The sequence below is a fragment of the Pseudotabrizicola sp. genome, from assembly GCF_030684215.1.
Lineage (GTDB): Bacteria > Pseudomonadota > Alphaproteobacteria > Rhodobacterales > Rhodobacteraceae > Pseudotabrizicola.
The window spans coordinates 1-57216 of sequence record NZ_JAUXOV010000072.1 but is presented as its reverse complement, the minus strand read 5'-3'; the positions used below and the strand labels follow the sequence as shown (position 1 = coordinate 57216).

Here is a 57216-nt window from a genome sequence, read left to right as displayed (position 1 = left end):
AGCGACCCGGTAGAGATTTGCGAAAATCCGGGGGTGTCGTTGAAGTAAATCGGCTTGGTGCCGGAAATGACCAATGACAGGCCCTTTAGAATCAGCATCATGCCAAGGGTAGCAATAAACGGCGGGATCTTCATCTTGGCGACCAGCGTGCCGGAAATCGTGCCGCATATCGCCCCAGCAGCAATGGCGCCGACCACACCCAGCGGCAGCGGCATTCCGGCATTCGTCAGGATTACCCCGGCCATGACGGCGCAAAACGTCATCAGCGTGCCAACCGACAGATCAATGCCACCAGTAATGATCACCAGCGTGGCTGCAATTGCCAGCACCCCGTTGACCGAGGTGGCCTGCAAAATAGCCAGGATATTCGACGTTTGCAAAAAGTTCGGCGACGCAACCGAGAAGAACATCAACAGCGCGATCAGGCTGGCAAAGGCCAGCAGTTTTTGCTGTGCGCCGGACGCAGGTTTGCGGGCCGGGGTGGCGACGGGTAGGGTGGTCATGCAGTGGCCTCCTCGACCGCGCTTTGCCGAACTGTGGCAAGGCGCATGATTTCTTCCTGACTGGTGGCCGGACCGCCGGGCAGTATGCCCGTCAGACGGCCTTCGCACATCACGGCGATGCGGTGCGACAAGCGCAGCACCTCTGGCAGTTCAGAACTGATAACGATGATGGCTTTGCCATCAGCGGCAAGCGCCTGCATCAGGCGGTAGATTTCCGCCTTTGCGCCAACGTCGATGCCGCGTGTGGGTTCGTCGAAAATCAGGATATCGCAATTGCGCAGCAGCCATTTGGCGATGACGATTTTCTGCTGATTGCCGCCAGACAGCAGCCGCACTTCCTGACGGTCTGATGGGGTGCGGATCGCCAGCTTCGCGATGTAATCCTTGGCGGTTTTCTCTAACCCAGCCTCATTCAGCATGCCAACGGCATTGGAAAAGCGCGCAAGGCTTGTCATGCCGATATTGGCCCGAACATCGAGCCCAAGCGCGAGGCCGAAATGCTTGCGGTCTTCGGACAGGTATCCGATGCCGGCATCAACCGCGTCTTTCGGGCTGCGGATCATGGCAGACTTGCCATGCACGATGATTTCACCCGAGTCGCGCGGGTCAGCGCCAAAGATTGCGCGGGCAACTTCGGTACGTCCAGCCCCCATCAACCCGGCAAAGCCAAGGATCTCGCCCTGTTTCAAATTGAACGACACATCCCTGATCGCCCTGCCCCGGCCAAGGCCACGCACCTCTAGCGCCACAGGGGCGGAGGTCAGGTCGGGAATATCGACATGCACGCTTTGCAGATCACGCCCGACCATCATGCTGATGATGGTCTCTATCGGGGTATCGGCGGCATGGACAGTCCCCACATAGGCACCATCACGCATGATGGTCACGCGGTCGGAAATGCGGCGGATTTCGTCCATCTTGTGGCTGATGTAGACCACGCCGACGCCTTCGGATTTCAGCCGCCGGATGATCGCAAAAAGCTCATTCGTTTCGGCTTCGTTCAGCGCAGCAGTGGGTTCATCCATGATCAGAATGCGTGACCGGAACGACAGGGCCTTGGCGATTTCAACCATTTGCTGACGCGCAACCGACAGGCTGCGTACCTCGGCCCGTGGGTCGATCTGCACTTTCATCTGGGCGAAGATTGCGTCGGCGTCTGTGTTCAGTCTGTGTTCATCCAAACGGCCAAAGCTGCGGCGCGGCTCGCGGCCGATAAAGATGTTTTGCGCGACAGTAAGGTCATTCATCAGGGCAAGTTCCTGATGAATGATCCCAATTCCCAAAGCCTGTGCTGCGCGCGGGCCGTTGATGGTGGCCGATTCACCCGACACCTCGACCGTGCCGCCGTCGGGTTGGTAGATGCCGGACAGCACCTTCATCAGCGTGGACTTGCCCGCACCGTTTTCGCCCATGAGCGCGTGAACCTCGCCCGGCACCAGATCAAACTGTGCAGACTTCAGCGCATGAACACCGGGGAAATGCTTGTCGATGCCAGACATGCGAACAAGCTGGGTCATGCCTGCCCCCCGATCTGAACCACGACCTTTATCAGCGCCTCCCGATTGGCAACCAAGGCCGGAAATCGCGTGGGCAAATCCTGCAAGGGCAGTGTTTCCGAAATGATCCGTGCCGCGTCGATACTGTCATCAGTCAGTGCTTGCATCACGGTGGCAAAATCTATCGCGGTGGCGTTGCGGCTGCCCATCAGGGTCATTTCGCGCTTGTGAAACTCGGGGTCGGAAAAGGTGATGTCATCTTTGACAACCGACACCAGAACGTACGTTCCGCCATGCGCCACATGGGCAAATCCGGCCTGAATGGCACGCGCATTTCCGGTGGCATCGAACACCACGTCAAAGCCGCCCTCCGGCAATGCGTCGTCAACACCATGCAGATCGGCAAAGCCAAACCCCGCAGCAGCAGCCAAACGGGCCGGGCTGGCATCGCGCAGGTGAACGATTGCGCCGCGCAGCCGTGCAAACAGCGCCACACCAAGGCCGATGGGGCCCGCGCCGGTCACAAGCACGGTATCTCCCGGCTGAGGCGCTGCACGGCGCACGGCATGGGCACCGATCGCCAAAAACTCGGTCAGAACCGCCGCCCCTTTGGGCAGGGCCGAGGCATCATATAGGTTGCCCGATGGCACTGCGATCCGGGCGCACATGCCACCGTCACGATGCACGCCCATCACGGCAATCCCCGTGCAGCAATTCGGCTTGCCTTTGCGACAGGCAGTGCAGGTTCCGCAAGAAACATAGGGGTTGATGACAACCGGCTGACCCTTGGCCCAGCCCTTTGCGGCCAAGGCGACGTGCCCCGATAGTTCGTGGCCAATCACACGGGGGTAGTCCAGAAACGGGTGCTTACCTTCAAAAATGTGGAAATCGGTGCCACACAAGCCAACGGCGTCAATATCGACCAGAACCCAGCCGTCGGGGGCGTTCTGTGGCAACGGGCTTTCGGTCAGCGCAAACTGTCCGGGTGCCACGCAAGTGCCACAAAGCATGGTCTGGGCGACCGAGCCATCCATTTTCCGAACCCCTCCCAAGGTAGCCACTTTGACCACCGACTCAGCCAGTGGTTTTTATCATTAAAGACACAATGGCGTGACGATTTCGACTTGCCAACTGTTTTTAATTTTTTAATTCATAGAAACAGGGACCGATGGGGGAACGACCCGATGGCACGCACCGACACCCGATTTCGACAATCGCATAATGCGATGCTGGATATGCTTTCAACTTTGCCCTTGGGCGCTGGTTTACCCTCAGAGGTGCAGCTGGCCGCACAGTTGGGGGTTTCGCGCACGGTGATCCGGGCTGTCGTGCAAAAGCTGGGCGCAGATGGGATTTTGCAGGGATCAGGGCGCGAAAAGCGTCTGACGCGGCTGCCAAAGCCAAAAGACCGGCTTTCCCTGCGCGAAGACTACATCGGGCGCGATGAGCTGGAGGCGCGGTTTCTGGATTGGGTTTTGCGCTTTGACGTGCCTGCCGGAACGGCGCTGAACATCACGCAACTGGCGCGTCAGTTCACCGTGCCGCCCCATGCACTGCAAGAATTTCTGGCCAGCCTTGGGCAATCAGGCCTGATCGAGAGGCGGGCGCGCGGCGGGTGGCGGTTGCTGGGGTTCACTGCCGACTATGCGGTGGAACTGTCCGAATTCCGGCAGGTGCTGGAACTGAACGCCATTCGCGCCTTCACCGCCCTGCCGAAGGAGCATGCAGCCTGGACCGCACTGAGCAAAATCCGCGCAGAGCATCTGGAACTACTGGACCGGATAGACCGGGATTTTCACGACTTTTCGCGACTGGACGGGCGGTTTCACTCATTGATCAACTCGGTGGTCAGCAACCGATTTGTGGCTGAGTTTCAAAAGGTGATTTCATTGATTTTTCACTATCATTATCAGTGGGATAAGACGATGGAGCGCTATCGAAACGAGGCAGCGATCCGCGAACATCTGACCATCATTGCCGCGCTGCAAGACCGCGATACACTATCCGCCGAGGCAAGGGCGCGCGGCCATCTGGCCACGTCGAAAGAAACGCTGCTGTCATCGATGCGGGGGCATCATCTGGCATAGGCGCACCACAACCGCTACACATATGCAAACACCCGGAGGATTATGGCCCGCCGCCCCACCATACATGACGTCGCGCGTGAGGCAGGTTTATCCCCGGCGACGGTGGACCGCGTACTGAATGCCCGCGAAAAGGTGCGCGAAGACACCGCAAACCGAGTTTATGATGCCGCCCGCCGGATCGGCTATCACGCCGCCCCACTGATCGGGCAGCGGGTGCAGGACGCGCGGCCAAGGCTGCGTCTGGGCGTGGTGCTGCACAAAGAGCGGCAAGCGTTCTATCAGCAGTTCCGGTCCGAGATCGAAAGGGCCGTCACAGCGGCGGTTGGCGTGCGGGCAACGGTGCAGATTGCCTTTTCCACATCGCAGACCCCGGCAGATTTCGTGGACCTGATGGAGAAAATGGTAGGCAAGGTCGATGCGATCGCAGCAACGGCGGTCGCGCATCCCGAAGTGACCGAAGCGGTGCGCCGGATCAACGCAGCGGGAGTGCCATGTTTTGCGCTGCTCAATGATTTCGCCCAAGGGGTGCGGCAGCAGTATATCGGCATGAACAACATGAAGGTCGGGCGGATCGCGGCCCAAATGATCAGCCTTGCCACGCATCAGCCGGGCAAAATCGCAGTGTTTATCGGTGGGACCCGCTGGCACGGGCACGAATTGCGCGAGACCGGCTTCCGCAGCTATTTCCGCGAACACGCGCCCGATTTCATTGTGCTGGATACGTTGGTCAATCTTGAAACCCGGCAACTGACGTATGAGGCGACACTCGATTTGCTGCGCCGCCATTCAGATCTGCGCGGCATCTATTGCGCAGGTGGCGGCATGGAGGGCGCGATTGCCGCCCTGCGTGAGACACGGGCCGCCGGAGAGGTCGCGCTGATTGTCAACGAGCTGACCCCGGAAAGCCGGGCCGCACTGATCTCGCGCTATGCAACGATGGTAATTTCAACGCCCTTGTCGCGGCTTTGCACCGATCTGGTGGCGATTGCATCGGATACGGTGCAAAGTGGGCTGTCAGCGGTGGGAGGCCAACATTTTCTGACGCCGGACCTGTATCTGCCAGAATCGGTTTGAACAACGCTATCGGTCTGAATGGCGCTAGGGATACCCACGCGCGGTTCCACCATTTTCGGAAACCCAATCGGCAGCCCCTTTGGTCACCGCAGCAAGCACAGCCCGGCCAATCGCCTCGCCCAATGCCGTATGCAGGCCCGCAAAGGCAACCGTGCCAGGATCGGCCGCGATGGCGATGCAATCGGTGCCGGTGCCAGTCGCCCGCCGGCCATCTGGCAGTGCCAGACCGCAGGCCAGTACCGCCGCCGTGCGGGCTTGCGTGGCGATGGTCAGCGCCTCGATCTGCGCGGCTTCGGACAGGCCAGCATCAATCTGCACCAGAATGTTGATGGTGCCATATTGCGTTGACCAGCCGACACCATTGACCGCGCGCCGTGATCCGACAGCCTCGGCATTGCCAAGCCCGACCGTTGCAAGACAGGCAACGTGCGCACCCTCAACCTCGGCATCAGTGCGGACAAAGCGGCTAACATCGCGTGATGTAAGCAGACCAACAGCCCCGGGGTGGCCGTGCGCGGCAAGGTCGCGGGCGAACCAGTCTTCGACGTTAAGATCAGGGGTCAGATCAGCATCGCGCACCTCGCGCCAGACAACATGCTGGGCGGTCGCAAAGCCGGAACGGTAAGGCGCGAATGACAAGACCCGGCGCGGGGCACCAAGATCGGCCACAAGCCATGACGGGCGCAAGTCAACTTCGATCATGGGCCGACGGTATCCATAGGCTGAAACACAGGGCCCGCAGCCGTTTCGGCGCGATAGGATGTCACCCCGAAAACCTTTGCCATCAGGGTGTCGGTCAGAACCGCCTCAGCAGGGCCATCTGCGGCGATGGCACCGGCATGCACCACAATGATGCGCGTGCAATGGCGGGCGGCAAGGCCAAGATCGTGCAACGACACGATAACCGACCGCCCTTCTCGCGCCAGATCGCGGAACACGCGCATCGTGCGGATCTGCTGCGCAGGGTCCAGCCCGGCGATGGGTTCATCGGCCAGCAGCAAGGGCGTATCCTGCGCAAGAGCGCGCGCGATCAGAACGCGGGCCTGTTCGCCGCCCGACAACCCATTTGCCGCGCGATTGCGAAACGCCGCCAACCCCATGCGATCCAGCGCATGATCCACGGTCGGGTGATCCAGGGAGCGACCACGCGCCATCGCACCCAAGGCAACCAGATGGCTTACCGTCACCGGCCACGCAATTTCGGGCGATTGCGGCAACCACGCGGCGGTTGCAGCGCGGGCGATCGGAGAAAGACTGGCCAGTGACGATGTGCCTTCAATCGGCATCAGACCAAGCGCTGCCCGCATCAGTGTGGTTTTGCCTGCGCCGTTTGGCCCGATCAGGCCCACACATTCGCCCGCGCCAACCGATAGCGAGATGTGTTCCAACACCTCGCAAGGCCCGCGTCGCGCAGTCAGACGGTCCAGCATCAACACCGTCATGGCTGCCCCCGCATCCGCCAGATCAGGTGCAAAAACACCGGCGCACCGACCAAGGCCATCAACACACCCAGCTTCAGATCACGCCCCGGCAGAACCATCCGCACTGCAACATCGGCGGCCAGCACCAGTGCCGCGCCGCCAAGTGCCGAGGCCAGCAGCAAGCGTGACGGCCGACCCCCGACCAATGGGCGCAGCAGATGCGGCACCACCAGCCCGACAAAGCCGATGGCTCCCGCCACCGCCGTTGCCGCCCCGACCGACGCCGCAACCCCGCCCAGCAGGATCAGGCGCAGACGGGCCAGATCAACCCCCATCGATGCCGCTGCATCCTCGCCCAGCGTCAACGCCTCCAGCCCGCGCCCGGTTCGGGCCAGCGCCAGCCAGCCCAAGGCCATGATTGGAAGGGCCATCCAGACATGGTCAAACGACCGGTCCGACAGTGACCCCATCATCCAGAACACGATCTCATTCGCCGCAAAAGGGTTGGGCGACAGGTTCAGCACCAGCGAGGTCAGCGCCCCGGTCAGAGCCGACAGCGCAATCCCGGCAAGGATCAGCGTAAACGCTCCGCCTCCCGGCCCGGCCAGAAACAGGATCACCCCCACGCCGACCACGGCCCCGACCAGCGCCGCAACCGGCAAAGCCAGCGTAAAGGCCGCAGCAAACCCGGTTTGCAACGCCAGAACCGCCCCCAAAGCTGCCGAAGATGACACCCCGATCAACCCCGGCTCTGCCAGCGGATTGCGCAAAAATCCCTGCATTGCGGCCCCTGACAGGCCAAGGCTGACACCAACCATCACCGCCAGAATGGCGCGTGGCAGACGGATTTCACGCATCACCATCGTCAGCGGCCCAGCGTCATCGTGCACAAGCGCGGCAAGGCTTTCGCCCGGACCCACCGGGGCCACGCCCGTCACCAAGGACAGCGCGAACAGCACAGCCACAAGGGCGGACAGGCTGGCAATCAGCACGCGGAAACTCATGGCGCGGCACCGAGTGCCTCACGGGCAGCCCGCATCCGAGTCACGGCATCCACCACACCGGGCAGACCGCAGACCCAGTCGCGGTCTTCCAGCGTTTCCCGGCCACCGCGCAGTTGAGTCAGTGCGGGGTGCGACAGGATTTCCTCGGCACGGGAATTGCCGGGATAAGTTTCCCCCACCACGACCAGATCAGGCGCAGACAAGATCAGCGCCTCCAGTGGTAGAAATCCGCCATGGCTCAAGCCAAGTTCGGTGGCCAGATGGCGAAAGCCAGCGGCCTTTATGATGTCACCAGACAGAGAGTTTGCACCGGGTGTGTAGCCATTGGCGGCATAGGTCGCAGCGGTCGGGCCAGCGCCACCCGGCAGGCCAACCTGCGCCAGACCCGCATCAAACCGGGCAACCATCGCGGCGGCTTGGTCCTCACGTCCAAGCGCCCGGCCCATATCAACCATGCCCTGCCGCACATCTGCCAGCGACGAAGCGGGCGGAAAGGTAGCCACTGGTATCCCCAGCCGTTCCAGCATCGAAACCGTCGCACGCGCGGTAAAGGTGCCTGCCAGAACCAGATCGGGTTTCAGCAGATACACTTCTTCGGCAAGGGCACGATTGGCCGGATAGGCCATCGCCGCATCCACCATCACCGACGACCGCGGATCCCGGGCAAGGTGCGACACAGACACAAGCTGACCGGGTGCCGCCAGCAACATCGCCAACTGATCGGTACAAAGGTTTATCGACACGACTCGTTGGGGGGCTGCACCCTGCGCCCAAGCGTTTGCCAGACTACTTGCGGCAAGCACGGCAAAAACACACAGGGCGCGGGAAATCACCACTTTGTCGAAAAACCAACATACGCGGTTCGACCCTGACCGTAATACCCCCATGTTTCGGAGTAGTCCTGATCAAAAATATTCGTAACGCGAGAGGTTACTTGCACATTGTCGGTAAGGTCATACCGAGCACTGACATTGACTACCGTGAAATCTTTGAGCTTCAGCGTGGGAAAACTGCCCCAGAACTGCGTATCATAGGAACCAGCAACATGTCGCAGTTCAGCTGTCACGGCGCCACGTCCGTCGTTAAATTCGGCGGTGGCACGCAATCCCAACTCATGCATCGGACGACGTACAAGACGCGCACCTGCAGCAGAACGGGCGTCGGTATAGGTGTAATCTGCGGCCACACTTAGCCAGTCGGTTGCCTGCATTGAGTAGCCAAGTTCAACACCACGGCGCTTGCTTTTGCCTTCAAGGTTGACGGAGGTGTTTCCAAACCCGGTGATCAGGCTTTTGACGCCGTTGTTGAACAGGGTAACGCTCATACTGCCGCGACCGTTTGCCAATTCGATGTCTGCGCCAATATCGTAGCCCAGACTTTCTTCTGGCTTCAGGTCTGGATTGCCGACGTAAGACCCGGCAAAAAAACCGAACTGTTCAAACATGGTCGGGTTTACAATAGCTTTACCCACTGAACCCCGCAGCCTGATGTCTTGGCCCGGGATTTGCCATGCTGCGGCGATGTTCCATGAGGTCGCATCTCGGAAAACTTGGTTGAAATCGTGGCGAACACCTGCCTGAAGATCGATGCCAGAGTCAAACCGACCCTGATATTCCAAAGCTATGGACTGGCTCTTACGCTTAAAGGCATCTCCACCTGTGAATGACGCGGCGTAGGTTTCACTCTCCTGTTCCAACGCAAAATTCAGTTTTTGGGCAGTTTCGTCCACGGACAGATCACCCAGAGCGAAGCTGCCACTATATTTTACCGCGCTTTGCGTTGCTGAATTGTCGCCGTTTGGGGCGCCCGAATTGAAATAATCCGATCCCTCGTTCATTCCGGACAGCGCAATACGATGCCGCAGGCGTCCATCAATACTCTCGGCCTCCAGCCAGACTGAACCAGCGATTTGATTGCGCCGCGCCGTGAAAGGCGCGTCGATGACATAGTCAGCCGGATCAGCAATCATCGTGCCGAAGGGGATTGTGTCGTCGTAACCGTAGTCCTGCCATGTCCGTCGCAAGGTAAAGCCCGCGTTTACCGTATCACTGAGCCGGTAATCGCCGTTCAAACCAAGCGTCTCCTGATCATTGTATTCGGTGTCACCGCCACTGCGAGATCCATCCTCACCATCCTTGTGACGCGCTGCAAAGGTCAGCGAAATCCCACCTCTTTCATTACGATTGCGAATGAAATAGCTGGCTGCCCGTGTTCCTTGACCACCAAGTTCAAGGCTACCACCATACTCCGTGCCGATTTTCGAGCCCTTTTTGGTGATGATCGATACCACCCCGGCCATTGCGTTCGAACCGTAGATCGTTGATTGTGGCCCACGCAGAATTTCGATCCGATCCACATCTTCTAGCGACAGACCGGTGAGAGTGTAGTCACCGTTGCCGGACTCGTTTAGTTCGACTCCGTCAATCAGGATCAGAGTGTGGTTAGACTCGCCGCCACGGAGCCGAACCTTTGTCTGAGTATCACCAGATGAAACAACCGAAACACCCGGTGCTGCCCGCAGGACCTCTTGCAACGAGGTCACCCCTCGGCGTGCAATTTCTTCGGCCGTTATGACAGTGTAGGCTCGGCCATAGGCCTTCGCCTCAACCGGGAAAATACCACCCGAAATGATGATCTCGTCAAGCACGATATCCTGAGCAACAGCCGGAACGGCGAGGGATGCCACAAGGGCAAGAATGGAAACATGAAGCCTTTTCACGGCATTTGTCCTTTCCGATGGCAAGGCCAGTGGCCTTGCGCGCAACGATTTAGCGTTCGGAAGAGACCCTTCCGCCCGACGATAAGTCGTCACCGCTGCGGAAAAACCGCCTCCGTGGCGCGCCCCGCGCCCGGAAAGGGTGAACATCCAAGCAGGTCTCCTGGCTCACGGGTCTTTGCTCGGTCGACCTTCCCGGCTTGCGCCAGTGGTATATTCGACGTCGCTAACCGCTCACAGTTGCGGGGGCAGCCACGGCCTGAGGTTGCCCCCTTCCGTGTTCCCTTTTCATCCGGCTTGCGACCGGAACTTGAATTGCCGCATTTATTGAACTGCCGATGCCGGAGTCAAGTCTGCACCGCACAATTGCCTCTGCTTTGGCCACTTCGCTCAGGCAACGTGCGTTTACACCCGTGCGTTGCAAGCTGAAGCCAATGAAATGCCGATATAATCGTTTCAGGAAGCTTTCTTGTGAAAAAATTGTCACAAGACGACGATAGATGACTTGTCTGACTCGCTCGCAGGCCTTTAACCTCCACCTATAAACCGCGAATCCGTTCCGGTTGCTCGAGCAGGGGGAACGGCATGGCAAGCGGGAGAGATATGATCAACCGGGAGAGACTCAGATGATGACAAAGAAACTGCTTGGGCTGACGACAAGCCTTGCCCTTGTGCTGACCGCACCGCTGGCTTCGGCGCAGTCAATGGCCGAACTGGAAGCTGCCGCGAAGGCCGAAGGCATGCTGTCCACCATCGCGCTGCCGCATGACTGGTGCGGCTATGGCGGGGTGATCGCCGGGTTCAAGGCGAAGTATCCAGAAATCAAGGTCAACGAGCTGAACCCAGATGCGGGTTCGGCGGATGAGATCGAGGCGATCAAAGCCAACAAAGACAACAAAGGCCCTCAAGCACCAGACGTGATCGACGTTGGTCTGGCCTTTGGCCCGCAGGCCAAATCCGAAGGCCTGACGCAGGCATACAAGGTCGCCACCTGGGACGAAATACCGGATGCGATCAAGGATGCTGATGGCCATTGGTACGGTGATTACTATGGTGTGATGTCGTTCCTTGTGAACACCGACATCGTTGAAAACGTGCCACAGGACTGGGCTGATCTGCTCAAGCCGGAATATGCGGGCATGGTGGCACTGGCAGGCGATCCGCGCGCGTCGAATCAGGCCATTCTGGGTGTGCTGGCCGCTGGCCTGTCCACGGGTGCGGCTGCAGGCGAAGAAGCTGGCAAAGCCGGGCTTGAGTTCTTCAAGGCGCTGAACGACGCGGGCAACTTTGTTCCTGTCATTGGCAAGACCGGCACGCTGGCACAAGGCACCACGCCGATTGTCATCATGTGGGACTACAACGCACTTTCCGCGCGCGACACGCTGGCCGGCAACCCGCCGGTCGAAGTGGTTGTGCCAGCATCGGGCGTTCTGGCCGGGGTTTATGTGCAGGCGATCAGCGCCTATGCACCGCAGCCCAATGCTGCCAAGCTGTGGATGGAATACCTGTATTCGGACGAAGGTCAGCTGGGCTGGCTGAAAGGCTACTGCCACCCCGCGCGCTTTAACGCGATGGCTGCTGCCGACAAGCTGCCGGCTGATCTGATGGAAGCTCTGCCACCGGCAGAATCATATGAGGCCGCCTACTTCCCGACACTGGAAGAAGTTGACGCAAACAAGGCCGCCGTTGTCGGTGGCTGGGATGCGACCGTCGGCGCAAACGTCCAGTAAGATATGAAAGCCGCCTGCCCGGTTTCATGCCGGGCAGGCGGCACTCTTTGATAAGGGGCCGCAAAGCGCCCCACGCAACAGGGGACCGTGATGCCAAAGCAACCGGGGGGCCAGCGCCTTCGCCTGCCGCTTGAGTGGCTGGGCATTCTACCCTTCCTGATTTTCGCCATGCTGTTTCTGATCATGCCCACGATGAAAATCGTGATCGGGGCGTTTCAAACAGCCGACGGCAGTTTCACCCTGCAAAACCTGATCGACCTGAACACCGACTCGATTCGCTCTGCCTATTGGACATCGCTCAAACTGTCGTTTGTAACGGCGCTTTTAGGGTGCGCGATCGGCTTTGCAATGGCGGCAGCCGTGGTTTTTGGCGGCATACCAAAGGGCGTGCGCAATCCGCTGGTGACATTTTCAGGCGTTGCGTCGAACTTTGCCGGGGTGCCGCTGGCCTTTGCCTTTATCGCCACGCTTGGCCCGGTGGGTCTGGTGACAGTCTGGCTGCGCACCGAATTTGGCATCAACCTGCGGGCGATGGGGTTCAACCTGTTGTCGTTCTGGGGTCTGGTGATCACCTATCTGTTCTTTCAGATCCCACTAATGATCCTGATCATCATTCCTGCGCTGGACGGGCTGAAGCGCGAATGGCGCGAGGCGGCGGCAGTTCTGGGCGCCACGGGTGCGCAATACTGGCGCATGGTGGCATTACCGATCCTGTTCCCGTCACTGCTGGGCACATTTGCGCTGCTGTTTGCCAATGCCTTTGGCGCGGTGGCTACGGCCTTTGCCCTGACCGGACCGCAGCTGAACATTGTCCCGATCAAGCTGTTTGCGCAGATCCGCGGTGATGTGCTGGGCAACCCAAACCTTGGCTACGCGCTGGCATTCGGGATGATCGTCATTACGGCCTTGGCGAATTTCCTTTATATCTGGCTGCGCGTGCGGTCTGAAAGGTGGCTGAAATGACCCGCTTTTTCGCTTGGGGCACGTTTCTGCTGGGCTGTGTGTTCTTTGCGCTGCCCCTGATCGGGATGACCGAGTTCAGCCTGAAGATGCGGCGCGGCGAGTATTCGTTCGACGCCTATCGCCGCGTGTTCGAAGATCAGCGGTTCTGGGATACGTTCAGCTATTCTCTGATTCTTGCTGCTGCAACAATTGTCGTGGGCGTGCTGCTGGTGGTGCCCACGGCCTATTGGGTGCGGCTGAAACTGCCGCAGGCCCGCCCGGTGATCGAGTTCATCACTTTGCTGCCGTTGGTTATCCCGGCCATTGTGATCGTGTTCGGCTATATCCGGCTTTACAACACCTCCAGCTTTCTACCGCTGACCGGCTCTGCGCTTGGCACCGATATTCTGCTGACCATGGGCTATACCACTCTGGCCCTCCCCTACATGTATCGATCCGTCGATACTGGATTGCGCACAATTGATGTCGCCACCCTGACCGAGGCCGCACAAAGCCTTGGTGCCGGATGGGTCACAATTTTGGCGCGGATCATCCTGCCCAATGTGATGGTAGCGGTGTTGTCGGGCGCGTTCCTGACACTTGCAATCGTGCTGGGCGAATTCACCATGGCGGCGCTTCTCAACCGCCCGGCCTTTGGCCCGTTCATGCAGCTTTTGGGCGCCAACCGCGCCTATGAGCCGCCCGCGCTGGCGGTGATCGCCTTTGCCATTACCTGGGGCTGTATGGGGTTGATGCAGCTTGTCACCCGGTTCTCAAAACACGAAAGAGCGAAAGCCTGATGTCCTTCCTGACCATGACCAATCTTGAAAAGCTTTTTGGCCAGAACCGCGTGGTCAAGGATTTCAGCCTGTCGGTTGAAAAGGGCGAATTCATCTCGCTGTTGGGGCCGTCGGGCTGTGGCAAGACCACAGTGCTGCGGATGGTGGCGGGCTTTGAATCCCCCACCGCTGGAGGGATCACGATTGACGGCAAGGATGTGACCGGGCTTAAGGCCAACTCGCGCAATATCGGGATGATGTTTCAGGCTTATGCGCTGTTTCCCAACATGACCGTGGCCGACAACGTGGCCTTTGGGCTAAAGGTCAAGGGCGCGCCACGGGCCGAACGCGATGCCCGTGTGGCCGAAATGCTGGCGCTGATCGGGCTTGAAGATCTGGGCGCGCGCTTTCCGTTTCAGCTGTCTGGCGGGCAGCAGCAGCGTGTGGCTTTGGCGCGGGCGCTTGCCCCGCGGCCTTCGGTGCTGTTGCTCGATGAGCCCTTGTCAGCACTAGACGCCAAGGTGCGGGTGTCCTTGCGCAACCAGATCCGGCAAATTCAGCAGGATCTGGGGATCACCACCATCTTCGTGACCCATGATCAGGAAGAAGCCATGAGCATTTCTGACCGGATCGTGGTGATGAATGGCGGTGTGGCCGATCAGGTCGGCGCTCCATTTGAAATCTATAACCGCCCGCGCACAAAGTTTGTGGCGAATTTTGTCGGCACGCTGAACACCTTTGAGGTGGAGGTGACTGATCCGACCACAGGCCGGGTGACGCTTGCGGGTCAGGGGTTGAGCCTGCCCAATGCACCGCTTGCAGCGCATGTGGGTGAGAAATTGTCAGTCGCGCTGCGCCCCGAGGCGTTGCGTCTGGGCCGCCTGCCCGACGCCGAGGCGCTGTTGACGGCAAAGGTGACGGATGTGAACTTCATGGGGTCGGTGATCCGGCTCAAGGCCGATCTCGCCGGGGCCGCCGTGTCGCTCGACACCTTCAACCGCCCCGACACTCCGCCTCCCGTGGTGGGCAGCGAGGTGGAGGTCAGCCTGTCTGGCCGTGATTTCATCCTCTTGCAGGCGTAGGGCGGGGTTCACCCCGCCACCCTACCCCCAATTCACATACAGGCGTCGAACAGCGCTCGGGTGTTCTGCTTCGTCATTTCAATCGGGTTGCCGCCGCAAGACGGGTCTTCCAGCGCCATATCGGTCAACATGTCCAGATCTTCGGGTTTGACGCCCATCGCGGTCAGGTTGGCCGGAATGGACAGCTCGGCGCGCAGGGCCATGATGGCCGCGCGGAACCCGTCAAAGCCGCCTTTGATGCCAAGATAGGCAGCGGCCGCATTGATCCGGTCTTCAATCGCAGCACGGTTGTAGTCCAGCACCATCGGCATCACCACCGCATTGGTGGTACCGTGGTGGGTGCCGTATACCGCGCCGACAGGGTGCGACAGGCTGTGGATCGCGCCCAGACCTTTCTGGAACGCAACCGCGCCCATGGCCGCCGCACTCATCATATGGCCACGCGCCATCAGGTTGGTCGGGTCTTTGTAAACGAGGGCCAGGTTTTCAAACACCAGCCGCATCCCTTCCAGTGCTATGCCTTGGCTCATCGGGTGGTAGAACGGGCTGCAATAGGCTTCAAGACAATGGGCAAGCGCGTCCATTCCGGTGCCTGCGGTGATGAACTTTGGCATCCCCACGGTGAGGGCCGGGTCGCAGAGCGTGATCGCAGGCATCAGTTTTGGGTGGAAAATGATCTTTTTCTTGTGGGTTTCCGAATTGGTCAACACGCCCGCACGCCCAACCTCAGACCCGGTGCCTGCGGTGGTTGGCACGGCCAGAATGGGTGCGATCTTGTCACCATCGGCACGGGTAAACCAATCGTCGACATCTTCCAGATCCCACACGCTCAGGTCTTTGCGCTGATGCGCCATCAGGGCGATCATTTTGCCCAGATCCAGCGCCGACCCACCACCAAAGCAGATCACGCCATCATGGCCGCCCGCGAGAAAGGCGGCGATGCCGTCGATCATGTTGCGCTCGTTCGGGTTCGGGTCCACTTCGGAAAACACCGCGCGGCCCAGACCTGCGGCGTCCAGCACCGACAGCGCCTCTGCCGTGATCGGCAGGCTGGCAAGCGCCTTGTCTGTCACCAGCAGTGGCTTTGTCAGGCCGATGCTTTTGGCATGATCGGCCAGTTCGGAAATCCGGCCCACGCCGAATTTGATGGCGGTCGGGTAAGACCAGTTGCGGTTTGGCACGCCGTGCGACATGAGGTCAGACTTTCTTGAGGTGATAGGATTTCGGGCGGGTCACCGAATGGAAACCCAGATAAGACAACGAATTACCGCGACCGGTGTTCTTGCATCCGGTCCAGCACAGCGCCGGGTCAAGGTAATCGGCGCGGTTCATGAAGATGGTGCCGGTCTCGATCTGTGCGCCGATTGCGGCGGCGGTATCGTAATCCTGCGTCCAGATACTTGCGGTCAGACCATATTGACTGTCATTCATCAGCGCGATGGCTTCGGCGTCGTCTTTTACCTTCATGATGCCGACGACGGGGCCAAAGGATTCCTCTGTCATCACCCGCATGGTGTGATCGACATTCACCAGAACCTGCGGCGCAAGGTATGCGCCGCCATCATCGGCGGGGAAGTTCGCGGGGTCGATCAGCGGCTTGGCACCGGCGGCGACAGCTTCGGCCACCTGATCACGCACGACTTTTGCAAAGCGCGCATGGGCCATAGGGCCCATCGTGCTGCCCGCGTCAAACGGGTTGCCGAGTTTTAGCGCATTGGTCCACGCCACCGCCTTTTCGACAAATGCATCATATAGGGACTCGTGCACATAAATCCGCTCGATTCCGCAGCAGCATTGGCCCGCGTTGAACAACGCGCCATCCATCAGCGTATCGACAGCCGCATCAAGATTGGCATCCGCCCGCACATAGCCGGGGTCTTTGCCCCCCAGCTCTAACCCCAAGGGCGTGAATGTGCCCGCCGCCGCACGCTCCATCGCCTGCCCGCCCGCAACGGATCCGGTGAAGTTGATGAAATCAAACGACCGCGCCTTTATCAGGGTCTCTGTCGTGGCATGGTCCAGCACGATGTTCTGGAACACATCGTCAGGCACACCCGCCGCATGAAACGCCTCGGCTAGCCGTTCACCCACCAGCATGGTCTGGCTGGCATGTTTGAGCACAACCGTATTGCCCGCGATCAGCGCAGGCACCAGCGTGTTGATTGTGGTGAGGTATGGGTAGTTCCACGGGGCCACGATGAACACCACGCCCAGTGCCTCGCGCGCGAGGTAGCGGCGGAAAGTGTCGCTGTCTTCGACGACCTTCGGGGCCAAAACCTCGGCAGCGATCTCTGACATGTATTCGGTGCGAGCATTCACGCCGCCGAACTCACCGCCAAAACGGGTCGGGCGGCCCATTTGCCAGGCGAGTTCTTCGACGATCACGTCCTGCATCTGGTTCAGCCGGGCGACGCCTGCCTTTACCAAAGCGATGCGGTCTTCCAGCGACCGGGCCGCCCAGGCCTTTTGCGTGGCCCGGGCGCGGGCAACCGCGGCTTGCGCGGCGTCCAGCGTAAGCGGTGTGCGCTCGGCATATACCCGGCCGTCGACCGGAGAGATCAGTTGAATGGGCTTCATGTTCCGTCCTCGTAGAGCGGGATTCACCCCGCCATTCCCTTGCATCAGCGGCGGGGTGAACCCCGCCCTACCCTCAGGCCCGCTCCAGCAGGCGCTGCAATTCGAAATCAGTCACCACGCGGTCCGCTTCGCCAATTTCCCAGCGGGCGGCATGCGTGTAGTGATCCACCACGTCACCGCCAAAGGCCGCGCGCAGCATGGCAGAAGCATTCAGCAGATCTGCCGCTTCGCGCAGGTTGTGCGGAATCTCGCGGATGCCTGTGGCGGAATACATGTCACCCTTCATCTCGGGCTCCAGCTCCAGCTTGTCCTCTATACCGGCCAGACCGGCGGCCAGCAGGGCGGCGCAGGCAAGGTAGGGGTTCACGTCACTGCCGGGGATGCGGCATTCGACCCGAACGGCTTTTGTGTGCGCGCCACAGACGCGGAAGCCTGCGGTGCGGTTGTCGGCGCTCCACACGGCTTTGGTGGGGGCGAACATACCGATGGTAAAGCGTTTGTAGCTGTTGACGTAGGGCGCCAGAAACGCCGTGATTTCCTGCGCATGCGCCAGTTGCCCGGCCAGAAAGTGCTTCATCGTGGCCGACATGCCATGTGCGTCATCGTGGTCATAGAACGCGGGCTCGCCGTCTTTGGTCCACAGGCTTTGGTGAACGTGGCTGGATGACCCCGCCTTGCGGTGATCATACTTGGCCATGAAGGTCACCGACTTGCCCTTGGCATGTGCTATGTCCTTGACCGCTTGCTTTACCACGATGTGGTTGTCAGCAGTGTCCAGCGCGTCGGAGTAGCGGTAGTTCACCTCGTGCTGGCCGGCATCCGCCTCACCCTTGGTGTTTTCCACAGGGATTCCAGCAGCATACAGCCCGTTGCGCACGTCGCGCATCAGGCCTTCTTCCTTGGTGGTCTGGAAGATGTGGTAATCCTCGTTATAGCCCGAAATCGGCTTCAACCGTGACAGCCCGCCATCGCGCAGGTCTTCATAGGCGTTCTCGAAGATATAGAATTCCAGTTCCGTCGCCATCATCGGCTCAAACCCAAGCGCGCGCGCGCGGGCAACCTGACGCTTCAAGATAGCGCGGGGGCTTACGTTGATGTCTTCCTTGCCAGCATGATCCATCAGATCGGCCAGCACCAGTGCTGTGCCGGGCAGCCATGGCAGCACCCGCATGGTGTCAAGGTCGGGCTTCATCATATAGTCGCCGTAGCCCTGCTCCCACCCGGCGGATTTATAGCCCGGCACGGTGGTCATCTCCATGTCCACAGCCAGCAGGTAGTTGCAGCAATGGGTTTCTTTATACCCGCTGCTCAGGAAAAACGCCGCGTGAAAGCGTTTGCCCATCAGACGCCCCTGCATGTCCACAGCGGCCACCAGAACCGTGTCGATCGTGCCTGCGTCCACCAATTCGCGCAAAGCGTCCAGCGTCAGATTGCCCGGCATGTCCCATCCCCGTCGTTCGATTTTTTTGATCATATTCTTGCGTAGCAAGGGGCGCAATGCATGCGCCCCCATCGGTTACAATCCCCGTGATCAGTCGTAGCGATACGGACGACCCGCCTTGTTCTGAACGTCGTTGTATTCCTTGAAGATCGCCACAACCTTGGCTTTCACTTCGGATTCCGCCGCGATTTCATCCCAGAATGTGACAGCCGCCGCTTCGACGGTGGCCCATTCTTCATCCGGTATCGTGGTCAGTTGCAGCTTGCCGCCATTCAGGCGCAGATCAGCCTCGCCCGCCCAATACCAGTGCTGGCGGTAGTAGTGCGACTGCTCAAAGCAAGTGGCCAGCATTTCCTGCAAATGCGGTGGCAGGGCGTTCCACTTGTCCATATTGGCAAAGAAGTGCCCGATCCACGCGCCCGAGATATTGTTGGTCAGGAAGTAGTTGGTCACATTCGACCAGCCCACGGTATAAACCTCGGTGATGCCAGACCATGCGATGCCGTCAAGCTCGCCGGTTTGCATCGCGACTTCGATATCTTCCCAAGGCAGGGTCACCGGCACCACGCCAAACTGGGTCAGGAAGCGGCCGGCGGTCGGGAAGGTAAAGATACGTTTGCCTTTCAGGTCAGCCAAGCTGTTGATCGGGTCTTTGGTCGAGAAATGGCACGGATCCCACGCGCCAGCCGAGATGTGCTTGACGCCAACCTTGGCGTATTCTTCCTCCCAGATCGCTTTCAGGCCGTATTTGTTGAACAGCGCGGGCACGTCGAGGCTGTAGCGCAGAGCCATTGGGAAATAGCCGCCGAACACGGTGACTTCGGTGGGTGACGCCATGGAATCATCGTCCGATTGCACGCAGTCGATGGTGCCGCGCTGCATGGCCTGAAACAGCTCTCCGGTTGGGACAAGCTGATCGGCATAGAACAGTTCAATCTCCATCTGGCCAGCGGCCATCCGGTTAAAGGCCTCGATGGCGGGTTTCACCACCTCTTCGCCCAGTGCGGCCCCGGCATAGGTCTGCATACGCCATTTGATCACGTCCTGCGCGCGGGTAACCGCGGGCGTGGCAAGCGTGGCGGCCCCGGCACCAACGGCAAGGGTGGCGCCTTTGGTCAGGAAGGAACGTCTGGATGTTGTCATCTGTGATACCTCTTGTTGGTGGGTTGGGCGGGCGCGGTGTGTCCGCGCCTCAATTCAGGTCTCAGTTTCGATAGATCAGGTGCGGCAGCCAAAGCGCGATCTGCGGAAAGGCCATGATCAACCCAAGGGTAAAGATCATCACGCCGACAAACGGGGTAACCGAACGATAGATATCGCCCATGGTAATTTCCTTGGGCGCAAAGGCCCGCATCAAAAACAGGTTATAGCCAAAGGGCGGAGTCAGGTAAGCAATCTGGCAGGTGATGGTGTAAAGAACCCCATACCAGATCAGCACATCCTGACGCGGCAGGCCAAGGTCCAGCGTGGCAACCAGCGGCACATACAAGGGTGCCACGATGACCAGCATGGCGGTGTCATCCAGAAACATTCCCATGAGCAGGAACGACAGCTGCATCAGGATCAGGATGGTCCACGGCCCCATGTGCAAACGGTCCACAAACAGCGCCTCAACTGCCTTTACCGCGCCGAGGCCGTCGAACACCGCGCCAAAGGACAAAGCGGCAAGGATCACCCACATGAACATGCAAGTGATGCCAAGGGTATTGCGGGTCGCAACCTCAAAGACGTGCCGGGTAAAGGTGCCCTTGATCACCGCACCGATTACTGTGGCCGCAACCCCGATGACGCTGCTTTCAACCAGACTGGTCCAGCCGTAGATAAATGGCAGCATCATCGCGCCGAAAATGATGAACGGCAAAAGCCCGGCGCGCAGGCTGAGCAGCTTGTCAGCAAGCGTGATCTGCGCGCGTTCCTCAACACTCAGCGCCGGGCCAAGATGCGGCTGAAAGCGGCAGCGAATGGTGATATACAAGATAAACATCGACGCCATCAGCAGCCCCGGCATCAGCCCAGCCAGCCACAGTTCAGACACCGGTGCGCGGGCGATCATGGCGTAAAGCACCAGCACAACCGAGGGCGGGATCAGGATACCAAGGCTCGACCCGGCCTGTATGACGCCAGTGACCATGCGCTTGTCATAACCGCGCCGCAGCAGTTCAGGCAGCGCAATGGTAGACCCAATCGCCATGCCAGCCACCGACAGACCGTTCATCGCGGAAATGAGCACCATCAGCAAGATAGTCCCGACCGCCAACCCGCCACGCACCCGGCCAAACCACAGGTGGAACATGCGGTACAGGTCATCAGCCAGCTTGGATTCCGACATCACGTAGCCCATGAACACGAACATCGGCAGCGACAGCAGCGGATACCAGCGCATCAGCTTCATGGTGGCGGAGAAACCCATCTGCTCACCGCCTTGCCCCCAAAGCGACAGGGCCGCCACCACGGCGACAAAGCCGATGATGCCGAAGACCCGTTGCCCGGTCATCATCATCAAAAGCATGGTCGAAAACATCAGGGCCGCGATCATCTCATAGGGCATCAGATGGTTTCCCCACGGATGGTGGCCACGTCACGCAGCAGCGCGGCAAGGGCTTGCAGCAACATCAGGAAAAAGCCCACGCACAGGATCACCTTGATCGGCCAAAGATAGGGGCGCCATGCGGTCGGGCTGCGTTCATTGTATTGCAGCGAATACAGGGTGGAATCGATCGCACCCCATAGCATGACACCCAGATAGAAAATCAGCGCCAGCACCGTGATGGCATCCCACCACGCGCGGCGGACCGGGCTTTGCTGAGCATAGAACAGATCCATCCGCACATGGCTGCCCATCTGCATGGCATAGGGACCGCCCAGCACGAAATAGGCCACCATCACAAACTGCGCCATTTCCAGCGTCCAAAGCGACGGCGTGCCCGATGCCTTGCTGATGGTGGACCACATCAGAATGCCCATCAGCACGAACAGCAGATACATCGCCATCCGGCCCACACCGTAATTCAGCTTTTCCACCAGTCGCACAAAGAAAATGGCAAGTCGCGGCATAGCTTACCCCTCTGCCACGGCAAGCAGCGCCCGTTGCAGCACGGGGGCCAGACTGTCGGCCATCACCGCAACCTGTTCAGGGGTCGCGATCAGGTCATTGCGGATTTCCAGCATGGCATTCAGCAGCCCGTAGGGCGTTGCATGCAGGCGCAAGGTATGGGTGACGCCATCGGCAGCAGAATAGGGTTTGTTCAGCGCGCAACCCAGATCGGTTTTTGCTTGGGCATCGGCCACAATCGCCCGTGACAGGCGATCATCAGCATCGTGGATCACCCCGAATTCCACCGCGCGCGCCTGTCCGTGGTAGACCGGGGTAAAGGAATGGATGGTGACAATCACCGTCGCCCGTCCAAGCGCCAGACGCCGTGCAATTTCGCCGTGCAGGGTGTTGTGAAACGGCAGATACAGCGCTTCGGTCCGGTGCAGACGGCTTTCGGGGGTCAGGGCATGGTTGCCGGGAATGTCATGCACCTCGGACCGCGCAGCCATGGCGTCGGGGCGGTCGGGTCCACGGTTCAGATCATAGATCAGACGACTTACAGGAGCATGAACCAGCGTGGCATCAAGCCGAGCCGACAAAGCGCGCGACAGATCCAGCGCGCCCGGATCCCATGCAATATGGTCGCTGCGTTGCGCATCCGTCAGCCCAAGCCCGCCCCACGGGTCGGGAAAGGCGTTGCTGGCATGTTCACATACCAACAAAATTGGACTCGCAGCATCGCGATGTTCGACACTGGCCGTAAAAGACGGCTGGGTGGAATGCAGGCTCATCAGTGACTCGGACCCCATGATTGCCACCCTAGGCTTCTTGATCTGGCACGGTTCTGTCAAGAATTTTTCTTCTGCACAATTTCTGTTACAATAATTTCGGAAATCAGGCAGAGTGGTTTGCAACCAACCTTGTTGCCCGGCAAAATCACGGGCCAAACTGGCAAGAAAGGCAGGCACATGGACCTCCCCTTGGGTGTCGAAGACAGGATGCGTGCAGCCTTGCCAGAGCTGACACGGGCCGAGCGACAGGTGGCCACGCATATTTTGCGCCATTATCCGGTGGCAGCACTCGGGTCGATCACCGCTTTGGCACGCGCGGCCGAAGTGTCAACGCCAACAGTTGTGCGCCTGTGTCAAAAGATGGGCTATCGTGGCTATCCAGACTATCAGTCGGCCCTGCGCGGAGAATTGGGGGCGATGCTGGAATCGCCCTTGGTCAAGCATGATCGCTGGGCTGGTGGCGCGCCGGACACCCATATTCTGAACCGGTTTGCCGATGCGGTGGTGGCCAATCTTCAGGCCACGCTCAGCCAGATCGACCATGACGATTTCGACGCCATTGCCAACCTGCTGGCCGACCCGTCGCGCCGCATCTTTGCAATGGGCGGCCGCATCACCCATGCCCATGCCGACTACCTTGTGTCGCTGATGAAGGTGGTCCGCCCCGAGGTGACGCTGCTATCGGATATGTCAAACACCTGGCCGCCCGCGCTGCTGGACATGAAGGCGGGCGATGTGCTGGTGGCGTTTGACATTCGCCGCTATGAAAACTCGGTCCTGCAACTGGTGGAACTGGCCGTGGAACAGGGGGCCGAGGTGGTGGTGATCACCGACCGCTGGGTCAGCCCCGCCGCCGCCCACGCCCGCCACACCCTGACCGCCCATATCGAGGCACCTTCTGCATGGGATTCAACCGTCTCAATTCTGGTGCTGATTGAAACGCTTTTGGCCAGCGTGCAAAGCCGGACATGGGCCGAGACTGAAGGGCGGATGAAGCGGCTGGAAACGCTGTATGACCGGTCCCGGTTCTTTCGCCGCTACCGTTAAGGCACCCGTGGCGCAGAACGCCACGGGCCAACACATTTGCGCAACGTCGGTTCAGTGCCCCATGGCGGAATGATCAGCGCCAGTTGACGGATCAACGCTGAACTCAACCTCCACTCGACCTGCATGTTTAAAGATCAGTGTGGCAGGCACCATCTGGCCTTCGATCATCGGCTCGGTCAGGCCCATGAACATGATGTGCATGCCGCCACGCTCCAGCAACACCGTCTCTCCGGCGGGGATGTCGATGGCATCCACATGCATCATCTTGGCGATGCCATCAGCGCTGTGGATGGTGGTGTGAAGTTCGGAATGCTTGACCGATGGCACCTCAATGCCGATCAGGCGGTCGTCGGTGGTGCCCTCATTGGCAATACCCATAAATCCCCCGGCCGATTTGGCAGAGGCCCTCGGCGCTAGTATGTGGGGGTGAATGATTTCCAGATCGCCTGCGGTCACGCCATGCGCCTGGGCTTGCGCAGGAGTGGCCAGCATCATGGCGGCGCACAGCGCCACAAGCGGCTTTTGCAGCGATTGGAAAGACAGAACAGAACGGAAAACGGATGCGATTTGCATTGTAATTGCCTTTTTGGCTTGGGCTCGGCTTTCGCCGGCTGTCAGGACTGAAGTAACGGTTCAGACTGGATCAAGCCAAAGGCGGCGCACGCGGCGCGTGAGCGGGGTCATGCACAGCAGCGATGGTTTGCCGCGCGCGCGGCGCAAGAACCACGGCAACCAGCTGCAAATCAGCATCGCGCAGCAGGCAGGTATTGGCAGGCACCAGTGCCGCGCCCGCAACTGTGCAGACCGGGCAGTGTTCTGCCATTGCAGATTGTTCAGGCCCGGACGTTCCGCAAAGATCGGGCAGGCCAAAGCCAGCAGCCAGAAAGGCCTGAACCGAAGCCTCTTGTTGCGAGGGCGCACGGTGCCCAAAGCCTGTGACACCCAAAGCCATTGCCAGAAGGGCAACCAGCGCAAAGCTGCGCAACCTTATGATCAGGGACAAGGCCATCCCTGCGACATGCCGCAAATTGCGCGGCAAATCAACGGGGCACTGTGTCACGAGGCATCAGGCTGACGCGCACCTGCCAGCGTGCGCCAAACCCGCGCATAGGCGGCCAATCTGGGGTCAGGCATCATCGCACCCCGGTCATCGGCTGTGGCCTTGGGCCGGGCGAAAAGCATCGCCGCCCCAACCGCTGTGCCCGTGCGCATCGAGGACGACAGGACAGACCGCCCGGTTGCGGCGTGCAACATGGTGCAAAACCACGGGTTAGATGCAAAAGGCCCCTCAATGATACTGGGGCCATCCGCGCCAATGGCCGCCAAAGATTCTGCTGTCATCAGCGCAAGGTAGTAGCCCAGGGCGACCTCGCGCTGCGGATCGGTCATGGGATCGTTGGCCCAGCGGTGCGGCATCCCCTGAAACGGGCCACTTTCAGGCACGACAGAGGGCAACAGCATAACCCGCTTTGCCAGCACCTGATCTGCATCTGCCACCCCTGCCACGGCGGGCTTGCCTGATTGCACCAGATCATACTCCCGCCCACCCATGAACCGGGCCGAGGGCACGGCATCGCCAAAGGCGTTCACGTTGATCAGCGTATCGCGCGACGGGTCCAGCGTGACCGGGTGGCCGCCGACCGCCATCGACACCACCCAGGTTCCGGTGGAGACCACGGCAAACGGGGCTTGCCGCCCAAGCAGATGCGGCAGCAACGACGCGTTGCTGTCATGCAGGCCGCACAACACCGCGACCGGGCCGATGCCAAGCGTGGCCTGCAAATCGGGCAGCAGCGTGCCAAGCACGTCACCGGGTGCCCGCGCTGGGGCCATCTTTTCTGCCAGACCAAGCGCTGCGGGCAGAGTGGAAAAGCCGTGCGTCATGGGGGCCCAAAGGTCGGTATGACAGCCAAGCGAGCAGATATCGCTGGCAATTTGCCCGGTCAGCTTGTGGCCCCAGTATTGCGGCCACATCAGCACATGTCGGATACGGTCGCGCAACGTGGGGTCTTCGCGCAGTTGCCAAAACAATTGCGCGCCCAGATTAAGGCCAAGCGGCAGCTTAGGACTGCCTGTCTCGGAAAACGACGGACGAATCTGGTCATAGGCGTCCCGGGTGGTGTCTGGCCCTGCGTGTTCATAATCCAGAACCGGGGCCGCCAATGCGCCATTGCCATCAAGCAGGGCGGCGCAGGCGCCATGCGTGGTCACGCAGATCGCGTCAATCCCATGGCTGGTGGCTAGCTCTGTCAAAGCGCCCCGCAAAAAGGCCCATTGGCCATCGGTATGAAAATGCGGCCAAGGGGGGCCGGGCAGCACACGGTTGGGCGCAGTGCGCACGGCCACTTCGGTCAGGGTCGCCAGATCAACCAAGGCCAGCTTGACGTTGGTTTTGCCGATGTCGATGATCGCCGCGTGAGTCATGGCATGTGAAACACGGTAACCAGCGGCACGGCCACGGGTTCATTGTCTGGCTTGGTTTCCATGATATCAGCCATATGCGCCCACCAGCGTTGCATCACCGGATGTGCAGGCAAAGTGGCCATCGTGTGGTCTTCACGCCGCCACAGAACGCCGAACAGGATACGGCTTTCGCGGTCCAGATGGATGGAATAATCCTGCACCCCCGCCTGTTTCAACAGGCCCACCACTTCCGGCCATATCTCATCATGGCGGCGGATATATTCAGCCTCGGCCCCTGGATTAAGACGCATTGTAAAGGCGTATTTCTCCATCATCCTCTCCTCAGCAGCCGGGGCAATGCGATGACGACGATCAGCAGGACGCCGAGGAAAATGCTCATCACTATTCCCGGCACGTTCAGCAAGCCAAAGCCAAAGGTGACCATGCCCATGATTAGCGCCGCCAGAAAAACGCCTGCAACACTGCCTGCCCCCCCTAGGATGCTGACACCGCCAAGCACAACCATGGTCACGATCTCCAGCTCCCATCCGGTGGCAATCGACGGGCGGGTGGACCCAAGGCGCGAGGTAAGGCAGACGGCAGCGATCCCGCTCATCACCCCGGTCAGCAGGAACAGGATAAACCGCACACGCGCCACTCGAATTCCAGAAAACTGGGCGGCGGTGGCGTTGTTGCCGATGGCAAAGACTGCACGGCCAAAACTGGTGCGGTGCAAAAGCACATAATAGACCACGGCCATTGCTGCAAACAACGCCAGCTCAAAGCTGATCACCCACCAGACATAGCCTTGGCCAAAGAACTTGAAGCTGGCTGGATAGCCAGTAAACGCCTTATCTCCAAGGATGATATAGGCAACCCCGCGAAACAAGCTCATAGTGCCAATCGTCACCACAATCGACGGCAGACCAAGCCCGGCCACCAGCGCCCCGTTGATCGCGCCACACAAAAGACCGGTGCCAATCCCGATCAGCACCAGCACGGGGGTATCGGCCCCCGCAGCCATGGCCACCCCCATCGCGGTGGACGAAAGCGCAATGATCGACGCGACCGACAAATCAATATCGCCCGCGATGATCAGCATCGCCATGGCAAAGGCGATCAGCGCCTTTTCGGTGAAGTTGAAAGTGGCATCCGACAGATTCCACACATTCAGGAAATAGGGCGACGCAAAGCTGTTGGTGACAAAGACCGCGATGGCCACGGCCACCAATATCGCCTCCCAACTGCGCAAGGCGCGGGTGGCGGGCGATTGCAGACGATCAGGAATGATGCGGTGATGCGGGGTCATCTGGCCTCGGCTGATTTGAGGATGATACGGCCGGGCGCGCGCGCTTGGGTGGCGTTAAAGGTGACCGCCAGTACAATAGCTGCGCCAGAAATCGCCATCTGCCAAAAGGGCGAAATGCCGACAACAGGCAGCGCGTTCTTGATGACGCCAAGGAACAACGCGCCAAGGACCGCTCCGGCAACCGTGCCCGCCCCTCCCGCAATCGCCACGCCACCGATCACACAGGCGGCAACCACGTCGAGTTCAAACCCGCCTGCAATATCGACATAGGCCACGGCATAGCGTGCAACCCAAAGATACCCCGCCAAGCCCGCCAAAGCGCCGGAGATGACAAAGGCGGAAAACTGGGTGCGACCCACGTTGATACCAGCATAAACGGCGGCATGCGGGTTGCCGCCCACGGCATAGAACGACCGGCCCAGCGCGGTGCGGGTCAGCACCACTGTGAACAGGATTATCAGCGCAATCGCCATCCAGCTCATCACCGGCAGGCCCAGCAGAACGGTGCGCGGCAGCGCCTTGAAACCGTCAGACATCTGATGCGCGTTCACCCACTTGCCATCGGTGATCAGAAAAATCGTGCCGCGAAAAATCGTCATCGTGCCAAGCGTCACAACAATCGAGGGGATACCCAGCTTCCACACCAGCACCCCGTTGACCGCCCCAAGCCCCGCACCCAAGGCAACAACGCCCATCAGGATCAGGGGCAATGGCACGCCCGCCCCATTCATCAGCGCCGCCACCATGCCGCATAACGCAAGATTGGCAGCCACCGACAGATCAATGCACTTTGTCAGAATTACAATCATCTGACCGATGGCCAGAATGATCAGCGGCGAGGTATCGTTGAGCACATTGGCAAGGTTTGCGGGCCGCACAAAGGCCGGGAACCGCGCGGCAACAACACCGATCAGCAGAAGAATTGCCAGCGCCAAAAGCGCCTCGCGGGATTTCAGCAGGCTCATGCCGCCACCGCCAATCCGGCGGCGGCGCGCACCAGAGTTTCGGGCGTCATCCGGTCGCCCGCGACCTCATCCACGATACGGCCTTCGCGCATCACGATCACCCGGTCAGACATGCCCAGAATTTCCGGGATTTCCGAACTGACCATAATCACCGCCAAACCTTGCGCCGCCAATTCGGCCATGAACTCGTGCACTGCCGCTTTGGACCCGATGTCGATGCCCTTGGTCGGCTCGTCCAGAATGATCACGCGCGGCTGGGTCGCCAGCCATTTGGCGATGACAACCTTTTGCTGATTGCCGCCCGACAGAAGCCCCACATCCTGATCCAGACTGGCGGCGCGCAGATCCAGCCGCCCGGTATAGTCGCGCGCCAGCTTGAATTCTTCGGCCAGACGCAAGAACCCCGCGCGCGATGTGCGAGACAGCGACGGCAGTGTGACGTTCTGAAATATCGGCAAACCCTTGACCGCGCCCTGCTTGCCGCGATCTTCTGGCACATAGACGATGCCCGCAGCGATGGCTTCGGACGTCGAACGGATAACCCGCACCTGATCGTCAATCCGCGTAGCCCCCTTTGATGGCTTGGTGATGCCAAACAAAGATTGCATCACCTCTGACCGCCCGGCACCGACCAGCCCGTAAAAGCCCAGAATCTCGCCCCGGTGCAAGGTAAAGCCGATGTCAGCAAATTCGGTGGGGTGGCTATATCCTGCAACAGTCAGCACAGGCGCGCCGATATTGCGGTGGCGGGCGGGAAAAATCTGATCGACCGACCGACCCACCATCATCTGCACCAGATCATTTTCGGACACGTCCCCCATGTCACCCTGGCCCACAAACTGCCCGTCACGAAACACGGTGTAGCGATCAGCAATCCGAAAAATCTCATCGAACTTGTGGCTGATGAACAAAATCGCCTTGCCTTGCGCCTTCAGCTTTTCAACCAGCTCATACAGCTCGTGAATTTCCTTGTAGCTCAGCGCGGCGGTGGGTTCATCCATGATCACCACCCGCGCATCAATCGACAGCGCCCGCGCGATGGCGACGAGGTGTTTTGATGCTATCCCCAGATCACGCAACCGCAGGTCGGGGTTCAGCGTCGCCCCGATCCCCTCTAACAAGCGCAGCGCCCCGTCCCGCATGGCGCGGCGGTCGATCAGACCAAAACGCGTGCGCGGCGCATGTCCCAGCCAGATGTTTTCCGCTACTGTCAATTCGTCAAACAGCACGGTTTCCTGATGGATCGCCGTGACTCCCGCTTTGCTGGCGGCTTGGGCTGTCGGGAAATGAACCTCGGCCCCGTCAATCGTGATGTTGCCCGCATCGGGTTGATAAACTCCGGTCAGAACCTTGACGATGGTGGATTTGCCTGCGCCGTTTTCACCGATCAACGCGGTGACCTGGCCTGCGTAAAGATCAAGCTGCACCTCGGACAGCGCCTTGACCCCCGGAAATGACTTAGAGATGCCGCGCAGCGACAGAACGGGATTCATCGCGGGTTCCTTCAGAAAAGAGTACCCCGACCGGGGGAGCGGCCAGCCGGGGCAGATGACAGATCAGAAGATCGACTTGAACGCTTCGATGTTCGACTTGTCATAGGTGAAGGGGTCCGACATGGCCGCTTCATTGTTTTCGTCCAGCGTGGCAGCCCCGATACGACCCATCGGAATGGATGCGCCCGGCGCGGCCTCGGCCCCTTTGATCAGATTGTAGGACAGCATCGTTGCCGCATAGCCCAGATCAATCGGGTTCCAGATCGCAAAGCTGATCGTGGCCCCGGACTCGACAGCACCGGCCATTTCCGATGGCAGACCAAGGCCCGTGACGTTGATCTCACCGATCTTGCCAGCGTCTGTCACCGCTTGGCTGGCGGCGAGGATGCCAACCGTGGTTGGCGCGATAATCGCCTTTAGGTTCGGATATGTCGCCATCAACCCTTGGGCCTCACGGTAGGATTTGTCGGCGAGATCGTCGCCGTAAACCGTCGCGACAAGGTTCACATTCGGATAGTTCGGCAGCACCTTTTTCGCCTCTTCGATCCAGATATTCTGGTTGGTCGAGGTGGATGTCGCCGACAGAATTGCCACATCTCCGGTGCCGTCGATATGATCAGCCGCCAGCTTGATGATGGTGTTGCCGATCAGCGCCGAGGACGACGGGTTCAGGTGCAACTGGCGGCCCTCTTTTGCCACGCCCGAATCCCATGAAATAACGGTGATGCCACGGTCCATCGCGCGTTGCAGCGCCGGGGCCACGGCGTCGGGGTCATTGGCCGAAATCGCGATGGCGTTGACGCCTTGCGCGATCAGGGCGTTGATCACCTCGATCTGGCCTTCGGCGGTGGTGCTTGTCGGCCCGGTATAGATGATTTCCACATCACCCAGTTCCGCCGCCGCTTCTTCGGCACCCTTGGCTGCGGCTTCAAAAAAGCCGATGCCCAGTGCCTTGACCACCAGCGCGATCTTGACGTTTTCGGCTGCCGCGGTCTGTGCCATCAGCACGGTAGCAATCGCCGCCGTGGTCAGAGCCTTCTTCAGAATACCCATGAGTTCCTCCCTTATGAGCCGTTTTCCCTCCGCCTCAGGCGTCGCCCGTGCGGTCCTCCGTTCTGTCCGCGACGCCAATCTGCGTCACGATCAGCCTGATATCCGCGGCCTCCAGCATGGCAGCGTCGCGGTCTGTGATGCCGTCATCGGTAATGACGGTATGGATGCGCGACAGCGCGCACAAAAGCAGGCTGGAGCGCGCCGCAAACTTGGTGCTGTCGGCCAGAACGATCAGTTCATCCGCCTGACCGATCAGCTTTTGCTCAGCCTGCACCAGCAGCGGATCACCCTCCATCAGACCCAAGGGGCCAAGACCGCGGCACCCCATGAACATGCGCCGCGCGTAGAAATGGCGGCTGCCGTCTTCGTCGAACGGCGATAGGATGATGTTTTGCTCGCGGTAAATCGCGCCTGCGGGCAACAGCACGGTGTTTTTGGAGTGTTTCAGCAGATGTTCGGCAATCGGAAAGCTGTTGGTAAATACCTGGCAGCGCTTTGCCGTCAGCGGATGCACCATCTGAAAGGTGGTGGTTCCGCCGTTGATGATAATGGCTTCACCATCGTCGCACAGATCAACCGCCGCCCGCGCAATCGCACGTTTTTCGGCCAGACGGATACCTTCGTTCACGCTGAATGGTCGCGCATTGATGCCGACATACTGCGGCGGCGCGATGGATTCCGCCCCGCCCCGCACCCGGCGCAGCTTTTTCTGAACATGCAGCGTTGCGATATCCCGGCGGATCGTCGCCTCGGATGATCCGGTCAGCGTCACAAGATCGGCCACGGTCACCACCGGGCGCCCCTCGATCGCAGACAAAATAACCCTGTGCCGTTCGCTTTCGTGCATTGCGTCCTCCCCTTGGCTGGCAGGTTTCCACTTGAATCACTCAGTGTCAATCATTTTCAGTCATCAATGATCTTTCTGCGGTGCAGAATGATTGCTTCTGATCGTTTATGATTGACATTCAGCCCATTCCGGGCACATTTGCCACAAGACGCGAGGGAGGATCACATGACCGTCACCGGAAACCGGCTGGAAAACCTGTGGGATGATGCCCGCGCAAGCCCGATGTCTGAGTCGGAAAAGCTTCTTTATCGCTCAAACCTTCTGGGGTCAGACAAGCGGGTGACCAACTATGGCGGCGGCAATACCAGCGCCAAGGTGATGGAACGCGACCCGCTGACGGGTGAGATGGTCGAGGTCTTGTGGGTCAAAGGGTCTGGTGGTGACATCGGCTCTATGAAGATGGACGGCTTTTCAACGCTGTATATGGACAAGCTGAATGCGTTGCCCGGGCTGTATCGCGGGTTGGCGCATGAGGATGAGATGGTGGGCTATCTGCCCCACTGCACCTTTGCGCTGAACCCGCGCGCCGCATCCATCGACACGCCACTACACGCCTATGTACCGCGCAAGCATGTCGACCATGTCCATTCCGATGCGATCATCGCGATTGCGGCCTCGGTCAATTCGCGCGAGCTGACCGCGCAGATTTTTGGCGCCGATATCGGCTGGCTGCCGTGGAAAAGACCGGGGTTCGAACTGGGCCTGTGGCTACAGACCTTTTGCCGCGACAATCCGACGGCCAAGGGCTGTGTGCTGGAGAGCCACGGCCTGTTTACATGGGCCGATGATGCCAAGGACTGCTACCTGACCACGCTTGATATCATCAACCACGCGGCACAATGGCTGGAGGCGAAATCGGCTGGCAAGGCTGCCTTTGGCGGTGCGGTGCGCCCGACATTGCCAAAGGGTGAGCGTCGCGCTGTGGCGGCACGGTTGATGCCGGTGATCCGGGGGCTGATCTCGAAAGACCGGCACAAGGTCGGGCATTTCGACGATAGCCCCGCAGTGCTGGAGTTTCTGGGGTCGGCGATGCTGGACACGCTGGCACCGCTTGGCACCTCCTGCCCCGACCATTTCCTGCGCACCAAGATCCGGCCGCTGGTGGTCGCGTTCGACCCCGCCGCGCCTGATACTGATGCAACCGTGGCTACCTTGGCAGCGGCTGTTGACGCCTACCGCGAAGATTACGCAGGCTATTACGACCGCTGCAAACATGACAACAGCCCCGCAATGCGCGACCCCAATGCGGTGGTCTATCTGGTGCCGGGTGTTGGCATGATCACATTCGCGCTGGACAAGGCCACGGCCCGTATCTCGGGCGAGTTCTATGTGAACGCCATCAACGTGATGCGCGGGGCGAGCCTTGTTTCCACCTATCAGGCGCTGCCAGAACAAGAGGCGTTTGATATCGAGTACTGGCTGCTGGAGGAGGCAAAGCTGCAACGCATGCCGCGCCCCAAGGCGCTGGCGGGCCGGGTGGCGCTGGTCACCGGCGGTGCGGGCGGTATCGGGGCGGCGACCGCCGAACGCCTGCTGCAAGACGGGGCCTGTGTGATGCTGGCCGATATTGACGCGGCGGCCTTGCAGGCCACGGCAGACACTCTGGCCAAGCGCCATGGTTCGGATGTGCTGCGTACCGTCCAGATGAACGTCACCGACGAGCCGCAGGTGATCGCGGCCTACGCGGCAGCGGCGGTCGAATTTGGCGGCGCTGACATTCTGGTGTCGAACGCAGGCATCGCATCTTCGGCCCCGGTCGAGGAAACCTCGCTGGACCTGTGGAATAAGAACATGGACATCCTGTCCACCGGCTATTTCCTTGTATCGCGTGAGGCGTTCAGGCTGTTGCGCACGCAAGGCATTGGCGGATCGATAATCTTTGTCGCGTCCAAAAACGGCCTGGCCGCCAGCCCCAACGCCAGCGCCTATTGCACTGCCAAGGCCGCCGAAATTCACCTTGCCCGCTGTCTGGCACTGGAAGGCGCGGATGCGGGCATCCGTGTGAATGTGGTCAATCCCGATGCGGTGCTGCGCGGGTCAAAGATCTGGTCCGGCGAATGGCTGGACCAGCGCGCCAGCACCTATAAAACCGACAAGGACGGGCTGGAAGAAATGTATCGACAGCGGTCGTTGTTGAAACGCGCAGTGCTGCCGGAAGATGTTGCCGAAGGGGTGTATTTCTTTGCCTCTGACCTGACCGCCAAATCAACCGGAAACATCCTGAATGTGGATGCGGGCAACAAGGAAGCGTTCACGCGCTAAGGGGGGCCGGGATGGCACACGCAGCTTACGACTCTGCCCGCGCGCAATTTGCCGATTGGGGTGTTGATACCGAAACCGCGCTGACCGCGCTGACCGCGATCCCGATTTCCATGCATTGCTGGCAAGGCGATGATGTCAAGGGGTTCGAGCGCAAATCCGGGACCGCAAGCGGTGGGATTCAGGCCACCGGTAACCATCCGGGCCGGGCACGCAACGTGGCCGAGTTACGGGCCGATCTGGAGTTTGCCTATTCCCTTATCCCCGGCAAACACCGTCTGAACCTGCATGCGTTTTATATGGATACCGACGAGTCGCCTGACCGGGACGCTATTGAATACCGCCATTTTTCCAAATGGGTGGATTGGGCCAAGGAGCAGGGGTTGGGGCTGGATTTCAACCCGACCTTTTTTGCGCATCCCAAAGCTGACGATAACCTGACCCTTTCGCACCCCGATCAAGGCATTCGCGACTTCTGGATAGAGCATGGGCGTCGCAGTCGCGAAATTGCAGCGCAGATGGGGGCGGCGCTGGGCAATCCGGTGGTGAACAACATCTGGGTGCCGGATGGGTCAAAGGATATTCCGGTGGACCGGATGGCGGCACGTCGCAGGCTGGAAGCCTCGCTGGATACGATGATGGCCGATCCCCTGCCGAAATCCCAGATGCGCGATGCGGTGGAATCCAAGCTGTTCGGCATCGGGGTGGAATCCTGCACCGTGGGCAGCCATGAGTTTTACCTTGGTTATGCCATCCGCAAGGGCACGATCCTGTGTCTGGATATGGGCCATTTTCACCCGACAGAAAACGTGGCCGACAAGCTGTCCTCGGTGGCGCTGTCGGTTGATGAAATCCTGCTGCATGTGTCGCGCCCGATGCGCTGGGACAGTGACCATGTAATCTTGCTGAACGATGACATTCTGGCCATGGCACAAGAGCTGGTGTTCGCCGATTTGCTGGGCCGCACGCATATCGGGCTGGATTTCTTTGACGCAACAATCAGCCGCACAGCGGCTTGGGTGATCGGCACCCGCAACATGCAAAAGGCGCTGCTGCGCGCGCTGCTGATGCCACAAGCGCGCCTGAAAGCGGCGGAACAGGCGCTGGATTTCACCACGCGGCTGATCCTGACCGAAGAGCTGAAAGACCTGCCCTTTGCCGCCGTTTGGGAAGAATTCTGCACGCGCGCCGGCGTGCCGGTGGGGGCGGCGCTGCTGGGCGATCTGTCCGCCTATCAGGCCAGCGTCACAGGACGGTCATAACCAAGCTGACCCCCGCCAGCGCGGCTGGGGCCCGCAGTTCAGACCAGATACTTCGCAAACCAGTCCAGCGTTCGATCCCATGCAAGGGTCGCGACCGGCTCATCATAGCGCGGCGTTGAATCGTTGTGAAACCCGTGGTTCACGCCGGGATAGATATGCGCCTCATAGGTTTTGCCCGCCGCCTGCAAGGCCGCTTCAAAGGCGGGCCAGCCCTCATTGATGCGGGTATCGAGTTCGGCGTAATGTAACAGAATAGGCGCATTGATCTTTGCGGCATCCTCGGCGGCGGCCTGACGCCCATAAAACGGCACCGCGCAGGCCAGTTCAGGATAGGCCACCGCCGCCGCATTTGATACGCCACCGCCATAGCAAAACCCGGTGATCCCGACCTTTCCTGGCGTCGCCTCATGCGTCATCAGAAAGTCGATGGCGGCAAAAAAGTCATTCATCAGCTTTTCCGGGTCAACCGAACTTTGCAGCTCGCGCCCCTTTTCGTCATTGCCGGGATAGCCGCCGACCGATGACAGACCATCCGGGGCCAGCGCGATGTATCCTGCCTTGGCCACGCGCCGCGCCGGCTTGCAGCAGGCAGCAACCCCCGATTGCAATATCATGCCACAGATACGCGCTGTTTGCATTTATGCGCAAGAACTGCCCGATCCGGGGCCAGATTCTCACATTCCCCGGATGCCGCCAAAGGTTTTGCTTGCCCCATGGCAAAAGCCTCGCCCAATATGATCAAAATATATGGGAGCGAGTCACTTGACCCAAAAGGTGGCCATCACCGCGCAGAATGTTGTCAAAGCCTTCGGTCAGGGTGCCGCCGCTGTGCGCGCCTTGGATAACGTCTCGGTCGAGATCGCTGCGGGGGAGTTTTTTACCCTGCTTGGCCCGTCCGGCTGTGGCAAAACCACGCTATTGCGGCTGATCGCAGGGTTCGAGATGCCGACCGCCGGCACAATCTTGATTGACGGCGCGGATGTGACGGAAAAGCCGCCCAATCATCGACCGGTAAATACGGTGTTTCAGTCCTATGCGCTGTTTCCGCACCTTACCGTGGCCGAGAACATCGGCTTTGGCCTGAAGATGCAGGGGCGGCCAAAGGCCGAAGTTGCTGCCACGACAGCCGAGATGCTGGAGTTGGTCAAGTTGGAGCAGATGGCCGATCGCAAAACCAGTCAGCTTTCGGGCGGCCAGCAACAGCGCGTGGCACTGGCCCGCGCACTGGCGCCCCGCCCCAAGGTGCTGTTGTTGGACGAGCCGTTGTCGGCGCTGGACCTGAAGCTGCGCAAGGAAATGCAGGTAGAGCTGAAGCGGTTGCAGACCGAAACCGGCATCACCTTTGTGTTCGTCACCCATGATCAGGAAGAAGCCCTGACCATGAGCGACCGAATCGCGGTGATGAGCGCGGGGAAAATCCAGCAGATCGGCGCCCCGCGCGATATCTACACCCGCCCCGTGAACCGCTTTGTCGCAAGCTTCATCGGCGAGACAAACTTTCTGCCTGTAGACCCGTCACCACACGGCGCGCGGCTGAGCACGGGCGATGTGATTGCCGCCGATGGCGATGGCACGGTTCTGATCGTGCGGCCCGAACAGTTGCGGCTTGGCCCGGCTGGCGTTGGGGCTGGCCTTGCGGCAAAGGTGACGGGCGTTGTCTATTTCGGCACCGATATTCATGTAAACCTGATGCTGGCTGATGGCACCGCCCTGACCGCGCGGGTGCCCAGCCCGGTCGATGGTGGCGCGGATTTTGCCACCGGGCAGGATGTCGCCGTGACCTTCCAGCCGGGCGCTGCCCGCCTGATCCGGGAGTAGAGCCATGAGCCCCGCCGAACAGAGCCAAAAAAAGCGATCGGCCCGCAACGGCTGGTTGTTATCGGCCCCTGCGCTGACGCTGTTGTTCATCGCCGCCTCTGGGCCCTTGCTGATCGTGCTGGTCTATTCGTTCCTGACACCCGGCCAATATGGCAATGTGATCTGGAAGTTCAGTCTGGATGGCTGGACAGGCATCCTGTTCACCCGCGACATCTTTGATGGCACGACCAATCTGGCCGATGCGCATCTGACAATTTTCTGGCGGTCGGTAAAGCTGTCGCTGATGACCACCGCGCTGACATTTGCGCTTGGCTTTCCGACCGCATGGTTCATCGCCACCCGCCCGCCGACACAGCGCGCGATGTGGCTTTTCCTGATCACCATTCCGTTCTGGACCAACCTTCTGATCCGCACCTTTGCCATCAACGAGGTGATCCGTAACGAAGGGCTGATGAACACGGTTCTGATCGGTATCGGCCTGATTTCAGAGCCGATCCGGCTGATCAACACCGATACGGCGGTCTTTATCGGCATGGCCTATGTTTACCTGCCGCTGATGGTGCTGCCGCTGTTTGCCGCCATCGACCGGTTTGACATGAAGCTGCTGGAGGCGGGCTATGATCTGTACGCCAGCCGCATGCAGGTTTTGCGCCATGTGATCCTTCCCATCGTAAAGCCGGGTATTGTGGCGGGATCGATCCTTGTCTTCGTGCCGTCACTGGGGGCTTACGTCACGCCCCGCGTTCTGGGTGGGGGCAAGAACATGATGATCGGCAACTTCATCGAATTGCAGTTCGGGCAGGGCCGCAACTGGCCGTTGGGGGCCGCGCTGTCGATGGCTTTGTTGCTGATCGTGATGGCGGCGCTGCTGGTCTACGTCCGTGCCAGCACAAAAGGAAGCAACCCGCATGGCTGAGCGCAGCTTTGAAGTCTCTCGCCTGCCCGGATTTGCAACAATCGCCATTGCGGTGTTTGTACTGCTCTACCTGCCGATTGCAACACTGGTGGTGTTTTCCTTCAATTCCGGCCCGTCTATCGCGGTATGGCAGGGCTGGTCGCTGCACTGGTATAGCGACGCGTGGAACAACGAGGCGGTCAAAGGGGCTACTTTCCGGTCGCTGATCATTGCGACCGCCGCCAGTGCCATCGCGACCACTGTGGCGACCATGGCGGCACTGGGCACTACGCGCCGCGCGGCGTTTGGGGGGCAGACCTTTATATATGTGGTGATCAACCAGCCATTGATGGTGCCGGAAATCGTGACGGCGGTGGCGCTGCTGATCCTGTTTGGTGTGATCAAACAGGCTACCGGCTATCAGGGTCTGGCCTATCTGATCATAGCCCATGCGGCGTTCTGCACACCCTTCGCCTATCTGCCAATCCGCGCGCGGCTGGAAGGCATGGACCTGTCCCTCGAAACGGCCGCCTCTGACCTTTACGCCAACCCGTGGCAGACCTTTCGTCATGTCACCCTGCCGCTGCTGGCACCGGGCATTGCGGCGGGGGCGATGCTGGCCTTTGTTATCAGTCTGGATGACGTGGTGATCACCGAATTCGTGAAGTCGGGTGGGCAGGATACCCTGCCCACCTATATGCTGGGCCAGATGCGACGCGCCATCACGCCCGAGGTCAACGCCATATCAACCGCCCTTCTGGGGCTGACGATTGTGCTTCTGACACTGTTCTTCATACTGACGCGCAAAAAAAACTGAACCAACCGGGAGACGACAGATGAAACGCACGCTGACAGCATTGGCTTTTCTGGCCGCAACCACCTCACTGGCGCAGGCCGAAGGGGTGCTGAACCTTTACAACTGGGGTAACTACACCGGGCCTGATCTTTTGGCCAAATTCGAGGCGGAAACCGGGATCAAGGTCACCGTCACCGATTACGACAGCAACGACACCGCACTGGCCAAGATTGAGGCCGGCGGCCATGGCTTTGATCTGGTGGTGCCTTCTGCCAACTATGTGCCGATTTTCATCGAAAAGAGCCTGACGGTCGAACTGGACCTGTCAAAACTGCCGAACCACGGCAACATCGCGCCGGAATGGATGGATGTCGACTGGGACGCAGGCCGCAAGCATTCGATCCCGTGGCAATGGGGATCGACCGGGGTGGCTGTGAACACGTCGGTTTATGATGGCGATATCAACACCTCGGCGATCTTTCTTGAGGTGCCGGATGCGCTGAAGGGCAAGATCAACGTCGTACCTGAAATGAATGATATCGTGAACCTTGCCATAATGTATGTCGGTGGCGAACCCTGTTCGGAAGACACCGAAGTGCTGAAAAAGGCCCGCGACGTGCTGCTGGCTGCCAAACCCGACTGGATCAGCATGGATTATGGCGCCACCGAAAAGCTGTCGAACAACGACTGGGCAGCAAGCGTGAACTGGAACGGCTCCAGCATGCGCGCACGCGTCAACAACGGGTCGGTAGCCTATGGCTATCCCAAAGAGGGTTATCCGGTCTTCATGGATTCCGCGATGCTTCTGAGAGACGCGCGGAACGTGGAAGAGGCTTACAAATTCCTTGATTTCATCATGGTGCCGGAAAACGCCGCTATGATCTCGGCCTTTGCACGCTATGCCAACGGCATTGCCGGGTCCGAGGCGTTCATGCCCGAAGACATGAAAGATGCGCCAGAGGTGGTGACGCCTGAAGAGCACAAGGCGGCTGGCGTGTTCCTGCCCACCTGTTCGCCCGTAGCGCAGCAATACATGACGGCGATCTGGACCGAACTGATGAAGTAAGCGCCCTTTGGCAAAACGGTGGGGGGCTATCTGCCCCCCACACCCCCAGAAAGTATTTTTTCCAAGGTGAATGCGGCATGGAGCTTTGGGAGCACTCGGCAAGCGATCTGTCACGGATGATTGCGGCGCGAGACTTGGCCCCGTCAGAGGTAATGACAGCGTATCTGGCACGGATTGCGGAACTGAACCCAGCAGTCAATGCCGTGGTATCGTTGCGTGATGGCGATGTTCTGATGGATGAGGCACGGGCAGCGGATGACGCGCCGGGCATGGGTTGGCTGCATGGCTTGCCAATGGCAGTCAAGGATCTGTGCGCAACAAAGGGGCTACGCACCTCATGGGGCAGCCCACTTTTTGCCAACAATGTGCCGGAGGCGGATGATCTGCTGGCAGCCCGGATGCGGCGGGCGGGTGCGATTTTCATTGGCAAGACCAATACCCCGGAGTGGGGACATGGCAGCCATTCCTTCAACCCGGTCTTTGGCGCGACCCGCAACCCCTATGACCTGACGCGCACGGCGGGCGGGTCTTCGGGGGGCGCTGCGGCAGCTTTGGCCTCGCGCATGGTGCCGGTTGCCGATGGCAGCGACATGATGGGATCGCTGCGCAACCCGGCAGGGTTTTGCAATGTTTACGGCTTTCGTCCAAGCTGGGGGCTGGTGCCTGCCGATGCCGAGGGTGACACATTTCTGGCAACGCTGGCGACCGAAGGGCCGATGGGCCGCACCATTGAAGATGTGGCGCGGCTGTTGCAGGTGCAGGCCGGGCCGAACCCGCAGGTTCCCTTTGCCCTGCCCGCGCAAGACTTCGCCGCAGGGCTGGCGGACGCCAGCCTAAAAGGCAAGCGCGTTGCATGGCTGGCCGACTGGGGCGGGGCCTATGCGATGGAACCGGGGATTCTGCCGCTGTGCGAGGTGGCTTTACAGGTGTTCACCGATCAGGGCGCGCTGGTGGAAGCCATTGCACCGCCCTTTCCGGCTGAACAGTTGTGGCAGGCATGGACCACGCTGCGCGCCATGCTGAACGCCGGGCGGATGAGACAACTATATGACGACCCCGCCAAACGGGCGCAACTGAAGCCGGAAACCGTGTGGGAAATCGAGCAGGGTCAAGGCCTGAGCGCGCAGGCGGTTTATGCGGCCTCGACCATCCGCAGCCGCTATTACGCCCATATGGCGCGGCTGTTCACCCGGTTTGATGTGGTTGTCCTGCCAACGGCGCAGGTCTGGCCATTCCCGGTTGGCTGGCGCTGGCCGCAAGACATCAACGGCCATCCGATGGACACTTATCACCGCTGGATGGAGGTGGTGATCCCTGTCAGCCTGATCGGCCTGCCCGCACTTTCTGTGCCTGTGGGCTTTGGCCCGAACGGCTTGCCGATGGGGATGCAGATTGCCGGGCCGGTTGGCGCGGATGCCGCCATATTGGCCATGGGTCACGCCTATCACCTTGCAACCGACTGGCCGGGCCGATGCCCGCCGAACACCGGAGCCTGACATGACTGCCGATCTGATCCTGACCAACGCCCGTGTCTTGACGATGGACACAGGACATCCGCGCGCCGAAGCCTTGGCGCTTGCGGGCGGACTTATCCTTGCTGTCGGCACACAGGCGCAGATAGAGGCGCTGGCCGGGCCTGACACGCAGGTTATTGACGCAAAGGGCCGCACGGTGCTGCCGGGTTTTGTCGAAAGCCATCTGCATCTGGTGCTGGGCGGGGCAGAGCTTGGGCATCTGCATGTCTCGGGCCTGCATGGAATGGAGGCACTGCGCGACGCGTTCCAAAGGTTTGGTGAAAGACACCCCGACCGCCCGTTGCTGATGGCACAAGGCGCGGATTACGCCATGCTGGATCACCCGGTCACCCGGCACGATCTGGACGCGATTGTGCCAGACCGCCCCATCGCGATGACAGCGCATGATCATCACACCGTCTGGGCCAACACGGCGGCTTTGCGCGTAGCTGGCATCCTGCACGGGTTGGACACCCCGCATGGGCATGAGGTGGTGATGGGTTCGGATGGGACTGCCACCGGGGAATTGCGCGAGTTTGAGGCGTTTGCCCCGGTCATCGCTTTGGGCGGCGAGGCGCGGCTGAACCTTGGGATTGCGACGGGAGAGGAGCCGTCGCCTTGGCCCGACGCAGCAGAGCGCGCCATCGACAAGGCCAAGATCGCGGCCGGGCTGCGCCACTGCGCCGCGCAGGGCGTCACCAGCATGGTGAACATGGACGGCAACCGCTACACGCTGGAGCTGTTGCGCGAGATGCAGGCCGAGGGGCAGTTGACCGCACGCGTCAAGGTGCCGTTCCATTTCAAGCCACATATGGACCTGTCAGAGTTGGACCGGGCCGAGGCGATGACACGCGATTTCAACGATGACTGGTTGCAATGCGGGTTCGTCAAGATGTTCATGGATGGCGTGGTCGACAGCCGCACCGCCTTTATGGTCAACGACTATCCCGATCAGCCGGGCCACAGGTCAGAGCCGTTGTTCGCGCCGGATCGTTTCAAAGAGATTGCGACCGAGATCGACCGGCGCGGCTTGCAGATTGCCGTGCATGCCATCGGCGATGGCGCGGTGCGTTGCACCATTGATGGCTATGCGGCGGCGCAAGCGGCCAATGGCCGTCGCGACAGCCGCCACCGGATTGAGCATATCGAGTTGATTGCCCCCACCGACATCCCCAGGCTTGGCACGCTTGGGATCACTGCCAGCCTGCAACCACCGCACCCACCGGGGGCTATGGATTTTCCGCTGATGCCGACGCTGGAGCGTATCGGTCAGGCACGGTGGAAGGACGCCTATCTGTGGAAAACCCTTGCCGACCATGGTGCGCCTTTGGCCTTTGCCAGCGACTGGCCTGTGACCGATGTCTCTGTGATGCGCGGGCTGCAGGCGGCGCTGACACGGCAACCCTATGATGGCTGCGCCGATGAACGGGTGGGGCTGATGGCGACGTTGCACGCCTATACCGCAGGCGGGGCATGGGCCGCGCATCGCGACGCGCTGACCGGGCGGCTCGCCCCCGGAATGGCGGCAGATGTGGTCATGATCGACGGCGATCTTGAGGCAACAGCCCCCGATGCGCTTGGGGCGACCGCCATTGCGCTGACCATCTGTGGCGGGCGCATCACCTATCAGGCAGAATGACACCACCTGCCCCATTGCCCTTGCGCCCTTCATCATAAAGACTGCTCGCAAAGGGGGATGACATGACACCGACCGAACATTGGCTGGGCCGTCTGATTGCCCATCCCACCGTCAGTGCAGACAGCAACCTGTCCCTGATCGACGAGCTTGAACAGGCGTTGACTGCGGTTGGTGCCGACTGCATCCGCTTTCCCGACCAAAGCGGACAAAAGGCGGCTCTTTTGGCGCGGCTTGGCCCCGATGTGCCGGGTGGGCTGATGCTGTCGGGCCATGTCGATGTCGTGCCAGCCGCCGGACAGGACTGGACCGTGCCACCGTTTGAGTTGACTCGCCGGGGAGGTCGCCTGTTTGGGCGCGGCACAACCGACATGAAGGGCTTTGTGGCCGCCATGCTGGCACTCGCCGCCCGCGCGCCTGTGCTTTCGCGCCCGCTGTGGCTGGCTATTTCATATGATGAGGAAGTGGGCTGCATCGGTGTGCGCCCGCTGCTCGCCGCCGTTGCCGGGCGGAACATCCGGCCAGATCTGGTGGTGGTGGGTGAACCAACCTCTATGCGGCTTGGCCTTGGCCACAAGGGCAAGCTGGCGTTCACCGTCACCGCAAAGGGCGAAGCGCGGCATTCGTCCGAGGCGCCGCTGGCATTGAACGCTCTGCATCTGGCAGGGGATTTCATGGCCGCGATGCGCACGCTGCAAGATGAGCTTGCCGCGCATGGCCCGTCCGAGCAGGGCTATTCCGTCCCCTACGCAACTGTGCATGTCGGCCGCCTGATTGGGGGCACGGTGGTTAATCTGGTGCCCGACAGCGCCGAGCTGTTGATGGAGTTGCGGCTTTTGGCGGCGGATGATCCCGCAGCGCTGACCAGCCGCCTGCGCGATCTGGCCGACCAGCTTGCGGCGCCCCATCGTACCCGCTTTCCCACCGCTGCACTGACCGTCACAGAAACTGGCGGATATCCCGGCCTGTCAACGCCACATGGTGCGGCGGTCGATGCCTTCGCCGCCTGTCTTCCCCCCGGCACCGCAGCCTGCAAGCTGAGTTATGGCACCGAGGCGGGCCTGTTCGCGCGATCGCTCGGCGTGCCTGTGGTCGTGTGCGGACCCGGCGACATGGCCCAGGGCCACCGCCCGGATGAGTATATCGAAGCCAGTCAGCTTGCCGTTTGCGACACCGCGCTGGACGCGGCCTTGGCGCGATTTTGTTTGGCATCAGACCCCGCCATTGATTAGGTTGTGCCTAAGCAATGCCAAGGAATGCAATGCTTGGGCTTTGGTCTATCGCAGTGCATCTTGGCGCAGACATTTGACAGCAGGGGTCCGGCCTTCTTCCCGCCGGTCAAAGGAACCGTCCCATGGCCCATACACGCCACCGAAAATTCAACACCAAAGACACCTATCCCGAACAAAAGCTTGATAATGATCTGGCGCAGGCCGTGGTGGCCCGTGGCCGCATGGTATTTTTGCGCGGTCAATGCCCACAAGATCTTGATACTGCACAGAATATCAACAGCCATGATCCGGTGGAGCAAACCCATAAGGTGATGCAGAACATCCGCCAGTTGCTGGAAGAAGTTGGCGGCAGCATGGAACATTTGTGCAAGGTGGTGGTCTATCTGACCGATGTGCGCCACCGTGAAGCGGTCTATCGCACCATGGGCGAATACATCAAAGACGTGCATCCGGTGTCTACCGGGGTGGTTGTCACCGCACTCGCCCGGCCTGACTGGCTGGTGGAAATCGACGGCACAGCCGTTATCCCGGACTAGGGGCGTGACATTCTCGCTGATCGCCCGCTGTGCGCGCACTGGCCAGTTTGGCATGGTGATTGCCTCGTCCTCGCCCGCCGTCGCCGCGCGCTGTGCGCATGTGCGGGCTGGGGTGGGGGCTGTGGCCAGCCAGAACGTTACCGACCCCGCGCTTGGCCCGCTGCTGCTGGACCTGATGCAAACGGGTCTGCCCGCGCCCGATGCTTTGGCTCAGATGACCAAAGACCGGGCGCATATCGACTATCGCCAGTTGCTTGCCGTGGATGCGATGGGCCGCACCGCCATTCATTCCGGCCAACAGGTTCTTGGCATCTGGGCCGAGGCTGCGGGGCTGGATTGCGCAGCGGGTGGCAATCTGCTGGCCAATGATGGTGTACCCGCGGCAATGGTCACCGCATTGGCCACCACCACCGGCCATCTGGGTGACAGGTTGATGGCCGCGCTGGAGGCCGGTCTTTCCGCGGGGGGTGAGGCAGGCCCGGTCCATTCCGCCGGGTTGAAACTGGCCGACCGCCTGTCTTGGCCCTTGGCAGATCTGCGCATCGACTGGGCCGACGACCCAATCGGCATGCTGCGCACCGCCTGGGATGTCTACCGCCCGCAAATGCTGGCCTATGTCCAGCGCGCCACTGACCCGACTCAAGCCCCAAGTTATGGCGTGCCCGGCGATGAATAGCCCAACCAACACCAACCCCTGAAAGCCCCAGATGCCCCTGCGCTTCACCCTTCGGCAGTTGGAGTACCTCGTCGCCGTAGGGGAAAGCGGCTCAATCACCGTCGCGGCAGAACGGGTCAACGTGTCGTCCCCCTCAATCTCTGCCGCCATTGCGCATCTGGAACAGGAATTTGGTCTGCAACTCTTTGTGCGTCGTCACGCGCAGGGACTGTCGCTGACCGGCGCGGGCCGTCAGGTCTGTGACCACGCCCGGCAGGTTCTGGCCATGGCCGGGCACTTGACTGATCTGGCGGGCAGCATCACTCAGACCGTGCAGGGGCGGCTGCATGTCGGCGGGTTGATTACATTTGCGCAAGTTATCCTGCCCCAACTGCGCCGCAGCTTTACCGACCTGCACCCTCAGGTAGAATTCCACCAGTCCGAGGGCGACCAACCTGACCTGTATGATCGCCTACGCAAGGCCACACTGGACGCCGCCCTTGGCTATGATCTGGATATCCCCGCAGATCTGGAGTTTGTTCCGCTGGTCAGCCTGACCCCCTATGCGGTGCTGGCGGTTTCGCACCCGCTGGCCGGCCAAGATACCGTTACGCCACAGGATCTGGCCCCCCATCCGATGGTGCTGCTCGATCTGCCGCTGTCGGCCAATTACTTCCTGTCCTGTTTTCACGCCGCCGGACTAAAGCCACGCATCGTCGAGCGCACCCGTGACATTGGCGTGATGCAAAGCCTTGTGGGGCAAGGCTTTGGGTATTCCATCGCCAATATCCGCCCGTGGTCTGACCGCTCGCCCGATGGCCAGCCGCTGCGTTTTGTGCCGCTGACAGGGGCCGTGCGCCCGATGCAACTGGGCCTGATACTGACCGAAGGGGCGCAATCGTCACTAACCATGCGGGCCTTTGTTGCCCATTGCCGTGATCAGTTGACCCCCGAAAAGGTGCGCAGCCTGCGTCCGGCGATAGACCCTGGCCCGGCTTAGGCGCAGCCTTAGCAAAGCTGAACCAGATCATCGTTTTCCCAAAGCAAGGCGCGGATTACACTTGGCTCAACCCGCCCCAAGACCGAAAGGACGCCCCAGATGAGCCCGGAAAATATCGACACATTGGTGATCGGCGGCGGTCAGGCCGGGCTTGCCACCAGCGCCCATCTGACACAGCACGGCGTCGCCCATCTGGTGCTGGAACGCGCCCGGATCGCCGAACGCTGGCGGTCAGAGCGGTGGGATTCGCTGGTTGCCAACGGCCCTGCCTGGCACGACCGCTTTCCCAGTCAGCTGTTTGAAGACATCGCTCCCGATGCCTTTCCCGGCAAGGAACGGATCGCAAGCTACTTTGAAACCTTCGCCAAGAAGATCAACGCGCCAATCCGCTGCGGGGTAGAGGTGACGGCTCTGCACCCGTTGCCCAATGGAGGATTTCGCGCCGAAACCTCGTCGGGAGTGATAGAGGCCGCCCGCGTTGTCGTGGCCACCGGACCGTTTCAAAAGCCCCTGATCCCCGATTTGGTTCCGGTCACCGAGAGCCTGACCCAGCTTCACTCCAACGCCTACAAGAACCCCGACCAACTGCCCAAAGGCGCTGTGTTGGTGGTGGGTGCCGGGTCGTCGGGTGCGCAGATAGCCGAGGAATTGCAGCGCGCAGGCCGACAGGTCTATCTGTCGATCGGCCCGCACGACCGCCCGCCGCGTCGCTACCGAGGGCAGGATTTTGTCTGGTGGCTGGGCAAGCTGGGCAAATGGGATGCACGCGCCAAGGAACCGGGGACGGAACATATCACCATCGCGGTCAGCGGTGCCTATGGCGGGCAGACAATGGATTTCCGGCGGCTGGCCGCGCAAGGCGTGGTCCTTTTGGGCCGCGCCAACGGCTTTGCTGACGGGGCCATGGTACTGAATGAAGACCTCGCCCACAACATCGCCCAAGGCGACGCCAATTACCTTTCCGTGCTGGACGAGGCCGACGCCTATGCCACCGCCCATGCGCTTGACCTGCCCACAGACCCCGAGGCTCGCCAGTTCGCGCCGCTGCCCGGTTGCGTGACAGACCCGGTGTTGTCGCTCAACCTGCACAACCATGAGATTACCAGCATCATCTGGGCCACTGGGTTTGCGATGGATTTCGGCTGGATCAAAGCCGACGCCTTTGATGAAAAAGGCCGCCCGGTCCATAGCGAAGGCGTGTCAACGGTGCCCGGCCTCTATTTTGTCGGCCTGCCATGGCTGTCCTGTCGGGGATCGGCCTTTATCTGGGGCGCGTGGCGCGACGCCGAACGGCTGGCGGGCATCATCGCCGCGCGCGCTCCCGTTGATGCCTGACCAACGGGCACTTGCCGGAAAACCACAGCAAAGCCCCGCTGCCGGGCAACAGCGCTCTTGCCCGGCGCGCAATCCCTGCGCATGCTTTGACGCGAACCCTTCGACAGACAGAGGTGTCAGATGACCCAGCACGACCCGAGCCTGACCCCGCTGGCCGAATTGCGCGCCAATGTCGCGCAGCCATTTGAGCGCGCCAAGGCGATGCCGAAATCGGTCTACACCTCGCCCGAGTTTGCCGCATTGGAACAGCAGCATATCTTTGCACGCGAATGGCTATGTGCCGGGCGCGCCGATGCCCTGCCCAACCCCGGCGATTACCTGACCATGGAAATCTCGGGCGAGCCCATCATCATCTTGCGCGACCGCGAAGGCACCCTGCGCGGCCTATCCAACGTCTGCCGCCACCGGATGAGCACCCTGCTAGAGGGGCGCGGCAACACCCGCGCCATCGTCTGCCCCTACCACGCCTGGACCTATAACCTTGACGGCACCCTGCGCGGCGCGCCCGCGATGACGCTGAATGAAACGTTCTGCAAAGACCAGATCGCCCTGCCGAAAGTGCGTGTCGAAAACTGGCTCGGCTGGATCATGGTCACCCTGAACCCCGATGCGCCCCCGCCAAATGAAGCACTGCGCGATGTTGAGAATTTGGTCGGCTATCTGGATATGGGACATTACGTGGAGGCCTTTCGCGAAGAGTTCCACTGGAACACCAATTGGAAGGTGCTGGCCGAGAATTTCATGGAAAGCTACCACCTGCCGGTCTGCCATGAAGGCACAATCGGCGGCACGGTGGACCTGTTGAAAATGACTTGCCCCGAGGGATTTCCCGCTTTTAATTACCACTACATCGTCAAGAATGACTCGCTGCCGCTGACCCTCGCCCATCCGTCCAACACCACATTGCAAGGCGATGAACGACGCCTCACATGGCTTTTGTCGATCTACCCTGCCCTGCTGATCACGCTGACGCCGGGGTATTTCTGGTATCTCTGCCTTACCCCCGACGGGCCTGGCAGCGTGCACGTGCTGTTTGGTGGCGGACTGGCGCCCGACTGGGCCGCCGACCCGCAGGCGCCCGCGCATTTTGCGGCCCTAAAGGCGCTGCTCGATGATGTGAATGTCGAAGACAAGGGCTGTGTGGAACGGGTGTATCGCGGCCTTTGCGCCAATATGTCGTCGCCCGGCGCGCTCAGCCATCTGGAGCGCCCGAATTTTGAATTCGCCACCTATATCGCCAGCAAGATGCCCTGACGTTGCGCTTGTTCCGCCCCGCCCGCTTGTCTAGGCTGCGGCCGGATCAGGACAGGGGGCCTTGTGGACAGCCGCACCACGCATCACGACCGCATCCTTGCGGATCTGCGCGACAAGATCACCGGGGGCGACTGGCCGCCCGGCTTTCAGCTGCCGTTTGAAACCGTGCTGGCTGAACAGCACGGTGTTTCGCGGATGACGATGAACAAGGTGCTGGCCCAACTGACACGTGAAGGCTACCTGCTCCGGCGCAAGAAACTTGGCACCTTTGTCGCACAGCCGATGGCGCAGGCGGCGGTGATGGCCATCACTGATATCGAGGCCGAGGTGAAGGCCCTTGGCCTGCCATGGCGCTTTGCATTGACGGTGCGCGATCTGCGCGCGCCCCTGGCCGCTGAATGCATCAGTGCCCGCATCACAGATCCTGCGCCCGTTCTGGCCCTGCAAGGCGTGCATTTTGCCGGCGAGCAACCGTTCTGCCACGAGGCGCGCATCATTAACCCAGCAGCCGCCCCCGGCGCGCTGTCACAGGATTTCCGCAGCCTCGCTCCCGGCCAATGGCTGCTGCGCGAGATCCCCTGGACCTCGGCCGAACACCGCATCCGCGCAATCAACGCCACGCCTGCCATCGCACGCGCTCTTGCGCTGTCCCCCGGCGAGGCTTGCCTTGACGTGACCCGTCGGACTGAGGCGGCAGGCCAATGGGTGACGCTGGTCACACAGACCTACCCCGGAACACGGCACGAACTGGTCAGCCGTTTCACCCCGGACGAGCGGTAGAATTTGAGTATTTGAACCAAGATGAAGCCGCTTTCCATTCATCTTGGCCTAAATACTCGACTGTCTGCGCCGATGTCAGGCGTTCGGCAGATGAATGGAGATGGCGGATGCACCTGAAACCGCGCCGAGCAGCGCGTCCTGTGTCCGGCGCAGATCCAGCAGATCCAGCAGATCCAGCCCGGCCACTGGGGTAAGAAGCAGGGCAAAGCGGGCCAGTGGCTCCAGTGGGCCAAAGGTGACACGCGCCTGAAGCGGGCGGCGGGTCATCACGTTGAAATCCAGAAGCGGCGCATCAACGGTGGCCGTGCAGGGCGCATCCCCCGCGAAGGCAAAGGGCACAAGCGGGAAAAGCGCATGAGTCTCACCGCCAAGATGCAGCACCATTGCTCCGCCTTCGATCACAGTCAGCACCCTGTCCACCCCCGGAAATGTGGAAAAGGCCCCAGAGGACTCTACCCGCGCGGTGGACAGGCGCAGGGTAAAGTCATCAAACCCTGCACCCGGCGGCCAGCACAGGATTTCTGCCGTGGTGCCGCCACCATTCTTCCACGGGCGAAAGACGCGGGTGGCGGCGGGGTAGATCCCTGTCACAGAATGGCCGGCAGGCGCAGGCCGTTCGCATTGGCGCAATCCCTCGCGATGTCGTAACCCGCATCAGCGTGGCGCATCACGCCTGTTGCGGGGTCGTTCCACAGCACCCGCTCCAGCCGTTTTGCCGCCTCATCGGTGCCATCGGCCACGATGACCACCCCGGAGTGCTGCGAAAAGCCCATCCCCACGCCACCGCCATGATGCAGCGACACCCATGTCGCCCCCCCAGCCACATTCAGCATCGCATTCAGCAGTGGCCAGTCGGACACGGCATCGGAGCCGTCCTTCATTGCTTCTGTCTCGCGGTTCGGGCTTGCGACCGAGCCCGAATCCAGATGATCACGCCCGATCACCACCGGGGCTTTCAACTCTCCTGACCGGACCATTTCGTTCAGCATCAACCCCGCGCGGTGCCGTTCCCCCAGCCCGATCCAGCAGATGCGTGCGGGCAAGCCCTGAAACGCAATGCGGTCTCGCGCCATATCAAGCCAAGTGTGCAGGTGGGTGTTGTCAGGAAACAGCTTCTTCATCGCGGCATCGGTTTTGTAGATGTCCTCGGGGTCGCCAGACAGCGCCACCCAGCGGAACGGGCCGACGCCCCGGCAAAACAACGGGCGGATATAGGCGGGCACAAAGCCGGGGAAGGCGAAGGCATTCTCCAGCCCCTCCTCGAGCGCCACCTGCCGGATGTTGTTGCCGTAGTCCAATGTTGGAACCCCAGCGTTCCAGAACCCCACCATTGCCGCCACATGATCGCGCATCGACGCGCGGGCGGCCCGTTCCACGGTCTTGGGGTCCGTTTCACGCTTGGCTTGCCATTCGGCCACGCTCCAGCCCTTTGGCAGATAGCCGTTAAGCGGGTCATGCGCTGATGTCTGGTCGGTCACGATATCGGGGCGACCGTTCGGCATGGCCTCGCCCGCCTGCATGCGGCGGTAGATCTCGGGGAACACGTCTGCCGCGTTGCCGATCAGGGCAACTGACTTTGCCTCGCCCGCCTTGGTCCATGTGTCGATCAGCGCCAGCGCCTCGTCCAGAGTATGCGCCTTGGCGTCGCAATAGCGGGTGCGGATGCGGAAATCAGCGCGTGTCTCGTCGCATTCCACCGCCAGACAGCAGGCCCCCGCCATCACCGCCGCCAAGGGCTGCGCGCCGCCCATGCCACCAAGGCCCGCCGTCAGAATCCAGCGGCCCTTAAGGTTGCCATCGTAATGCTGGCGGCCCGCTTCGGCAAAGGTCTCAAAAGTACCCTGCACAATGCCTTGGGTGCCGATATAGATCCAGCTTCCCGCCGTCATCTGGCCATACATCATCAGGCCCTTGCGATCCAGTTCATGGAAATGATCCCAGGTCGCCCAGTGCGGCACAAGGTTGGAGTTCGCGATCAACACACGCGGCGCGTCTGCGTGGGTGCGGAATATCCCCACTGGTTTGCCCGATTGCACGAGCAGGGTTTCATCCGCTTCCAGATCGCGCAGGGCGGCGCAGATCCGGTCAAAATCCTCCCAAGTCCGGGCGGCGCGGCCAATGCCGCCATAAACCACAAGCTCATGCGGGTTTTCGGCCACATCGGGGTGCAGGTTGTTCATCAGCATCCGAAGTGCAGCCTCGGTCAGCCAGCTTTTGCAGCTGATCTCGGTGCCTGTGGCGGGGTAGATGTCGCGGGTGTTGTGGCGGGTCATGAGTCTCTCCTCAGGCACGGGCCAGACGCGGGGCCAGATCGGCCAGCGTGGCAAGAATTTCGGTCAGGGTTTTGCGCAGATGGGTGCTGCGGTCGGGGTCCAGCGCAAAAAGGGGGGCTTCGGCCATCAGATGGCTGATCTGCGACAGTTCCATCTGGATGGCATGGACGCCCGTTTCGGGCCGCCCATAGTGGCGCGTGGTCCAGCCGCCCTTGAACCGCCCGTTCAGCACCCAAGAATGACCGGAGGCGGCGGCGATCTGCGCAACCGCATGTTCCAGCGCTGCGGCACAGGTGGTGCCACCATTGGTGCCGATGTTCAACTCGGGCAAGGTTGCGGGGAACAGCCACGGGATTCCCGACCGGATCGAGTGGCAATCATACAGCACCGCCACCCCATGCCGGGTGCGTACGCGGTCAATCTCGGCGGCCAGGGCCGCGTGATAGGGGCGATGCACTTCACCCAGCCACTGCGCCACATCCGGCGCGGTGGGCAGTTGTTCCCAGATCGGCACGTTGTCAAAGGTCGTGTCGGGGATCAGCCCTGTTGTGGTCTGACCGGGATACAGGCTTGCGCCCGATGGGTCGCGGTTCAGGTCGATCACATAGCGCGACTGGGTGGCAGTAACGGTGGTCAGGCCGGGGATCAGCCCCGCATAAAGGTGCTGAATGTGCCAATCGGTATCGCGCAGGAGGCGGCCTTCGGTGTTCAGCTTTGCTGCCACCTCTGGCGGCAGATCGGTGCCGACATGCGGAAAGGCAAGGATCAGCGGGCCATCGCCCTGATGCACCTGGACGGGCGTCATCACGCCACCCATGGCAGCAAGTCGGGCCCCGCCGCTTCCAGCGCGCCCGATGCCACCAGATCGCCCGCGGCCTCCATATCGTCCCCCATGAACCGATCAGCCTCCAGCGCCGGAATACGGGCGCGGATGGCGGCAATCGCGGATTGCAACGCGGGTGAGGTGGTAAGCGGGCCTCGCAAAGCAACACCTTGGGCCGCCACCATCGCCTCAACCCCGATAATCCAGAACAGGTTCTGCGTCATGGCCAGCAAACGCCGCGCCCCATGACAAGCCATCGAGACGTGGTCTTCCTGATTGGCTGATGTAGGGGTGGAATCGACCGAAGCCGGATGCGCCAGCATCTTGTTTTCGCTCATCAACGCCGCCGAAGTTACCTCGGCAATCATCAGCCCGGAATTCAACCCCGGCTTTGGCGTCAGAAACCCCGGCAGGCCGAAGTTCAGCGCCGGATCCACCAAAAGCGCAATCCGCCGCTGTGCAATCGCGCCGATTTCTGCCACCGCAAGCGCCACAATATCGGCGGCAAAGGCCACAGGTTCGGCATGGAAGTTGCCCCCCGACACTACAGACCCATCCGACAGCACCAGCGGGTTGTCGGTTGCGGCATTCGCCTCAGTTTCCAGCGTGCGTGCCACCTGACGCAAGATATCCAGCGCTGCCCCTGACACCTGCGGATGGCAGCGGATGCAATAGGGGTCTTGCACACGTTCATCGCCGGCGACATGGCTGTCACGGATCTGGCTGCCCGCCAGCAGATCGCGCAAGGAGGCCGCCACGTCGATCTGCCCCTGATGCCCGCGCAGGGTGTGAATCTCTGCCGCAAATGGTGCGGTTGATCCCATGGCCGCATCGGTCGACATAGCCCCGGTCACAATCGCAGCCCTGAGCGCACGTTCCGCCCGGAACAGGCCCGCCAGCGCCAATGCGGTTGAAACCTGCGTGCCATTGATCAACGCCAGCCCCTCTTTGGCGGCAAGCACAACAGGTGTTAGGCCAACACGGCGCAACGCCTCTGCACCCGGCAAGCGGTCGCCATTCACAAACGCCTCGCCCTCGCCGATCATCACTGCCGCCATATGGGCGAGTGGGGCAAGATCGCCCGACGCGCCAACCGACCCCTTTTCGGGGATCACCGGCAAGACGTCTTTGGCCAGCATCCCCTCCAACAGCGCCACCACTTCAGGCCGCGTGCCAGACGCCCCGCGCCCCAGCGACATCAGCTTCAGCGTCAGGATCATCCGCACCACGGCAAGATCAAGCGGCGCGCCGACGCCACAGCAATGCGACAGGATCAGGTTCCTTTGCAACTGCGCCACGTCGCCTGCCGCAATACGGATCGAGGCGAGTTTGCCAAAGCCGGTGTTCACCCCGTAAACCGCCGCATCGCCTGCCGCGACTTCAGCAATCCGCGCGGCTGCCCACGCCACGGCGGGCGCGCAATCTGGCGTCAGACGCGGCGTGCCGCCCTGCCAATACAGGCTGCGCAACGTGGACAGCGGCACTGCACCGGGGGTCAGGATCATCTCGGTCATGCGACCACCTCTCCTTTGAAAATGCGCGCATGCAACGGGTTGAACCCGATCCGCGCCACCAGTTGCGCCGGGGTTTGCACATCCCACAGCACCATGTCCGCAGATAATCCGGGGGCGATCCGCCCGGTTTCATCCTGCAAGCCAAGCGCTCGCGCTGCATGCGCCGTCACCCCCAGCAAGCATTCGGGAACGGTCAGGCGAAACAGCGTGGCCCCCATGTTCATGGTCAGCAAGATCGAAGTCAGCGGCGACGTGCCGGGGTTGCAATCGGTGGCCAGCGCCATCGGCACGCCAGCCGCCCGAAAGGCCGCAACGGGGGGCAGCACGGTTTCGCGCAACATGTAAAATGCGCCCGGCAACAGCACCGCCACCGTACCGGATGCAGCCATGGCCTGAGCATCCGCCTCGGTCGCATACTCCAGATGATCCGCCGACACCGCGCCATAACCGCAAGCAAAGGCGGTGCCGCCCATGTGCGACAACTGCTCGGCATGGATTTTCACAGGCAAACCCAGCGCAGCCGCCCGATTATAAAGCGGGGCCAGTTGCGCGGTGGTAAAGGCGATGCCCTCACAAAAACTGTCCACCGCATCGACAAGGCCCTCGGCATGGGCGGCTTCCAGCCCGGCAATCGCAACTTCGGCGATATAGGCGTCGGGGCGGCCCTCATACTCGGGCGGCAGGGCATGGGCGGCCAGCCAGGTGGTGACGATCCGCACCCCCCGCACCTGCGCCAACGCCCGCGCCGCGCGCAGCATGGTCAGCTCTGCCTTGACCGACAGGCCATAGCCCGACTTCACCTCAACCGTCGACACGCCCTCGGACAGCAGATGATCCAGCCGAGCCAGGCTGGCGGCCACCAGTGCCTCTAGGCTCATGTCACGCGTGGCGCGCATGCTGGCCTTGATCCCACCGCCTGTCTGCGCGATCTGCGCATAGGGCACACCTTCCAGCCGCTGCTCAAACTCATTGGCCCGGTCGCCACCAAAGACGATATGCGTGTGGCAATCCACCGGCGCGGGCGTCAGCAACCGCCCGCCGCAATCGACGACCCGGCAACCCTCACGCGATAGCGCAGGCCCAACAGCTATGATCCGCCCCCCTTGGGTCAACACCTCCAGCGTGCCTGCATTCGGCGCACGGTCGATGGCAGCGTCCGCAGTGACAACCCGCGCATTGGTCCAAAGCGTTGCAAGCATCGCGGCCTCCTGATCCGGCAAAGGTTCTGCTTCCTTTACTTATTGATTAAGTATATACATAATATAAGCCACCTGCATAGCCCCTTTGCCAAAGGAACGCCCTCCATGTCGCTTCATGCAAAAACGGCCCTTTTACCCGATGGTTGGGCGCGCAATGTTCGGCTGACACTGGCTTCGGGCCAGATCGCCAGCGTCACCCAAAGCGCGCCCCCGCAGCCTGGCGACCACCGGGCCGAGATCGTGATTCCCGGCCTGCCCAACCTGCATAGCCATGCGTTTCAGCGCGGGTTTTCCGGCCTGACCGAACAGCGCGGGCCCAGTGCCGACAGCTTCTGGACATGGCGCGAGACGATGTATCGCTTTGCCCTGACCCTGACACCAGAGGCGATGCAAGCCATTGCCGCGCTTGCCTATATCGAAATGCTGGAATCAGGCTATACCCGCGTGGGCGAGTTTCACTATCTGCACCACGCGCACGATGGCCGCCCGTATGACAATCCGGCCGAAATGTCAGAGCGAATCTTTGCCGCCGCGAGCGAGACAGGCATCGCGCTGACGCATCTGCCGGTGTTCTATGCCCATGGCGGCTTTGGACCACAGTCGGTGGGCCAGGGGCAGCGGCGGTTCTTGCACGGACTTGATGCCTTTGCCCGGCTGATCGAGGCCAGCGATGAGCTGGCCCGCCCACAAGACCGGGTGGGCCTTGCCCCCCATTCGTTGCGGGCAGCCACAATGGCAGACATCACCACGCTTGCCAGCGGATTTGCCAATCGCCCGCTGCACATACACATCTCCGAGCAGGTGAAAGAGGTCGAAGATTGCCTTGCCCACAGCGGCCAGCGCCCTGTCGAATACTTGCTGTCAGAGGCACCCGTCGGGCCGGACTGGTGCCTGATCCACGCCACCCATCTGACCGGGGCAGAGGTGCAGGGCATCGCCGCCAGCCGCGCTGTTGTCGGTCTGTGCCCGATCACCGAGGCCAATCTGGGCGATGGGATCTTTCCGGCACAGGACTTTTTGGCGGCAGGCGGGCGTATCGGCCTTGGTACCGACAGCAATGTCGAGATCACGGCGGCGGGAGAAGTCCGGATGCTGGAGTATTCCCAGCGCCTTGGCCTGCGCGCCCGCAATGTCTGCGCCGATCACGGGTCTACCGGCGCGCGGTTGTTTCACGCCGCTGCGTCGGGCGGGGCGCAGGCGCTTGGTGCGCCACTGCCACAAATATCCACCGGCGCGCCCGCAGATCTGGTCGCCTTGCAAGACAGCATGATGCTGGACATGGCCGATGACCGCCTGCTTGATCGCTGGATCTTTGGCCGCGACCTTGGCGTTACCGATGTCTGGGCGAACGGGGTGCATCTGGTGCAGCAAGGCCGCCACATTGCCCGTGACCAAATCGTACAAACAGCCGCAAAAGCCTGCCGTGCGCTGATCTAGCCGAAGGTTTCGGGCAAGAGTGCTTCTGGGATGTTCTGGTAGCAGACGGGGCGGAGCCAGCGGCGGATGGACAGTGTGCCGACGGAGGTGGCGCCAAAGTTGGTGCTGGCGGGGTATGGGCCGCCGTGGACCATGCTG

The 57216-nt window shown here is 60.9% G+C and carries 52 protein-coding genes, 1 pseudogene and 1 riboswitch (1 of these 54 only partly in view); of the genes and pseudogenes, 23 read left to right on the top strand and 30 right to left on the bottom strand.

Features of this window, described 5'->3' with window-relative positions:
- The 3 genes in view from Q8K08_RS16790 to Q8K08_RS16780 are tightly spaced (each overlapping or abutting the next) and all read right to left on the bottom strand, a layout consistent with a single transcriptional unit that may run on beyond the window.
- Positions 1 to 503, bottom strand: the 5' portion of a protein-coding gene (locus tag Q8K08_RS16790) for an ABC transporter permease (protein ID WP_304803724.1). 496 nt of this gene lie to the left of the window's left edge; 503 of the gene's 999 nt are visible here — the first part of the coding sequence; it begins with the start codon at positions 501 to 503; its stop codon lies beyond the left edge, outside the window.
- Positions 500 to 2020: a sugar ABC transporter ATP-binding protein gene (locus Q8K08_RS16785; RefSeq protein WP_305250868.1), complete on the bottom strand. Its 1521-nt coding sequence runs from the start codon at positions 2018 to 2020 to the stop codon at positions 500 to 502. The genes Q8K08_RS16790 and Q8K08_RS16785 overlap by 4 nt, the downstream gene beginning before the upstream one ends.
- Complete coding sequence (locus tag Q8K08_RS16780; RefSeq protein WP_304803720.1) at positions 2017 to 3033, bottom strand: zinc-binding alcohol dehydrogenase family protein; 1017 nt, start codon at positions 3031 to 3033, stop codon at positions 2017 to 2019. Before Q8K08_RS16780 ends, Q8K08_RS16785 begins: the two co-directional genes overlap by 4 nt.
- A gap of 150 nt (positions 3034 to 3183) precedes the next feature.
- Between Q8K08_RS16780 and Q8K08_RS16775 the strand changes: the two genes are divergently transcribed.
- Complete coding sequence (locus Q8K08_RS16775; RefSeq protein ID WP_304803718.1) at positions 3184 to 4086, top strand: GntR family transcriptional regulator; 903 nt, start codon at positions 3184 to 3186, stop codon at positions 4084 to 4086.
- Positions 4087 to 4128: 42 nt separating this feature from the next.
- Positions 4129 to 5160 carry a LacI family DNA-binding transcriptional regulator gene (locus tag Q8K08_RS16770; RefSeq protein WP_304803716.1) on the top strand — a complete coding sequence of 344 codons (1032 nt, stop codon included), beginning with the start codon at positions 4129 to 4131 and terminating at the stop codon, positions 5158 to 5160.
- 24 nt (positions 5161 to 5184) lie between these two features.
- Here Q8K08_RS16770 and Q8K08_RS16765 read toward each other — a convergent pair whose 3' ends face one another.
- From Q8K08_RS16765 to Q8K08_RS16745, 5 genes are all read right to left on the bottom strand, one after another.
- Positions 5185 to 5862, bottom strand: a complete 678-nt coding sequence (locus Q8K08_RS16765; RefSeq protein WP_304803714.1) for an adenosylcobinamide amidohydrolase — start codon at positions 5860 to 5862, stop codon at positions 5185 to 5187.
- Entirely contained in the window at positions 5859 to 6602 is a 744-nt protein-coding gene (locus Q8K08_RS16760) for an ABC transporter ATP-binding protein (RefSeq protein WP_304803712.1), read from the bottom strand. The genes Q8K08_RS16765 and Q8K08_RS16760 overlap by 4 nt, the downstream gene beginning before the upstream one ends.
- On the bottom strand, positions 6599 to 7585 hold the full coding sequence (locus Q8K08_RS16755; RefSeq protein WP_305250864.1) for an iron ABC transporter permease: 987 nt from the start codon (positions 7583 to 7585) through the stop codon (positions 6599 to 6601). The genes Q8K08_RS16760 and Q8K08_RS16755 overlap by 4 nt, the downstream gene beginning before the upstream one ends.
- Positions 7582 to 8418, bottom strand: coding sequence for an ABC transporter substrate-binding protein (locus Q8K08_RS16750; RefSeq protein ID WP_305250862.1), 837 nt, complete (start codon positions 8416 to 8418; stop codon positions 7582 to 7584). The genes Q8K08_RS16755 and Q8K08_RS16750 overlap by 4 nt, the downstream gene beginning before the upstream one ends.
- Entirely contained in the window at positions 8415 to 10451 is a 2037-nt protein-coding gene (locus Q8K08_RS16745; protein ID WP_305250860.1) for a TonB-dependent siderophore receptor, read from the bottom strand. Before Q8K08_RS16745 ends, Q8K08_RS16750 begins: the two co-directional genes overlap by 4 nt.
- Positions 10437 to 10630, bottom strand: a riboswitch (cobalamin riboswitch). (Overlaps the previous gene by 15 nt.)
- Positions 10631 to 10930: 300 nt before the next feature.
- Between Q8K08_RS16745 and Q8K08_RS16740 the strand changes: the two genes are divergently transcribed.
- The 4 genes from Q8K08_RS16740 (at position 10931) to Q8K08_RS16725 (ending at position 14834) form a co-directional block, all read left to right on the top strand.
- The gene (locus Q8K08_RS16740; RefSeq protein ID WP_304803732.1) at positions 10931 to 12031 is read left to right on the top strand and encodes an ABC transporter substrate-binding protein; all 1101 of its coding nucleotides are present in this window, start codon (positions 10931 to 10933) and stop codon (positions 12029 to 12031) included.
- A 90-nt stretch (positions 12032 to 12121) separates the two neighbouring features.
- Positions 12122 to 12994, top strand: coding sequence for an ABC transporter permease subunit (locus tag Q8K08_RS16735; RefSeq protein ID WP_304803704.1), 873 nt, complete (start codon positions 12122 to 12124; stop codon positions 12992 to 12994).
- A complete protein-coding gene (locus tag Q8K08_RS16730; RefSeq protein ID WP_304803701.1) occupies positions 12991 to 13773 on the top strand; it encodes an ABC transporter permease in 783 nt (260 codons plus the stop codon). The genes Q8K08_RS16735 and Q8K08_RS16730 overlap by 4 nt, the downstream gene beginning before the upstream one ends.
- Positions 13773 to 14834 (top strand): ABC transporter ATP-binding protein, encoded by a 1062-nt coding sequence (locus tag Q8K08_RS16725; protein ID WP_304803699.1) that lies wholly within the window; start codon positions 13773 to 13775, stop codon positions 14832 to 14834. Before Q8K08_RS16730 ends, Q8K08_RS16725 begins: the two co-directional genes overlap by 1 nt.
- A 32-nt stretch (positions 14835 to 14866) precedes the next feature.
- Here Q8K08_RS16725 and Q8K08_RS16720 read toward each other — a convergent pair whose 3' ends face one another.
- The 7 genes from Q8K08_RS16720 to Q8K08_RS16690 form a co-directional block, all read right to left on the bottom strand.
- Positions 14867 to 16027, bottom strand: a complete 1161-nt coding sequence (locus tag Q8K08_RS16720) for an iron-containing alcohol dehydrogenase (protein ID WP_304803696.1) — start codon at positions 16025 to 16027, stop codon at positions 14867 to 14869.
- 4 nt (positions 16028 to 16031) lie between these two features.
- Positions 16032 to 17411: an aldehyde dehydrogenase family protein gene (locus tag Q8K08_RS16715; RefSeq protein WP_305250855.1), complete on the bottom strand. Its 1380-nt coding sequence runs from the start codon at positions 17409 to 17411 to the stop codon at positions 16032 to 16034.
- A 73-nt stretch (positions 17412 to 17484) separates the two neighbouring features.
- Positions 17485 to 18852, bottom strand: a complete 1368-nt coding sequence (locus Q8K08_RS16710) for a glutamine synthetase family protein (protein WP_305250884.1) — start codon at positions 18850 to 18852, stop codon at positions 17485 to 17487.
- A gap of 90 nt (positions 18853 to 18942) precedes the next feature.
- Positions 18943 to 19995, bottom strand: coding sequence for a TRAP transporter substrate-binding protein (locus Q8K08_RS16705; protein ID WP_305250853.1), 1053 nt, complete (start codon positions 19993 to 19995; stop codon positions 18943 to 18945).
- Positions 19996 to 20056: 61 nt separating this feature from the next.
- The gene (locus Q8K08_RS16700; RefSeq protein ID WP_304797131.1) at positions 20057 to 21400 is read right to left on the bottom strand and encodes a TRAP transporter large permease subunit; all 1344 of its coding nucleotides are present in this window, start codon (positions 21398 to 21400) and stop codon (positions 20057 to 20059) included.
- A complete protein-coding gene (locus Q8K08_RS16695) occupies positions 21400 to 21906 on the bottom strand; it encodes a TRAP transporter small permease subunit (protein ID WP_305250849.1) in 507 nt (168 codons plus the stop codon). The genes Q8K08_RS16700 and Q8K08_RS16695 overlap by 1 nt, the downstream gene beginning before the upstream one ends.
- Positions 21907 to 21909: 3 nt before the next feature.
- Complete coding sequence (locus Q8K08_RS16690) at positions 21910 to 22695, bottom strand: N-formylglutamate amidohydrolase (RefSeq protein WP_305250847.1); 786 nt, start codon at positions 22693 to 22695, stop codon at positions 21910 to 21912.
- Between the two features lie 159 nt (positions 22696 to 22854).
- Here Q8K08_RS16690 and Q8K08_RS16685 point away from each other — a divergent pair, with 159 nt between their 5' ends.
- Complete coding sequence (locus tag Q8K08_RS16685) at positions 22855 to 23724, top strand: MurR/RpiR family transcriptional regulator (protein WP_305250844.1); 870 nt, start codon at positions 22855 to 22857, stop codon at positions 23722 to 23724.
- Positions 23725 to 23775: 51 nt separating this feature from the next.
- Here the strand turns inward: Q8K08_RS16685 and Q8K08_RS16680 are convergent, their stop codons facing one another.
- The 9 genes from Q8K08_RS16680 to Q8K08_RS16640 form a co-directional block, all read right to left on the bottom strand.
- On the bottom strand, positions 23776 to 24297 hold the full coding sequence (locus Q8K08_RS16680) for a copper chaperone PCu(A)C (RefSeq protein ID WP_305250842.1): 522 nt from the start codon (positions 24295 to 24297) through the stop codon (positions 23776 to 23778).
- A gap of 70 nt (positions 24298 to 24367) precedes the next feature.
- Entirely contained in the window at positions 24368 to 24727 is a 360-nt protein-coding gene (locus tag Q8K08_RS16675) for a hypothetical protein (protein WP_304797140.1), read from the bottom strand.
- A 53-nt stretch (positions 24728 to 24780) separates the two neighbouring features.
- Positions 24781 to 26148: an FGGY-family carbohydrate kinase gene (locus Q8K08_RS16670; RefSeq protein WP_305250840.1), complete on the bottom strand. Its 1368-nt coding sequence runs from the start codon at positions 26146 to 26148 to the stop codon at positions 24781 to 24783.
- A complete protein-coding gene (gene rhaM / locus Q8K08_RS16665; protein ID WP_304797144.1) occupies positions 26145 to 26459 on the bottom strand; it encodes an L-rhamnose mutarotase in 315 nt (104 codons plus the stop codon). Before rhaM ends, Q8K08_RS16670 begins: the two co-directional genes overlap by 4 nt.
- On the bottom strand, positions 26459 to 27436 hold the full coding sequence (locus tag Q8K08_RS16660) for an ABC transporter permease (RefSeq protein WP_304797146.1): 978 nt from the start codon (positions 27434 to 27436) through the stop codon (positions 26459 to 26461). Before Q8K08_RS16660 ends, rhaM begins: the two co-directional genes overlap by 1 nt.
- A complete protein-coding gene (locus Q8K08_RS16655; RefSeq protein WP_305250837.1) occupies positions 27433 to 28401 on the bottom strand; it encodes an ABC transporter permease in 969 nt (322 codons plus the stop codon). Before Q8K08_RS16655 ends, Q8K08_RS16660 begins: the two co-directional genes overlap by 4 nt.
- Positions 28398 to 29894: a sugar ABC transporter ATP-binding protein gene (locus Q8K08_RS16650; protein ID WP_304797150.1), complete on the bottom strand. Its 1497-nt coding sequence runs from the start codon at positions 29892 to 29894 to the stop codon at positions 28398 to 28400. Before Q8K08_RS16650 ends, Q8K08_RS16655 begins: the two co-directional genes overlap by 4 nt.
- A gap of 63 nt (positions 29895 to 29957) precedes the next feature.
- Positions 29958 to 30947, bottom strand: a complete 990-nt coding sequence (rhaS, locus tag Q8K08_RS16645; RefSeq protein ID WP_304797152.1) for a rhamnose ABC transporter substrate-binding protein — start codon at positions 30945 to 30947, stop codon at positions 29958 to 29960.
- A gap of 34 nt (positions 30948 to 30981) precedes the next feature.
- A complete protein-coding gene (locus Q8K08_RS16640) occupies positions 30982 to 31794 on the bottom strand; it encodes a DeoR/GlpR family DNA-binding transcription regulator (RefSeq protein WP_304797154.1) in 813 nt (270 codons plus the stop codon).
- Positions 31795 to 31959: 165 nt separating this feature from the next.
- On the opposite strand from Q8K08_RS16640, the gene Q8K08_RS16635 reads away from it, so the two are divergent.
- The gene (locus Q8K08_RS16635) at positions 31960 to 34056 is read left to right on the top strand and encodes a bifunctional rhamnulose-1-phosphate aldolase/short-chain dehydrogenase (RefSeq protein WP_305250835.1); all 2097 of its coding nucleotides are present in this window, start codon (positions 31960 to 31962) and stop codon (positions 34054 to 34056) included.
- Between the two features lie 11 nt (positions 34057 to 34067).
- Positions 34068 to 35315, top strand: coding sequence for an L-rhamnose isomerase (locus tag Q8K08_RS16630; protein ID WP_304797158.1), 1248 nt, complete (start codon positions 34068 to 34070; stop codon positions 35313 to 35315).
- A 38-nt stretch (positions 35316 to 35353) separates the two neighbouring features.
- Here Q8K08_RS16630 and Q8K08_RS16625 read toward each other — a convergent pair.
- A pseudogene (locus tag Q8K08_RS16625) lies at positions 35354 to 35890 on the bottom strand (dienelactone hydrolase family protein); the annotation flags it as partial.
- A gap of 187 nt (positions 35891 to 36077) precedes the next feature.
- Here Q8K08_RS16625 and Q8K08_RS16620 point away from each other — a divergent pair.
- The 13 genes from Q8K08_RS16620 (at position 36078) to Q8K08_RS16560 (ending at position 49832) form a co-directional block, all read left to right on the top strand.
- Positions 36078 to 37133 (top strand): ABC transporter ATP-binding protein, encoded by a 1056-nt coding sequence (locus tag Q8K08_RS16620; RefSeq protein WP_304797160.1) that lies wholly within the window; start codon positions 36078 to 36080, stop codon positions 37131 to 37133.
- A gap of 4 nt (positions 37134 to 37137) precedes the next feature.
- Positions 37138 to 38049, top strand: coding sequence for an ABC transporter permease (locus Q8K08_RS16615; RefSeq protein ID WP_304797162.1), 912 nt, complete (start codon positions 37138 to 37140; stop codon positions 38047 to 38049).
- The gene (locus tag Q8K08_RS16610; RefSeq protein ID WP_304797164.1) at positions 38042 to 38845 is read left to right on the top strand and encodes an ABC transporter permease; all 804 of its coding nucleotides are present in this window, start codon (positions 38042 to 38044) and stop codon (positions 38843 to 38845) included. Before Q8K08_RS16615 ends, Q8K08_RS16610 begins: the two co-directional genes overlap by 8 nt.
- 19 nt (positions 38846 to 38864) lie before the next feature.
- Positions 38865 to 39890 carry an extracellular solute-binding protein gene (locus tag Q8K08_RS16605; protein WP_305250830.1) on the top strand — a complete coding sequence of 342 codons (1026 nt, stop codon included), beginning with the start codon at positions 38865 to 38867 and terminating at the stop codon, positions 39888 to 39890.
- Positions 39891 to 39967: 77 nt separating this feature from the next.
- Entirely contained in the window at positions 39968 to 41386 is a 1419-nt protein-coding gene (locus tag Q8K08_RS16600; RefSeq protein WP_305250828.1) for an amidase, read from the top strand.
- A gap of 1 nt (position 41387) precedes the next feature.
- The gene (locus tag Q8K08_RS16595) at positions 41388 to 43043 is read left to right on the top strand and encodes an amidohydrolase (RefSeq protein WP_304801112.1); all 1656 of its coding nucleotides are present in this window, start codon (positions 41388 to 41390) and stop codon (positions 43041 to 43043) included.
- Positions 43044 to 43105: 62 nt separating this feature from the next.
- A complete protein-coding gene (argE, locus tag Q8K08_RS16590) occupies positions 43106 to 44272 on the top strand; it encodes an acetylornithine deacetylase (RefSeq protein WP_305250826.1) in 1167 nt (388 codons plus the stop codon).
- Between the two features lie 122 nt (positions 44273 to 44394).
- A complete protein-coding gene (locus Q8K08_RS16585; RefSeq protein ID WP_118155604.1) occupies positions 44395 to 44808 on the top strand; it encodes a RidA family protein in 414 nt (137 codons plus the stop codon).
- Between the two features lie 4 nt (positions 44809 to 44812).
- The gene (locus Q8K08_RS16580; RefSeq protein WP_304801119.1) at positions 44813 to 45484 is read left to right on the top strand and encodes a DUF1028 domain-containing protein; all 672 of its coding nucleotides are present in this window, start codon (positions 44813 to 44815) and stop codon (positions 45482 to 45484) included.
- A 31-nt stretch (positions 45485 to 45515) separates the two neighbouring features.
- Entirely contained in the window at positions 45516 to 46463 is a 948-nt protein-coding gene (locus tag Q8K08_RS16575; protein WP_305250823.1) for a LysR family transcriptional regulator, read from the top strand.
- Positions 46464 to 46562: 99 nt separating this feature from the next.
- Positions 46563 to 47798, top strand: coding sequence for an NAD(P)/FAD-dependent oxidoreductase (locus Q8K08_RS16570; RefSeq protein WP_304801125.1), 1236 nt, complete (start codon positions 46563 to 46565; stop codon positions 47796 to 47798).
- A gap of 120 nt (positions 47799 to 47918) precedes the next feature.
- On the top strand, positions 47919 to 49052 hold the full coding sequence (locus tag Q8K08_RS16565) for an aromatic ring-hydroxylating dioxygenase subunit alpha (RefSeq protein ID WP_304801127.1): 1134 nt from the start codon (positions 47919 to 47921) through the stop codon (positions 49050 to 49052).
- A 63-nt stretch (positions 49053 to 49115) separates the two neighbouring features.
- Positions 49116 to 49832, top strand: coding sequence for a UTRA domain-containing protein (locus tag Q8K08_RS16560; protein ID WP_304801130.1), 717 nt, complete (start codon positions 49116 to 49118; stop codon positions 49830 to 49832).
- A 75-nt stretch (positions 49833 to 49907) separates the two neighbouring features.
- Here Q8K08_RS16560 and Q8K08_RS16555 read toward each other — a convergent pair whose 3' ends face one another.
- The 5 genes from Q8K08_RS16555 to hutI are packed head-to-tail and all read right to left on the bottom strand — an operon-like array spanning position 49908 to position 55641.
- Positions 49908 to 50423, bottom strand: coding sequence for a HutD family protein (locus tag Q8K08_RS16555; protein WP_304801132.1), 516 nt, complete (start codon positions 50421 to 50423; stop codon positions 49908 to 49910).
- On the bottom strand, positions 50420 to 52105 hold the full coding sequence (hutU, locus tag Q8K08_RS16550) for a urocanate hydratase (RefSeq protein WP_305250821.1): 1686 nt from the start codon (positions 52103 to 52105) through the stop codon (positions 50420 to 50422). The genes Q8K08_RS16555 and hutU overlap by 4 nt, the downstream gene beginning before the upstream one ends.
- 10 nt (positions 52106 to 52115) lie before the next feature.
- Entirely contained in the window at positions 52116 to 52910 is a 795-nt protein-coding gene (hutG, locus tag Q8K08_RS16545) for an N-formylglutamate deformylase (protein WP_305250883.1), read from the bottom strand.
- Positions 52910 to 54442, bottom strand: coding sequence for a histidine ammonia-lyase (hutH, locus tag Q8K08_RS16540; RefSeq protein ID WP_305250820.1), 1533 nt, complete (start codon positions 54440 to 54442; stop codon positions 52910 to 52912). Before hutH ends, hutG begins: the two co-directional genes overlap by 1 nt.
- On the bottom strand, positions 54439 to 55641 hold the full coding sequence (gene hutI / locus Q8K08_RS16535) for an imidazolonepropionase (protein WP_370870559.1): 1203 nt from the start codon (positions 55639 to 55641) through the stop codon (positions 54439 to 54441). The genes hutH and hutI overlap by 4 nt, the downstream gene beginning before the upstream one ends.
- Before the next feature lie 105 nt (positions 55642 to 55746).
- Here hutI and Q8K08_RS16530 point away from each other — a divergent pair, with 105 nt between their 5' ends.
- Positions 55747 to 57078, top strand: a complete 1332-nt coding sequence (locus tag Q8K08_RS16530) for a formimidoylglutamate deiminase (RefSeq protein WP_304801141.1) — start codon at positions 55747 to 55749, stop codon at positions 57076 to 57078.
- Positions 57079 to 57216: the final 138 nt, after the last annotated feature.

Excerpts from the sequence above, each read along its gene's own strand:
- Q8K08_RS16785 (WP_305250868.1), bottom strand. The coding sequence starts at position 2,020 with ATGACCCAGCTTGTTCGCATGTCTGGCATCGACAAGCATTTCCCCGGT.
- Q8K08_RS16780 (WP_304803720.1), bottom strand. The coding sequence starts at position 3,033 with ATGGATGGCTCGGTCGCCCAGACCATGCTTTGTGGCACTTGCGTGGCA.
- Q8K08_RS16775 (WP_304803718.1), top strand. The coding sequence starts at position 3,184 with ATGGCACGCACCGACACCCGATTTCGACAATCGCATAATGCGATGCTG.
- Q8K08_RS16770 (WP_304803716.1), top strand. The coding sequence starts at position 4,129 with ATGGCCCGCCGCCCCACCATACATGACGTCGCGCGTGAGGCAGGTTTA.
- Q8K08_RS16765 (WP_304803714.1), bottom strand. The coding sequence starts at position 5,862 with ATGATCGAAGTTGACTTGCGCCCGTCATGGCTTGTGGCCGATCTTGGT.
- Q8K08_RS16760 (WP_304803712.1), bottom strand. The coding sequence starts at position 6,602 with ATGACGGTGTTGATGCTGGACCGTCTGACTGCGCGACGCGGGCCTTGC.
- Q8K08_RS16755 (WP_305250864.1), bottom strand. The coding sequence starts at position 7,585 with ATGAGTTTCCGCGTGCTGATTGCCAGCCTGTCCGCCCTTGTGGCTGTG.
- Q8K08_RS16745 (WP_305250860.1), bottom strand. The coding sequence starts at position 10,451 with ATGTTCACCCTTTCCGGGCGCGGGGCGCGCCACGGAGGCGGTTTTTCC.
- Q8K08_RS16740 (WP_304803732.1), top strand. The coding sequence starts at position 10,931 with ATGACAAAGAAACTGCTTGGGCTGACGACAAGCCTTGCCCTTGTGCTG.
- Q8K08_RS16735 (WP_304803704.1), top strand. The coding sequence starts at position 12,122 with ATGCCAAAGCAACCGGGGGGCCAGCGCCTTCGCCTGCCGCTTGAGTGG.
- Q8K08_RS16730 (WP_304803701.1), top strand. The coding sequence starts at position 12,991 with ATGACCCGCTTTTTCGCTTGGGGCACGTTTCTGCTGGGCTGTGTGTTC.
- Q8K08_RS16725 (WP_304803699.1), top strand. The coding sequence starts at position 13,773 with ATGTCCTTCCTGACCATGACCAATCTTGAAAAGCTTTTTGGCCAGAAC.
- Q8K08_RS16720 (WP_304803696.1), bottom strand. The coding sequence starts at position 16,027 with ATGTCGCACGGCGTGCCAAACCGCAACTGGTCTTACCCGACCGCCATC.
- Q8K08_RS16715 (WP_305250855.1), bottom strand. The coding sequence starts at position 17,411 with ATGAAGCCCATTCAACTGATCTCTCCGGTCGACGGCCGGGTATATGCC.
- Q8K08_RS16710 (WP_305250884.1), bottom strand. The coding sequence starts at position 18,852 with ATGCCGGGCAATCTGACGCTGGACGCTTTGCGCGAATTGGTGGACGCA.
- Q8K08_RS16705 (WP_305250853.1), bottom strand. The coding sequence starts at position 19,995 with ATGACAACATCCAGACGTTCCTTCCTGACCAAAGGCGCCACCCTTGCC.
- Q8K08_RS16700 (WP_304797131.1), bottom strand. The coding sequence starts at position 21,400 with ATGCCCTATGAGATGATCGCGGCCCTGATGTTTTCGACCATGCTTTTG.
- Q8K08_RS16695 (WP_305250849.1), bottom strand. The coding sequence starts at position 21,906 with ATGCCGCGACTTGCCATTTTCTTTGTGCGACTGGTGGAAAAGCTGAAT.
- Q8K08_RS16690 (WP_305250847.1), bottom strand. The coding sequence starts at position 22,695 with ATGGGGTCCGAGTCACTGATGAGCCTGCATTCCACCCAGCCGTCTTTT.
- Q8K08_RS16685 (WP_305250844.1), top strand. The coding sequence starts at position 22,855 with ATGGACCTCCCCTTGGGTGTCGAAGACAGGATGCGTGCAGCCTTGCCA.
- Q8K08_RS16680 (WP_305250842.1), bottom strand. The coding sequence starts at position 24,297 with ATGCAAATCGCATCCGTTTTCCGTTCTGTTCTGTCTTTCCAATCGCTG.
- Q8K08_RS16670 (WP_305250840.1), bottom strand. The coding sequence starts at position 26,148 with ATGACTCACGCGGCGATCATCGACATCGGCAAAACCAACGTCAAGCTG.
- rhaM (WP_304797144.1), bottom strand. The coding sequence starts at position 26,459 with ATGGAGAAATACGCCTTTACAATGCGTCTTAATCCAGGGGCCGAGGCT.
- Q8K08_RS16660 (WP_304797146.1), bottom strand. The coding sequence starts at position 27,436 with ATGACCCCGCATCACCGCATCATTCCTGATCGTCTGCAATCGCCCGCC.
- Q8K08_RS16655 (WP_305250837.1), bottom strand. The coding sequence starts at position 28,401 with ATGAGCCTGCTGAAATCCCGCGAGGCGCTTTTGGCGCTGGCAATTCTT.
- Q8K08_RS16650 (WP_304797150.1), bottom strand. The coding sequence starts at position 29,894 with ATGAATCCCGTTCTGTCGCTGCGCGGCATCTCTAAGTCATTTCCGGGG.
- rhaS (WP_304797152.1), bottom strand. The coding sequence starts at position 30,947 with ATGGGTATTCTGAAGAAGGCTCTGACCACGGCGGCGATTGCTACCGTG.
- Q8K08_RS16640 (WP_304797154.1), bottom strand. The coding sequence starts at position 31,794 with ATGCACGAAAGCGAACGGCACAGGGTTATTTTGTCTGCGATCGAGGGG.
- Q8K08_RS16635 (WP_305250835.1), top strand. The coding sequence starts at position 31,960 with ATGACCGTCACCGGAAACCGGCTGGAAAACCTGTGGGATGATGCCCGC.
- Q8K08_RS16630 (WP_304797158.1), top strand. The coding sequence starts at position 34,068 with ATGGCACACGCAGCTTACGACTCTGCCCGCGCGCAATTTGCCGATTGG.
- Q8K08_RS16615 (WP_304797162.1), top strand. The coding sequence starts at position 37,138 with ATGAGCCCCGCCGAACAGAGCCAAAAAAAGCGATCGGCCCGCAACGGC.
- Q8K08_RS16610 (WP_304797164.1), top strand. The coding sequence starts at position 38,042 with ATGGCTGAGCGCAGCTTTGAAGTCTCTCGCCTGCCCGGATTTGCAACA.
- Q8K08_RS16605 (WP_305250830.1), top strand. The coding sequence starts at position 38,865 with ATGAAACGCACGCTGACAGCATTGGCTTTTCTGGCCGCAACCACCTCA.
- Q8K08_RS16600 (WP_305250828.1), top strand. The coding sequence starts at position 39,968 with ATGGAGCTTTGGGAGCACTCGGCAAGCGATCTGTCACGGATGATTGCG.
- Q8K08_RS16595 (WP_304801112.1), top strand. The coding sequence starts at position 41,388 with ATGACTGCCGATCTGATCCTGACCAACGCCCGTGTCTTGACGATGGAC.
- argE (WP_305250826.1), top strand. The coding sequence starts at position 43,106 with ATGACACCGACCGAACATTGGCTGGGCCGTCTGATTGCCCATCCCACC.
- Q8K08_RS16585 (WP_118155604.1), top strand. The coding sequence starts at position 44,395 with ATGGCCCATACACGCCACCGAAAATTCAACACCAAAGACACCTATCCC.
- Q8K08_RS16575 (WP_305250823.1), top strand. The coding sequence starts at position 45,516 with ATGCCCCTGCGCTTCACCCTTCGGCAGTTGGAGTACCTCGTCGCCGTA.
- Q8K08_RS16570 (WP_304801125.1), top strand. The coding sequence starts at position 46,563 with ATGAGCCCGGAAAATATCGACACATTGGTGATCGGCGGCGGTCAGGCC.
- Q8K08_RS16565 (WP_304801127.1), top strand. The coding sequence starts at position 47,919 with ATGACCCAGCACGACCCGAGCCTGACCCCGCTGGCCGAATTGCGCGCC.
- hutU (WP_305250821.1), bottom strand. The coding sequence starts at position 52,105 with ATGACCCGCCACAACACCCGCGACATCTACCCCGCCACAGGCACCGAG.
- hutG (WP_305250883.1), bottom strand. The coding sequence starts at position 52,910 with ATGACGCCCGTCCAGGTGCATCAGGGCGATGGCCCGCTGATCCTTGCC.
- hutH (WP_305250820.1), bottom strand. The coding sequence starts at position 54,442 with ATGACCGAGATGATCCTGACCCCCGGTGCAGTGCCGCTGTCCACGTTG.
- hutI (WP_370870559.1), bottom strand. The coding sequence starts at position 55,641 with ATGCTTGCAACGCTTTGGACCAATGCGCGGGTTGTCACTGCGGACGCT.
- Q8K08_RS16530 (WP_304801141.1), top strand. The coding sequence starts at position 55,747 with ATGTCGCTTCATGCAAAAACGGCCCTTTTACCCGATGGTTGGGCGCGC.